This is a genomic window from Chitinophaga rupis, from assembly GCF_900109685.1.
Classification (GTDB): Bacteria; Bacteroidota; Bacteroidia; order Chitinophagales; family Chitinophagaceae; genus Chitinophaga; species Chitinophaga rupis.
This window is the reverse complement of record NZ_FOBB01000015.1, coordinates 1-57,671: the sequence shown is the minus strand read 5'-3', so window position 1 is coordinate 57,671 and position 57,671 is coordinate 1. Positions and strand designations below refer to the sequence as shown.

The 57,671-nt window shown below is 51.2% G+C and carries 21 protein-coding genes and 1 pseudogene (1 of these 22 running past the window's edge); all 22 read right to left on the bottom strand.

The genetic code is table 11. The annotated features are described in order from the left end of the window. A protein-coding gene (locus BMZ54_RS32265) for a hypothetical protein (RefSeq protein WP_089921353.1) crosses the window boundary here: on the bottom strand, positions 1-1,570 show its 5' portion. 494 nt of this gene lie to the left of the window's left edge; the window shows 1,570 of its 2,064 coding nt (coding positions 1-1,570); the start codon lies at positions 1,568-1,570; the stop codon falls past the left edge of the window. An 11-nt stretch (positions 1,571-1,581) separates the two neighbouring features. After that, positions 1,582-3,666: an SGNH/GDSL hydrolase family protein gene (locus BMZ54_RS32260; protein WP_089921351.1), complete on the bottom strand. Its 2,085-nt coding sequence runs from the start codon at positions 3,664-3,666 to the stop codon at positions 1,582-1,584. A 24-nt stretch (positions 3,667-3,690) separates the two neighbouring features. Next, complete coding sequence (locus tag BMZ54_RS32255; RefSeq protein ID WP_089921349.1) at positions 3,691-5,457, bottom strand: carbamoyltransferase family protein; 1,767 nt, start codon at positions 5,455-5,457, stop codon at positions 3,691-3,693. 55 nt (positions 5,458-5,512) lie between these two features. After that, complete coding sequence (locus BMZ54_RS32250; RefSeq protein WP_089921348.1) at positions 5,513-6,811, bottom strand: sensor histidine kinase; 1,299 nt, start codon at positions 6,809-6,811, stop codon at positions 5,513-5,515. Next, a complete protein-coding gene (locus BMZ54_RS32245; protein ID WP_089921346.1) occupies positions 6,795-8,171 on the bottom strand; it encodes a sigma-54-dependent transcriptional regulator in 1,377 nt (458 codons plus the stop codon). Before BMZ54_RS32245 ends, BMZ54_RS32250 begins: the two co-directional genes overlap by 17 nt. A 23-nt stretch (positions 8,172-8,194) precedes the next feature. Next, positions 8,195-9,370 (bottom strand): ABC transporter permease, encoded by a 1,176-nt coding sequence (locus BMZ54_RS32240; protein WP_089921344.1) that lies wholly within the window; start codon positions 9,368-9,370, stop codon positions 8,195-8,197. 2 nt (positions 9,371-9,372) lie between these two features. Beyond that, entirely contained in the window at positions 9,373-10,569 is a 1,197-nt protein-coding gene (locus tag BMZ54_RS32235) for an ABC transporter permease (protein WP_089921343.1), read from the bottom strand. 24 nt (positions 10,570-10,593) lie between these two features. Beyond that, positions 10,594-11,259 (bottom strand): ABC transporter ATP-binding protein, encoded by a 666-nt coding sequence (locus BMZ54_RS32230; protein WP_089921341.1) that lies wholly within the window; start codon positions 11,257-11,259, stop codon positions 10,594-10,596. 28 nt (positions 11,260-11,287) lie between these two features. Beyond that, on the bottom strand, positions 11,288-12,766 hold the full coding sequence (locus BMZ54_RS32225; protein ID WP_089921340.1) for a TolC family protein: 1,479 nt from the start codon (positions 12,764-12,766) through the stop codon (positions 11,288-11,290). A gap of 14 nt (positions 12,767-12,780) precedes the next feature. Continuing rightward, positions 12,781-14,028, bottom strand: a complete 1,248-nt coding sequence (locus BMZ54_RS32220; protein ID WP_089921338.1) for an efflux RND transporter periplasmic adaptor subunit — start codon at positions 14,026-14,028, stop codon at positions 12,781-12,783. Between the two features lie 179 nt (positions 14,029-14,207). Then, a complete protein-coding gene (locus BMZ54_RS32215) occupies positions 14,208-15,827 on the bottom strand; it encodes an MBL fold metallo-hydrolase (protein WP_089921337.1) in 1,620 nt (539 codons plus the stop codon). Then, a complete protein-coding gene (locus BMZ54_RS32210; protein ID WP_089921334.1) occupies positions 15,796-16,536 on the bottom strand; it encodes a thioesterase II family protein in 741 nt (246 codons plus the stop codon). Before BMZ54_RS32210 ends, BMZ54_RS32215 begins: the two co-directional genes overlap by 32 nt. Before the next feature lie 24 nt (positions 16,537-16,560). After that, positions 16,561-23,556, bottom strand: a complete 6,996-nt coding sequence (locus BMZ54_RS32205; protein WP_089921332.1) for a non-ribosomal peptide synthetase — start codon at positions 23,554-23,556, stop codon at positions 16,561-16,563. A gap of 30 nt (positions 23,557-23,586) precedes the next feature. After that, complete coding sequence (locus tag BMZ54_RS32200) at positions 23,587-31,989, bottom strand: non-ribosomal peptide synthetase (RefSeq protein ID WP_089921330.1); 8,403 nt, start codon at positions 31,987-31,989, stop codon at positions 23,587-23,589. Between the two features lie 45 nt (positions 31,990-32,034). Next, positions 32,035-37,419, bottom strand: a complete 5,385-nt coding sequence (locus BMZ54_RS32195; protein ID WP_089921329.1) for a condensation domain-containing protein — start codon at positions 37,417-37,419, stop codon at positions 32,035-32,037. A 29-nt stretch (positions 37,420-37,448) separates the two neighbouring features. Next, the gene (locus tag BMZ54_RS32190) at positions 37,449-40,811 is read right to left on the bottom strand and encodes an amino acid adenylation domain-containing protein (RefSeq protein WP_089921327.1); all 3,363 of its coding nucleotides are present in this window, start codon (positions 40,809-40,811) and stop codon (positions 37,449-37,451) included. 1 nt (position 40,812) lies between these two features. Then, positions 40,813-45,369, bottom strand: coding sequence for a non-ribosomal peptide synthetase (locus BMZ54_RS32185; RefSeq protein ID WP_089921326.1), 4,557 nt, complete (start codon positions 45,367-45,369; stop codon positions 40,813-40,815). A gap of 12 nt (positions 45,370-45,381) precedes the next feature. Then, positions 45,382-49,287, bottom strand: coding sequence for a non-ribosomal peptide synthetase (locus BMZ54_RS32180; protein WP_089921324.1), 3,906 nt, complete (start codon positions 49,285-49,287; stop codon positions 45,382-45,384). Between the two features lie 41 nt (positions 49,288-49,328). Further along, the gene (locus BMZ54_RS32175) at positions 49,329-50,063 is read right to left on the bottom strand and encodes a phenylalanine 4-monooxygenase (RefSeq protein ID WP_089921322.1); all 735 of its coding nucleotides are present in this window, start codon (positions 50,061-50,063) and stop codon (positions 49,329-49,331) included. 18 nt (positions 50,064-50,081) lie between these two features. After that, positions 50,082-54,473, bottom strand: a complete 4,392-nt coding sequence (locus BMZ54_RS32170) for a non-ribosomal peptide synthetase (protein WP_089921320.1) — start codon at positions 54,471-54,473, stop codon at positions 50,082-50,084. A gap of 12 nt (positions 54,474-54,485) precedes the next feature. Continuing rightward, the gene (locus BMZ54_RS32165) at positions 54,486-57,113 is read right to left on the bottom strand and encodes a condensation domain-containing protein (protein ID WP_394332732.1); all 2,628 of its coding nucleotides are present in this window, start codon (positions 57,111-57,113) and stop codon (positions 54,486-54,488) included. A gap of 105 nt (positions 57,114-57,218) precedes the next feature. Beyond that, positions 57,219-57,503: pseudogene (locus BMZ54_RS33625) on the bottom strand (AMP-binding enzyme); the annotation flags it as partial. Between the last annotated feature and the right edge of the window lie 168 nt (positions 57,504-57,671).

Below are 57,671 nucleotides of genomic sequence, written 5' to 3'. Positions count from 1 at the left end.
CTGTTTCCTGCATAGCGCTTACCATCGTATCTACCAGGGAAATATCCATTGCCTTTTCTCCCCTGGGGTGCAGCAGCAGGTGCCCGTTGCTGTATTGCTGCGCATACCCGTTAGCCAGTATCGCTTCATAATTTTTGCCGATCACGTTGGATATTTTCCTGCTGGCAAGGGCAGCATACTGTTTTACAAAACCGTTCACCGTACCGGATAACTGAACGGCCCTGCGGCAATGATAGGTTACGATCTCCTGCGGCTGCCCGTTGTGCGCATTATGCATAGCCGCAAAAATATGGGCCATTGCTTTTTGCGCGGCGCTAAGCTGGGGGGCAGGAACACTGCCAGGGGCGCCGGTTGCAGGATACAAGGCCTTTACAGCTGCATTAGCTATATGGGTAACTGCCAGCGTTATGCCTTCCTCCGTCATATGGCAATAGTCAAGGAAAAGCTGCCTGCCTGGCAGCGCACCGCCCAGGTGGTGTTGAAAAATGCCGGGCAGGTCCACACAATGGAACCCGTATTTTACCGTCATTTTTTTCAGGCATTCGCGGCTTATTTCCAGGTTGCGCCCGCAGCTGTTGGCACGGCCAAATATTGCGGTGTCGCGCGCTTCCTGTAATAAACGGCCTGCCGCAGTATGATCGCCATCCTGCAGCTTGCAGGCCGCCAGTATTTCGTACCCCAGCGGGTTACCCAGGTCCAGGGTAAGCAGTGTGCCCGCTGTTGCTGCTGCGGCGGCATATTCTCCGGCTGCCAGCTGCATGGGTGCTTTTGTGGCGAGCGTATGCCAGTGCTGCAGGTCGGCATCATCCAACCGGCTCATTCTTTGCTCCAGCGCGCTGCTTTTCCAGTCCAGCAGGTTATAGGCCGGTAATACTATGATCACCTCTGTTCTATGCCTGCCGGCCAGCTTTTGCAGATACGCCGCGAAGCCGGTAATGCTGTCTGTCAGCTTATCTTCCATTATTTTCCTGAAGCCTGCCAGGTCGCCCGCCTGCGCCCTGGCCGTAAGGGCAGCCAGCTCCTCTTGCTGCAGGCCGCCGGCAAACAGCTCACGCAGCCAGTTATTGCCGGCAAAAACAACCAGCGCATCCGGTTCCAGCACCATGCTGCGGGTACAGGTATCCTGCAGCATGGCCATATCCATTCCGTTACGGGCCAGGTCTATCACTTCGGTTGCAGGCAACCCGGGCCAGGCATCCAGCCTTGCCTGCAGCTCCATTACCGGGTTGTATACCGGGTCATACAGGAAACCACGTGCTACTGATTCACCGGTGAAAACAATGCGGCGGCGCCCGTTCTTATTAAGCGGAAATGCAGGCACATTAGCCCAGTAAAACCACTCGCGGTTACAACGGTTATCACGCACATACCACTGTGCGCCATCCCGCAACACAGGCGTCCATACGCCAATGCGTTCATTTTCCTCCACGGGGTTCCCTGTTTCCTGCCGCCTTGCCTGTAAAGTCTCTTCCTGTAAATAATATTCGTCCAGGGGCGCTCCTTCCATTAGCTGGCGCGCGAGTGAACCGGCCAGCGTTTTATCATCTGCCATCAGGTATTGTACTGACATAATATTTTTTGTTAAGCGGAAACAGTAAATGTATGGATCTCACCAAAAACCGGGTACAGGCGCAGGGAATGCCGAAGGGCCTGCATAGAAGCAAAAGGACGCAGGGGCGTTTCAGAAAAAACGCTGTCACCCGCCGGCACTACAGCCGGCCATTCCAGCTGAAGATCATTCAGGCCGTTCTTTAGCACGGTTGCCGGCACTTCCGGCATATGCGTTTGCCAGTTCTCTGTTGCGGCGGCTTCCATAACCATACTACCGTTCACCCATAAACGAACCGTTCCATGCGGTTTGTTTTTTACCCGGAAAGTGATCTTCACCTGTACAGGCGCCGTATTATCTGCCATCAATATAAAAGAAGATTGCGGCCGGCTGGCGGTGTAATGCGTATCCTGCTCCCCTGTGAGCACATAGCTGTTAAAGAGGTTATAAAAAGAATCCAGCAGGTTTACGCTCCCCTGCCGCACACTATGTTCCTTGGCTCTTAACCGGCTTACCTGCTCCGATAGATCCATGCCTTTTTCCTTCAGCGCATTCACCATACAATCCACCAGCACATGATCCATTTGCTTGCGGGCTACCCCGTGCAGCAGGCCGGTTCCCTTGTTATATTGTTCCGCCATTTTTTCAAGCGTAATCTGCTCATAGCTCTTGCATAAGGGGGTGGAAAGACGGCGGTTAGACAAGGATGCATACAGGCTGATGAATTTTGCAGCCGCATCCGAAATGGCTACGCCTTTCCGGCAATGATGCAGCAATATATCTTCCGGCTGTCCGAAACGGGCATTCAGGGAGGCTGCAAAAAGATAGGCCAGCGCCCTGTGCTCCGGGTCGGGTGCAGCAGTATTGTCTGCAGCGGTAACACCGGTTGTTGCACCCAGCAATGGCGCCAGGGCTGCTGCCGTAGCCTGCATAGCAGCTTTTATACCTGTATCCGTAAGGTGGCAGTAGTCCAGAAAAAATTCCCGGCCAGGAATACCATTGGGGGAAAGTGCTTTAAAAACCTCCGGCAGGTCTACCACTGTGAACCTATACGCGGCGGCTGCACGCAGTATTGCTTTACGGGTAACGGTCAGGCAGCGCGGGCTGTGATTTTCCACCCGATTAAAGACAACCGTGTCACGCGCCTGCTCCAGGTATTTCCGTGCATCGGCAGGCTGGTTACCGGCCAGCATGCAGGCGGCCATTAATTCATAACCCAGCGGGTTCACGCCATCCAGCTGTATAAGCGCAGCTGCAAGGGGCTGTAATGCAGTCCAGTTCCCCGCGGCTTTCATTTGCCTGGCAGCTGCCGCTGTTTCCAGGAAGCGGTTGGTAAGATCTTCTGCAAGCCGGGAAGCGGTTGTTTCCTTGTCCGTACTTTTCCAGTCGGCCAGGTTAAACTCCGGTATCACAAATATTATGGGCACCTTGTATTGCTCTGCCGTTGCGGCTATGCGCTTCATAAATGCGGCAATCACATCCTGCAGCTGGTTTTCCAGGAAATGCCTTGCGGCGTTATAATCATGCTGCAGCAGCGCCTGGGTCATTTCCTCTATATGAGCGGCGCCGTAAGCGATCTCTTTCAGGGCATAGGTCCAGTTGTTACCTGCAAATATTACAACGGCTGCCGGCTGCAGCTGCATACAGGAGCGGAACATTACTTCCAGCTCTTCCAGCACCATACCGCTTTTAGCCAGGTCTATCACTTCTGCCTGCGGCAGCGCTGTATTCAGCTGCTGCTGCAGCTCCATGGCCGGGCAATAAAAGGGATCGTAAAAGTATCCGCGCGCCACTGATTCTCCCAGCAGCACTATTCTTTTACGTGTATCCGTAGCAGGTATAAGGTGCCGGTTGCTCCATAAACGCCAGTCTGCCACTTTTGCGGAATCCCTTACATAACAGGGCTGCCCCTCTACCGTATCGGCTACCCAGATACCTATTTTCCCTGCAAGCGCCTGTGGCGATGCCGCAAACAACCGGTCGGGGTCTGTAACAAACCCGCCGCCGGCATCTGCCGGCTGCAGGTAGGGCAGCCATGTGCCCGGCTGATCGCCGGAAATGATCTTTTCCGCCAGCTCAGCGGCCAGCGAGCGGGTATTATCTGATATATTATACATGGATCTCTGTGTTGAAGGAAGGGTTTAAACAAAAGTGTACACATCCCGGCGAATGCCTTTAGCAGCGGTATTTTCCTGGTCATAGTTACGCAGGATCATGATCAGCGCATCCAGCTCGTTCTCTGCACGGTCTATAATAAAATCCTGCAGGATCAGGCAGTCAATATCCGTTGTTATAAAACACTTAATGGCATCTTCCGGGTCGCATACAATAGGCTCTCCTTTTACATTAAAGGAAGTGTTCAGCAGTATGGGACAGCCTGTAAGCTCATCAAAATATTCCAGCAAAGCGGCAAAGCGCGGATTGGTTTCCTTATGCACGGTTTGTACGCGCGCTGAGTTGTCAACATGGGTAATGGCAGGCAGGTCCAGGGGGGATATTACCTGGCAGGTTTCCAGCATAAAAGGCGAATCATGCGGCAGATCAAAATGCTGTGATGCTTTATGTGCCAGCACTGCCGGTGCAAAGGGGCGGAAGCCTTCCCGTTTTTTTACCATTGCATTAATGCGGTCGCGCATTTCTGTTCTCCGGGGATCGGCAAGTATGGAACGGGCTCCCAGTGAGCGGGGGCCAAATTCCATGCGGCCGTTGAACCAGCCTATAACCTTCCCGCGGGCCAGCCGCTCTGCTGTTGCTGCCAGCAGCTGCTCTTCATTACCTGCATAATCATGATACTTCAGGGAGGTGGATTGCAGGGTTCTGCCAATGGATGCGGTATCATAAGAGGGCCCCAGGTATACATGCGCCATTTTTGCGCGGGAGGCCCTTTCTCCGGTTAGCTCCAGGTGTGCGGCCGCTGCTGCGCCCAGTGAGCCGCCGGCATCATTGGAGGCCGGCTGTACGAACATTTTTTCAAAGGGCCCTTCCCGCAGCAGCCTGCCGTTTGCCACGCAGTTAAGGGCTACCCCGCCGGCCAGGCATATATTGGACTCTCCTGTTTGCTGATGCAGGTACGCGGCCTTTTTCAGCATAATGTCTTCCAGCACAAACTGCAGGCTGCGGGCAATGTCTTTGTGAAAGGCGGTCATTTTTTCATCTTCCCTGCGGGCAGGTGCACCCAGCAGCTCTTCCAGCGCTTCGCCAAACATGCGTTCCCCCTTCAGGTATTCAAAGTAACGCATATCCAGCGTGTACTGCCCGTTTGCTCCCAGGTGTATGAGCTTATACAGCTGATCTACGTAACGTGGCGTGCCGTAAGGCGCAAGGCCCATCACTTTATACTCCCCGTCGTTCACCCCAAAACCCAGGTAGCTGGTAATGGAGCTATATAACAGCCCTATGGAATGCGGGTAATGTACTTCCTCGAACAGCTCAATCCCTTTTTCATTTCCTTTACCATATGTTGTGGTAGCCCATTCCCCTACCCCATCCATTGTTAAGATAGCAGCTGATCCGAAACCGGAAAAGTAAAAGCTGCTGGCCGCATGCGACATATGATGGCTATAATATTTGATCTCCCCATCAAACCCCAGCAATTCCCGGATCTCCCGCTCAGGGCGGCCCACACCAAGGGATGCAACAAATGATTCCGACAAGGCAGGCAGCTGGCTCCAGATCTGCCGTGCCAGCTTTTCTTTCGGATCTTCATAATATGCTACGCAATCAATATCTGCAATGGTTAACCCGGCTTCCTGCAGGCAATAGTTCATGGCTTTGCGCGGCATAGACGGGTCGGCCTTTATGCGGCTGAAGCGTTCTTCCTGTGCGGCTGCCAATAGCTTGCCATCAGACAACAGGCAACAGGCGGCATCGTGGTACAATGCTGAAATACCAATGATATTCACACTCATATTGTAAAAGAGGTTTTTGGGTAAAAGAAAATATAAACGTGGAGGGAGAAATATGCTAGTTAAAACTGATCATGAATTCTGTAAGCTGGTCGCGGCTTTTTAAGGAAAAAGCAAAACCATGGTTATTGAGTATTTCCCGCGATAACGTAAGCCCTACGCCTTTACCATTCTTTTTATTGGTAAAGAACGGGAAAAAGATTCCTGTGGCGGTATCTGCTGAAAGCCCGTTACCGGAGTCGTACACTGCCAGTGTTTGAGCTGCATGATCTGTGCGGATGATGATGTACCCTTTGCCGGTAATAGCTTCTACTGCATTCTTGAATATGTTAATGAGCACCAGCTCTACCTGGTACTCATCCAGCTCTACTTCCAGCGGCACCGGATCCAGCTCCCAGATCCATTCTATGGGCAGGTTGCGGTAATGATAATACAAAAGGGCATGTACTTTTTTCAGCAACGCATTCACATCACACCTGCTTTTTACCGGCAGCGGTAAACTTACTACCCCGGCCAGGTCAGACATAGAGGTGCTTAATTTCACATTACGCTCACGGGCAATGGTGAGCGCATTTACATAATCATCACGGTCTGCCGGCGCCAGCTGCTCTTTATAATTTAAACAGGAATCCAGGATGGAGTTAATAGCGCCAATGGAGTTGTTGATCTCGTGCGACATAATGCGGATCACTTTCTCATACGCGCGTTTCTCCAACCGGAACACTTCATCCGTTAACTCTTCTATAAGAATAAAATGATTGAAATAACCCTGGTTCAGGAAGCCGGCTTTAGTACATTTCAGTAACTTCACACCATCTATCTGCACTACTTCAGAACGGTCTGTTTCCAGTGTGCCCAGGCGCTGTGCCAGCACATTATCCATTTGAGCGAGCAACATGCCGGTAACAACGGCAGGAGTAACCTGCAACAAGGCAGCGGCAGCGGGGTTGATCATACTCACCTGCTCCCGGTAGTCCAGCAGGATAATACCGGCAGGCGATGCATTGATCAGCTTTGCAAGCAGCAGGTTCTTTTCCTGCTGCATTACCCCTTCTGCCTTCAGCTGATCCAGCATTTTATTATAAACGTCTATCAGCAGATCCATTTCATACTGGCCTACTTTAGCCAGCCGCACGTTGAAATCGCGCTCGCGGATGGATTCCACTCCGCGAATGATCAGCTCAAGCGGTTTTATGAACGACCGCATAAGGTGTACGGAGATCCAGACGGATAATACGGTTAAACATTCTATGAACAGGAAAAGATAAGGGCGCTCCCGCATCAGCAGTATATTGAGCGCCGCCAGTAAGGCATGTACCAGTACAATTACCAATATGAACTTAGTACGTATCTTCATATGGGATATTATACTTTTTAAGCCGCCGGTAAAGCGTGCCCCTGCTAAGCCCCAGCGTTTCTGCCACCCTGCTTACATTATTGTGGTGAAATTCCATTGCGCGTTTGATCATTGCCTCCTCCATTTCTTCCAGATCCATAGCGCCCACCGGTGGCAGCTGCTGACCGGCCTTTTTTACATGCCCCTGCTTATAAAGCATGAAGTCGTCAATAGTAAGCAGGTCGCTGCCGGACATCAGCACCGTTCTTTCCACCATATTCTTCAGCTCACGTATATTACCGGGAAAGGGTTGTGTTTGCAGCCATTTGAGGGCATCTTTGTCAACCGCCAGCTTTTGCCGGCCATATACATTCTTCAGGTTGTTGATATAAAAATCCACCAGCTGCGGAATATCGGATGCGCGTTCCCGCAATGGCGGCAACTTAATGGTAATGAGGTTGATCCTGTAATAGAGGTCTTCCCGAAAGGTGCCGTCATTTACCTTTTCTTCCAGGTTAGCGTTAGTGGCGCATATTACACGGGTATTCACCGTTTTTGTACGGCTGCTGCCCAGCACTTCATAGGTGCGGTCCTGCAGCACGCGTAACAGCTTCACCTGGCTGTTCATTTCCAGGTCGCCTATTTCGTCCAGGAAAATGGTACCGTTATGCGCCATTTCAAAACGGCCTATACGATCCGTTTTAGCGTCGGTAAAAGCGCCTTTTTTATGACCGAACATCTCACTTTCAAACAGGCTGGATGATATACCGCCCAGGTTCACCTTTACAAAGGGAAATGTTTTCCGGAGAGAATTGCGGTAGATGGCTGATGCGATCATTTCCTTGCCGGTGCCGCTTTCACCCACGATCAGTACGGAAGCATCCGTAGCAGCGATCCTGGCCACGGTATCCAGCACTTCCATCATGCCGGGAGAATCTCCTATGATGCCGTTAAAATCATAATCTTCCCGGCGTACATGCCGCTGCGGTCCCTGACCGGTAGCGGCCAAACTACGGGAAAGCCCCAACGCTGTTCTCACAGACTGCAGCAGGTGCTGATTATCCCAGGGTTTATTGATGAAATCAAAAGCGCCTGCCTTAATACCTTTTACGGCCAGGGAAATAGTAGCCCAGCCCGTGATCAGGATCACCGGTACAGCCGGCGCCGTACGCCTGATCTCTGCCAGCAGCTCCAGCCCTTCATCCCCGGTGGTTTCCAGGGAAAAGTTCATATCCAGTATGATCAGTGATATTTCATATGACTGCAGCTGCTGCAATGCTTCTCTCGGATCCGCAGCGCTTACGGTCATATAACCTGCCTGTTTCAGCAGCAGGCTAACAGAGGTCCTCACGGCTACATCATCATCTATAATCAGGATCATGTTGGGTTCAGCTGCAGTTTAGTTTAGTTTTCATGAAGAACCAGTGCAGGCTGCACTTTTGAAGCTTTCCAGCTTGGGTAAAATGCACAAACCAGCACTAACATATACATCAGCAATATACTAATTAATATAGATAACAGGTATACGGAAAGGCTTATGCCGGGCAGCACATTCAGCAGCGGAAACTGTATGGCCAGCAGCACACCGGGCACCACTCCCATGGTAGCAAGCACTACCGCCTCACCCAGGAACTGCTGCTGTATATTGGCCCTTACCGCTCCAATGGCACGGCGGAGGCCTATTTCAGGGCTGCGTTTACTGATGCTTAACCATAACACGCCCCACAAGCCCAGCACCACGTTTAAGATCAGGAAAAGACATACAATACCTATAATAAGCAGGATGGTGTAGAAACCACGGATCTGGTTCTTCAGCAATGTGCTTAGCTCAACCCCATCCACATACCAGTTACCTTCCCCGCTTTTTACCAGCGCGCTGGTTTGCAGGATCATCTTATCTGACATAACATCCATATTACCGCTGTTTATGCGCAGCATAAACGTGCCTACCGGTCCGCTATCGCTGGAAACACGCTGAAAGAAACCCGGGGAGGATGTGCTGAACACCTCATTCCTCACATTGGCGCAAACACCTATTACTGTGTAACGGCGGTCATTGGCCATAAAAGTTTTGCCTAATGCAGCTGCTCCCTTGAAATATTCCCGCTGCATATCTTCCGTTATAATGGCCGGCGGCAAAGTGGAGGCATTGTCCCTTTTATCAAACCAGCGGCCGTTCAGCAGTTTTACATCAAATACAGATGCAAAATCATCATCTGCCGCCCAGCGTAATACCTGCCCTTTCTGGTTATCTGATTCCACATCCTGCATGCTGCCCCAGGAAAGGAAAGGGATGGTAGGCGAAGTGCTGATACCCTTTATCTGCGGCATGGCTCTCAGCTTTTGCCGCACCTGCTCCATGGTGGCTTTGGCTTTATCTTCCGGAACATTTTTAAAGCCCACGCTTAACAGGTAAACCTGATCAACGTTATAGCCCAGGGGTACTGCGTAATTCTTCAGGCTGTAGGTGGCAGTACATACCACCCAGAAAATTACCAGGAAGCAGAAGAAGATCTCGATGATGATGAGCATATTCTTACGCTTCTGATTCCATATCAGTTTAAATAAGTGGCGGATCATAATTAATTTTTTAATGCATCAACAACGTTCATCCGGGACATTTTATAGGCAGGGTATACGCCGGAAAGCAGGGCAAAGAACAAGGTTGTTACGATGCTGAGTAAAAATACCCTCCAGTTAATGAGATTGGCCGTAACCGGCACAAAGTTCATCCCCTTCAGCAGCTGCAGCATTATGCCAGCCATTACCAGGCTTATAAGCCCGCCAAAAAGGGTGATCATAATATTTTCCACCACAAACTGCAGTATGAGCCTTTTGGAGGATGCGCCGAATGCTTTCCGGATCCCGATCTCGGAAGCCCGGTCCAGGATACGGCTAATGTTCACATTAACCAGGTTCACCGCAGGTATCAGCATAAACAGGATCATGAACGAGATAATAACGCTCATTACCAGCTCCTTACCCGGGCCAATGGAACGCGCAAATTTCTCCATGCTGGTATCAGCAATAATGCGCACCTTACTATAACGGGCGGGGTCTATCATTTCTGCGCGGCTTGCCACCGCCTGCAGCTCTGCCTTTATGTTATCAATATCCCCTTCATTTTTTGCCAGCAGCGTAGCGGCATAATTGCCATCATATTTAACATTGCGTAGATCGCGCACATCGTGCGTTAGCGGCAGCCATATCATGTAGCTGGTAGAAGTATTCTCTACCACACCTATTATGCGGTGCTTTACATCCAGGATCTCTATATATTTACCCACGCAGCTCTGGCCGCCCCAGATATCCCTTTTCATTTTTTCGTTGATCACCACTACCGGCGCGGCGTGTGCCACCTCTTCATCCTTATAGGCATTGCCTTCCTCAAAATTATAATTCATAAGCCGCCAATAGTTGCCATCGGTATAGTTCATATCTGCCGTATATTTTTTCTCTTTCTCAAAAAAAGAGATCATCATGGCTGCATGTATGGAAACCATTTCAGGCGTTTTCAATGGCCGGACATATTTATCCAGGAAATAATAGCTGGGCGTGTAGGGATGCCAGCGGTCAGGGCTCAGCAGCTCTATCTTATCTACGTACACGGAACGGCTGCGGTAGGGGTCTATACTGCTGTTGCCCACCTTGCTGTCTATAAGCACGATCAGGATAATGACCGTCATGAGCGTTAAGCTAATGCCAAAGAGGCTGACAAATGTGAAGAACTTATTCCTCCACAAAACCTTCCAGGCAATTTTTACATAATTTTTGAACATGTAGGAGAGGTTAATTTTGTCAAATCAATTTACCAATGAACCGTCATAAAGCCTTATCAGGCGGCTGGTTTGCCTTGCGATCTGTTCATCATGCGTTACCATTACTATGGTTACCTTATCGTCCTGGGTAAGGGTATTGAGAATTTTCATGATCTCATTTCCCATAACGCTGTCCAGGTTACCTGTGGGCTCATCTGCCAGTATAATTTCCGGCTGGCCAACAATTGCACGGGCTATAGCCACACGCTGGCGCTGCCCACCGGAAAGCTGGCCGGGGTAATGTTTGGCCCTTGCGCTCAGCCCAACTTTTGTGAGCGCTTCCATGGCCCTGCGCTTTCTTTCAGCGCCGGAGATCTTGCGGTAGATCAGCGGCAGCTCGGTATTATCCAACACATTCAGGTCATTGATAAGATGGTAGCTTTGGAAAATAAAACCCAGCTTGCGGTTTCGCAACTCTGCCAGCTCCGCATCCTTAAAGGACACCACCGGTTTCCCGTCTATCTGCACCTCTCCCCTGCTGGGAATATCCAGCAGCCCCATAATGTTCAGCAGCGTACTTTTTCCGCAGCCGGAGGGGCCCATGATGGAAACAAATTCACCTTTGTTAATATTAATGTTGATGTTGTTCAGGGCTACCGTTTCAATGGTATCGGTCCTGTATACTTTTTCAATTGCTTTTAGACTGATCATGAAAAATGGTTTAATAGTATGTAAAATATTACCCGTGATAACCCAGGTCGGTTGCTGTCATAAAATCATACAACGTAAGCAGGCGGATGCTGTAATAGGATACCCAGAAGTTACGGATAGCTTCAATGTATTCCTGCTTGGCCTTATCTTTTTCCTGCATGGCTATATTCAGATCTGTAACAGGCATATTTCCCACCAGGTAGCTTTGCTTGGATATATTGTACCGCTGCTGTGCAGTGCTGTCGGCTTCGCGGGTTAAGATCAGCTGTGTACGGATGGTATGGAACTGCCTGATCTGGGTAATGATCTCCTGCCGGAAAGTAACCCGCTCCTGCTCAATGCTGTATTCCGTAAGCTTTCTGTTGGCTTCCGCCGTTTTGATCCTGGCTTTGGCCCGGCCCCAGTCCAGCACCGGCACCAGCAATCCTATCTTGAGGGTTTGCTGATCGCGCGGGTCTGTATAAAGCCTTTTCAGATCATCCGAACGGCTGGTAAGACCAAAGGTTCCGTAAATATTTACGTTCAGCCGGTTATCCCGGATAGCTTTTACTACATCCCGCTGCGCCTCTATAAGCTGCCGTCTGAATGAAACAGGGTCCGGCCGGTTCTTCAGCGCTTTTTCTATAGCTGTATTTTCATCTACCTCAAAGCTTGGGATGTCAAAGGGGATCCTCACCTCCACACGGTTGCTGTCTGTTTGCCCTATGAAAGTTTTCAGGTCCAGGGTGCTGGTTTGCAGGGCCAGCTCCGCCGCTGCAATGTCTTTCTGGGAATTGAGCAGGCTAAGCTTAACCTGCAGCAGGTCGTGCTCCGACATACGCCCCAGCTCCTTCCGCAGCTGTGCGATCTTATAAATGGTATCGTTATTGGCTACGTTATTCCGGGCAATATCCAGGTTGATCTGCGCTATCAGCAGGTTGAAGAAGAACACAGCAGCATTTACACATACCTGCTCTACATCTACCCGGTATCCTTTCAGCGATTCCTCATAGCGCAGCGGTTCCGTTTTCTTATCCCATTTAAGCTGGTTAAACGCAAATACAGGCTGGTTAAATCCTATGATAAAAGGATAAGCATTGTAACGCTTGTAGTTGCCATTAAAATCATCGAAACGCCATACCTGTGAGTTGAAGAAGATGCTGCCTCCGGTAGGAGCCACTGATTGGCTGAGCGAGAGCGTGGCATTGGAGTTGCTGATAGATACCGGCTGGTACTGCGTGGTACCGTCCGGCTGCGTAACCGGGTTATTGGTTTTACTGTAATCTGGAATCGTGGCGGTTAAGATCAGCTGCGGTTTGTAGTTGGACTTAAACACCCGCCACTGCCAGTAATTATTTTCCTTTAGGGTAGCTGCCTTCAGCGCTGAGATAGAGGTTCTTTTTGCCATATCCACTATATCATACAGTGTGTAGGAGCCGGCAGGCTGTACAGATTGCAGGTCCTGGGCAAAGGAATATTTAACGGCAACGTGGAATAAAAGGGTTGATATCAGAAGGGTTTTATACATAGCCGGTGCGTGGGTTATTTGATGGAGAAGTCTTTCAGGTGATTATATTCCGGCAGGTCGGAAATAATAACTTCTTCTCCCGGCCGGATGCCCTCCACCACCTCTACATAATCTGCATTACTGGCGCCTGTAACTATTTTACGTTTTACTGCCTTATTATCACGTACTACAAATATATCCTGCTCCCCTTTTTCATTAAAGGCGGATCCGTTCTTCACCCTTACCACATTATCTTTGTAAGCCACTACCAGGAACACATCCACCTTCAGGCTGGGACGCAGCAAACGGTTCCGTTTTTCATTTAATGTTACGGTAAAATTAACCACCCCATTCTCCACTTTAGGTTTGATGTTGGCGATCTTTCCCTTGATCTTTTCCGTGTCATTGATGCGCACGATCACTTCTCCGGAAGTAACCAGCTTATCGGCATAGGTATCAGCAATGCTGGCATCTATGCGGAAAGTGCTCAGGTCTGCCACGCGGGCAATGGCCTCTCCTTCGGCAATAACAGCGCCGATCTTATCATTCACCCAGGTTACCACGCCGTTACGGGGCGATTTTATTTCCGCCTGCTCTATCTTGCGCTGCATGTCGTTGATCTTCTTGCTCTGAATATTGATCTCATAGTCCAGGTCTTTCATATCCGTTACCATAGAACGTTTCAGGTTGTCGATCTCATTTTGCAGCTTTTGCAGTTCCAGCTGTGCGGTTTTCAGGTTCAGCTCTGCGCGGGATACATTTTCCTGCGTGCTGCCGCCAATATCTTTCAGCTGGCGCTCACTTTTCAGTGAAGATTCCAGACTTTCAATATTCAGCTGTTTGATCTTATACTGCGTTTTCAGGTCCTGCAGGTTTTTCTCAAGCGTCCATTTTGTTTTGGTAACCTTATTCTGGTTCACACCCTGTTCATCTTTCAGGTTGTCGTAGGTCATCAGCATAAACTCTTTATTCAGCTTTACAATAGACTGGCCGGCATGTATGGAATCGCCTGCATTAAAGAGCACCGTATCGATCTTGGTTTGCGTGGGGGTTGTAAGCTCCAGCTCATATTCCGGGATCACTACGCCGGTAGCTGCTATGGTGGCTTCTACAGGGCCTGTGCCGGCAACCGCCGTTTTAAATATATCCCGTTTAACAGATGGTTTCAGGATAGTGCGGAATCCGTATATGCCTAACAGTAATGCCAGCACAACGGAGCTGATGATGAGGATCTTTTTTCTTTTCTCAGAGCGAATGATCTGTTGCGATATTTCTCTGTCCATTTTAATTTATTTGCCCTGGTAATTACAAGGAGTTTGCCAAACTAAAAACATGTTTGTTAACGAAAAACATATTTTTATAATCATAATAATGTCCAGATCCGGACAGTTGCTTCAATTTGGAACACTTTCGGGGGAACATACTGCCCGCTGAAAAACTGCGGGCAGTATGCAGGTTATCATCATATAGTAACGGCTTCCCGTTCTTTGCTGTACAGCAGCTCTTTTTCGCCGTATAAACGTTCTGATACACGGCCTGCTTTACGGCAGTCTTCTATCAGCTTATTGGATGCAACAATGGGGTTGGATTCATCTGTGTATTGTATGCTGCTGATGAATTTAAGCCAGGGCTCCATACCCATTGCATATACGTATACTTCCTGCGGGTTAAAAACATCCACCAGCGCCTTTCCTCTTTCAAAATTAGAGCCTGCCAGCCGCCGGGAGCTATCTTTATCCCTTGGCAGCTCATCACTCAGCAAAGGCCCGTATAGCCATGTTAGTGGTGCGCCGTCGCATTCCATACCCAGGAACACAATATCTACATCGCCGGTCTCTTTCTGGATGTGCTCATACAGGCGAGGCTCTATATTACAAGAATCTGCTACGAACAACATTGAAAATTCGCCTACCTGCACATGATGGCACATTTTGCTTTGTATGTTCAGATCACAGTGCTCGCCCATGAACGGAATACCGGTAATGGTACAATCCCCGAAAACAATATTTTCCAGCTCGCCTATCTCCACTACATTCTTAAACCCGATGGCCTGGAACATCAGCTTCAGGCTGGGATCCTGCAGGGAGCCGGAACCGCCCCTGGGCACTACAATATTTTTGATCTTATGCCTTAAGGGCAGCAGCGTTTCAAATAATACATGGTCCTGGTGGTTATGCGTGATCAGCACATAATCTATCATATCCGGCAGGTCCACATCCGAGAAACGGTCTACCTCATGATGATAGCCATAATAGCTGATCAGCGGGTCTACCAGTATGCTTACATCCTTTGTTTCCACCAGTATGCAGGCATGGCCAAAGTAGCGCATACGGATCTTATCGCCTTCATATTTGCGGTAAGGCTGCGGCTCGGTTTCTGTAAAGAATGTATTGAACAGCTCCTGCTGGTCGGCCGGGATCTCTAACAGGTTAGTAATATATTCCAGCGTTTGCGGTGTTCTTTTCATCCGGGCCAGTTCGTCAATAGCGCGGCTTTTGAAGGGAAGGTTCAGATGCAGCACACCTGGTTCGTCCAGGCGCGGGGTGCTTAATACAAACGGCCGGTCGTCATTTTCCGTGATCCATAATGCAATGCTCTGGGAATCCGTATTGTAATAAGGGCTTTTATATAACAGCTGCTCAAATACGCGGTAGGTGGCATTGTTATTCAGGTCATACACCAGCTCTACATACCCCTTCAGCATATCGGGCACTTTTTCGTACAGGGTATCCAGTGAGTATCCGCGGGCGTTGGCCTTTAACATTTTGTCCAGCTCCTTCAATGCCTCCGACAAGGCTATCATAGGCGCCTGCTGCTGCATGGTATTATCACGCAGCTGCTTTACATCCTCTACCCTGCCGCCATTATAATCCATAAAGGGGCCGCCCAGCATTTTGGGGTTCTTGATGGCTGCTGCATGGATCTGCGGGGCCTGTATATAGGAGTTCATAATTTTCATATGCCTGCCGGTAATATTCATAGCAGCGGTGGCAGGTGAGATCAGGTGTGACCAGGCATACCATCTGTCAAACAGAGGTTCTATCACAACGTTAGGCTTGAGGTAAATTGGCTGTTTGTTCATTGTTTATGAATTTAAGCGTAAGCTGGTGAGTGATTAATTGCATGATATCTGAAGGAAAATCGAAAATAAAAAAGTGGTTTCCGGGTAACTGGCGCACCTCCACGGGAGCGGTTGTTTCCAGCTGCCAGGTCAGGGCATCTTCCCGGGTGGCTTTTTCACCGGTGCCTATTACAACGGTAATGGGTATATCCAGCGGCATATCAGGCTGGTGCCGGTAGGTTTCCACCACCTGGAAATCGGCCCGCAGTATAGGCTCAAAAAAGCGGGTCATATCCGGGTTGTCCAGTATTTCGTTATCAATACCGCCCATCTCTTTTATTTTGGCAAAAAAGGCATCTGTGGGCAGCAGGTAACGGATCTCGCCGCTTTTGTTGATAGTAGTAGGCCCGCCGGCGCCCGTCAGGAAAAGATGTAATGGCGGCGGCAGGCGTTTGCTTCTTATGATCTTTGCCAGCAGGAACGTAATAATGGTACCCATGCTATGCCCGTAAATGGCGTATGGCTCATGCAGGCGATGCTCTATTTGTTTGAACACATCCATTGCCATTTCGTGCGCATCTTTCAGCAAAGGCTCATGATAACGGGTGCCCCGCCCCGGCAGCTCCAATGGCTCTACCTGCAGCAACGGCGTGGCATTGGCCATATAGCTGCGGTACGCATACTTGCTGCCGCCGGCAAAAGGCAAACAGAACAAATTGATCTTTTTCATTATGGTCGTGGCTTATGTGACTTGTTAATCAAAGAAGGTATCCAGGTCTTCGGCGGATAAACCCTTGTAGCTGAAATCGCCGGGGGTAAGCGCTGTTTCGCTGCGGGTGCTGCAGGTTTGTATCAGCTGCTGTAAGGCGCTGCGGTAAGCATCGCAAAGCAGCTCCATTCTTGCAGCGCTGAACTGCCGCTGGTTATAGGCGATGGTAATGCGCAGCTGCCCTTCCGTTATTGCGCAGGAAATATCTATGTCATATTCCCGCGGACAGTCTTTATCCATGTGCTCTCCCCTGGGACCAGCGGCTATTTTAAAGAAAGTATCCTGCAGCAGGCCTTCCAGCTGTGTTGCATAACCAAAGCGGATCTGCGGTTCGGGGTAAGACTGTAAAGTTTTATTAAGCTGTTTTAATACACCATAGCCTAAGCCCTTTAACGGCGCCTTACGTAAAGATTCTTTAGTGTGCTTTACATGCTGCTGCACATCTTTTACAGCACCCGTATTTAAGAGCACTGGATAAGCGGTGGTAAAACAGCCGATCGTTCTGCTCACATCTGCTTTTTCATAAAAGGCTTCGCGGCCATGCCCCTGCAGGGCTACACATATCCGTTCCCTGCCGCACCAGTCTTTTAATGCAAGCCCCAGGGTTGCCAGCAGCACATCATTAAGCTCTGTGCGCAGCGTACGGTTCACGTTTGTGAACAGGCAGCCGGTATCTGCTGCATCCAGCTCAAAGTGAACGGCGGCAATGTCTTTTACATAGTTACCGGTGGCCTGCATTTCATATGTTATGGGAGCGGCGCCCGCTTCCAGCACCTGCTTCCAGTGACCGGCGGTTGCTGCCAGCTCAGTGCTTTGCGCGTACTGCTGCATCCGGGCAGCCCAGGTTTTATAGGCATCTGTTTTGGCCGGCAGCAAAGGCTCGCGGCCAGCAGCCAGGCCGCTGTACAATGTTCCCAGGTCTTCCAGGAGAATGCGCCAGGATGTTTCATCTATCACCAGGTGGTGTGCTGCTATCAGCAGGTAATCGCCCTCCTCCAGCCGGAACAGGGCCGTTTTTAACAAGGGTGCCTGCTCCAGCTGAATGCTTTCCTGTAACCCGTTCGCTGCAGCTTTCCATTCCGTCCGCCACTCTTTTTTATTCCGCAGGTCATACACCTCCGGCGCTGATGCGGCTACTGTGCTGCTAATGTGCTGCTGCACCGTACCTGCTGTTCTGCGGAATGTGGCCCGCAGCTGATCATGCTGTTCCAGCAGCCGGGTTAAACACTGGTGAATAACTGCTTCATCCCATCCTGCTGCGGCAAATAATAATACTGATTGATTGTAATGATCCGGCTTGTGGTAAGGCAGCTCAAAAAAGGCCGCCTGTGCCGGCGTTAAGGCACATTCCCCTGTTACCCGGCTGTTATCCGGCATTGCACCGGTATGTTGTACGCAGGCTACCCAGCCGCCTACTTCCGGGTTCTGAAAAATATCTTTTACATGCAGCTTTAACCCTTCTTTAAAAAGGGTGGCTACTATTTGTATGGCTTTAATGGAATCACCTCCAATGGCAAAAAAATTATCGTCCATATTCACCTGCTGCCGGTTCAGTACACGGGCGCTCACTTCCAGCACCAGGCGTTCTGTGGCATTGGCTGGCTGCCAGCCAGCGGCGGTGGTATTGGCAGTTACGGTTGCCGGATCGGGCAAGGCATCGCGGTTAATTTTCCCGTTTATGCTATAAGGCAGCGCTGCCAGCGGAATAATATGCTGCGGGATCATGAAATCCGGCAGGTGTTTGCGCAGATAGCTCCTTACCGTTCTTTCCTGCAGCGCTGCTGCACCGGTAAAGTAGGCGGCCAGCTGCACTTCGCCGTTGGACTGCGGGCGGCATACCACTACAGCGGCTGTAACATCCGGATGCTGCAGTAAATGCTGCTCAATTTCCCCGGGTTCTATACGGTAGCCTCTGATCTTCACCTGCAGGTCATTACGGCCCAGGAATTTCAGCTGCCCGTCCGGTGTCCAGCAGGCAAGGTCATTGGTGCGGTACATTTTATGACCTTCATTAAAAGGATCTGCTACAAAACGGGCCGCGGAAAGTGCTTCATTCTTCCAGTACCCGGCTGCCACGCCTTTGCCGCCAATATATAATTCTCCGTTCAGCCCTGCGGGTAACAGCTGGCCCTGCGCATCCAGCACATAAAAGCTGGTATTGGCCATGGGCTTGCCCACCGGCACAATGCCGGTTTCTTCTGTATGATCCGGCAGGCCTTCAAAAAAGCTGGAATCGATGGTTGCTTCCGTACAGCCGTAACTGTTAATAATGCGCATGCTGTTCCCGAAATGCTGCAGCAGCTTATTAAAATCGGTCCATCGGCATATATCGGAGCCCAGGATCAGCAGCTGCATATCCGGCAGGCCGCCGGGCTGCAACCCTACATATTCCATTAAGGGAAAAATAAGGCCCGGCGTAGATTCCAGGATGCTGATACGATGTTTTAACAGCAGCTGGTACAGCGCTTCCGGCTCCGTACGTACAGCCGCCGGGGTGATGATCATGGTACCGCCGTTAAGCAGGGCACGGCATACATCCCCGATAAAAACATCAAAAGAGATACTGGCCAGCTGCAGCAGGTTCACCCTAAAGGTATTCAGCCGGTAATCATCCCGCCAGCTCAACGCCATGTTAAACAGGTTATGATGGTGCACCAGCACCCCTTTGGGTAAACCGGTTGAGCCGGAAGTATAAATAATATAAGCGGGTGAACCCGGCGTTATCGGCGGCAAAGGTTTACCGGCTGCCGCTTCAGCAAACGCAGCGGGGTGCACGGTCTGCAATGAAAGCGCGCTGATGCCGGCCGGCGGCGTTACATCTGCCAGCAGTAATTTTATACCACTGTTCTCCACCAGGTACAACATGCGGTTCTCAGGGTACGCAGGGTCAACCGGTACATATACGCCACCGCATTTAAAAATAGCCAGCAGGCATATGATCATTTGTTCCGTACGTCCTACCATCATGCCTACACGATCACCGGGGTTTATGCCATATACATTTACCAGGCTGGCAGCCAGCCGGTCCGACTGCTGATCCAGCTCCCCGTAGCTTACGATTGTATCACCGGCAATTACTGCAGCAGCTTCCGGCTGCCGGGCAGCCTGCTCTGCAAACAGGTGCAGGATGGTTTTATTTTCAGGGTAATCCCTGCGGGTATCATTAAAGGTATGCAGGAGCTGATGTTTTTCTTCCTGTGAAAGATAGTCCAGCAACGCTACCCGCACATCCTGCTGCACCACACTTTCCACCAGCTGTGCAAAGTGCCGCAGCAGCTTATCCATACGCTGCCGGGTAAACAGGTCTGTATTATACTCCAGCTCTATGAACAGGCAGCCGTTCTCCTGCACAAAAGAAAAAGAAAGGTCAAACTTACTCATGCGGCTGCGGGTGTTATAGCCGCCCACCTGCATGTCTATATTTCCTTTTTCTATGTTGGTGCTGTCTCCTGTGGTTTCCTTGTCGTGCAGCACGGCCATTACGTCAAACACGGGAGAGCGGCGCACATCTCTTGCAAAGGTTAGCTCATCCACCAGCTGATCAAAAGGAAATGCCTGGTGCTCATAACAGTTCAGCAGGTTTTCGCGTACGGTGGCCAGCAGCGTTGAAAACTTTTCCCTGCCGTTGAAACGGGTGCGCAGGGCCAGTGTATTCACAAAAAAGCCCAGCTGATCTTCCAGGTCTTTATGTTCCCTTCCGGCTACAGGTGTGCCTATTACAATATCTTCCTGGCCGCTGTAACGGTATAACAACACGTTCAGCAATGCCAGTAACGACATAAAAAGGCTGGCCTGCTGCCGGCGCGCATATTCCTCAAAAGCTGCAGTGGGCGCAGCCGGGATCCATATACCGCAGGTGCTGCCGTTATAGGTTTTCAGCGCAGGCCGCGGGTAGTCTGTTGTTAGTTCCAGTACCGGCACACCATCTGCAAACTGCTGCTGCCAGAAGCGCTGATGAATAGCCATTTGTGTACCTGCCAGCTGATCGTTCTGCCACTGCGCGTAGTCTTTGTATTGTATTGGCAGGGGTTTGAACGGGTTTTCCCGGCCATTGGAAAATGCCTCATACATGGCCAGTATCTTATTCAGCAGCACACGCATGGTCCATGCATCGGAGATAATATGGTGCATGTTGAAGAAAAAGATATGGCGCTGCGCTGCGGTACGTATGAGCTTCATGCGGATCAGCGGCCCTTTTTCCAGGTCAAATACAAACATGGCTTCTGCATCTGCCAGCTGCCTCACCTTATCATCGCAGTCCGCTTCGGCGGAAAGATCCAGGCAGGCTATTTTAATGCCGGCCTGCTCCGGCGTATGGATCTTTTGCCAGGGTTCCCCGTTCTGCATTACAAAAACGGTGCGTAATATTTCATGCTGCTCCACCAGGGTGCTAAATGCCCGGTCAAAAGCCGCGCGGTTAAAATTACCGTCTATCACATACCCGCTCAGCATGTTGTAAGCCACCTGCTGCTCCTCGATCTGCGCCAGTGTCCACAGGCGCTTTTGTGCCCGGGAGCAGGGGTACAGCTCTTTTGCGGCCACCGGTTTTATTTCCTGGTAGCCGGTATAATCCGCTGCCTTAACCCTGGCTGCCAATGCTTCCAGCGTAGGCGCATCAAACAGGGTACGTAGGCCCAGCTGCACTCCCAGCTGCTTATAGATGGCCGACATTACTTTCATTGCTTTCAGTGAATGGCCACCCAGGTCAAAGAAGTTATCATTACGGCCTACTACCCCGCTGTTCAGCACATTTTTCCATATAATGGCCAGCGTATTCTCCAATGCATCTGCGGGCGCTATATAGGTTTCATGGTCTTTAATACGGTGCAGCGATGGGTCCGGGAAACGCAGCAGGTCTGCTTTGCCGTTGCTGTTCCTGGGTATTTCATCCAGCTTTACAAAACAGCCCGGTATCATATATGCAGGCAGCCTTTCCTGTAAAAAACTACGTATAGCTGCCGGCGTTAATGCTTCTCCTAGCTGCAGGTAAGCGGTCAGCATATCTGTGCCGTCTACCTGAGCCATTAATACAAATGCATTATCTATACCCCGCATCTGCATCAGCGCAGCCGCTATTTCTGCGGGTTCTATCCTGATGCCGTTCACCTTAAGCTGGTTATCTATGCGGCCCAGGCATTCCAGGTTACCATCGTCCCGCCAGCGTCCGCGGTCGCCGGTGCGGTAACATTTTTTACCGGGATAAAAAGGGTCAGGGATAAAACGGGCATCTGTAAGCTCCTCTTTAAAAAGATAACCATTGGTAATGCTATTGCCGCCGATGTAGATCTCACCGCGCATGCCGGGAGGCACCAATTGCAGATCATCATCCAGCAAATACACCCAGGTATTGTCAATGGGCCGGCCTATAATGTTCAGCTGTGTATCTGCACCGGTATACCTGTAAATTGTGGAAGAGGCAGTACCTTCCGAGCAGCCGTACAGGTTATACACCGCTGCGGTAAAATCATACTTCTTTTTTACCGGCTCCCCGCTTAATATAATATGCTGCAGGTGCTGCAGGCGGCTTATATCAGCCATTTCCATCAGCGCATCCAATGCAGAGGGTACAAACTGTATAACGGTGGCCTGTATACCTTCCAGCCAGTCCAGGTAAGCTTCAGGGTCCAGGATAATATCGTCATAGGGCCGCAGGTACACGGCGCCGCCGGTTACCGTAACCGGCAGCAGCAGCTCCGCCAGCGCATCTACAAAGGATAAAGCCGTTTTTTGCGGCAGCACAGCTGCCGGTGAAAGTGCAAAATAGTTCCGGAACCAGTGCAGCATATTCCATAAACAGGCGTGTGATATTGCTACTCCCTTGGGCTGGCCGGTTGAACCGGAGGTATAAATAATACAGGCGTTGGCGTTAGCTGCAGGCAAGCTGCTGTACACAGGGCCACTGCTGTTTACCAGCGACTGCAGCATTGCATTATCTATGCAGCTGATCCCCTGCCGGTCATTTGCGGCTATTAGCAGCATTGCCCTGCTGTCATCCATCATATACTGCAGCCGTTCTGCCGGCAGATCCATTGGCAATAATAAAAAGGCGGCGCCCGCGCTTAATACGCCGAATATGGCAGCCATTAACCCGGGGCCGGAGGGTAATTGTATTGCCACCACGGATTGCTCTCCGATGTTATAGCGGGTGTGCAGGTACTGCGCCAGCCGGCCGGACCAGCCATGCAGCTGCTCATAACTGCACACAGTATCATTCCAAAATACCGCAGGCGCCTGCGGTTTATCCGCTGCTTTTTCTGCAAACAATATATGTATGGGCGTTACACTGCTTTCATTTGCAGCTGCTCCGACATCGCGCAGCAGCCACGCGCGGCTGGCGGCGCTCAACAGGTCAGCCTCCTGTAACAGGCTGCCGGGGGCTTTTGCCAGCAGCTCCAATGCCTGTATAAAGCTGCCGGCTACCTGCTGCGGCCATGCAGCTGACTGTTGTGCATTGCTGCGGATCGTTAACACAGGCAGCTGCCCCTGCGCAGGATAATTAATATGCAGGCCATATGGCGCCGGTAAATGATGCCCGCCTGATGTAAGCGCAAACTGCCGCTGCTTTGTTTCCGCTGCTGCCTGGCCCAGCTGGGACAACTGCCAGGGCTGATGTTTAAAGGCCTGCAGCAGCTCTTCCCTGCAGGATAACAGCAAGGCGCTGAGGGGCGCAGCGGGATCAAAGCTCAGTCTTATAAATACTTCCTCTGCAGGCTGGTTTGCGGGATGCTGAAAGTTGGGCACAACGGCAGCCAGCTCCCGCTCGCCCCAATACTTATACACCACCATTGCCAATGCCGACAACAGGTAACAGTAAACCGCCGCAGGCGCATCTTTTGTACATGCAGCAGCAGCCTGCATTACATGGGCAGGCAGCGGCACCGTGCTCTCTGCCTGGGTGGCGGAGCTATGCAGGGGCAGGCACAATGGCAAGGGCGTGCTGAACTTATTTTTCCAGTATTTCTGAATGTGTATGCTTTTCATTTTCGGGTTTTCCTGTTAAGGCTAATCTGCCTAGAAAGAGAGTTTAAAATCCAGCCCGGTGCCTATAACATCCGTGGAAGCCTCCTCACAGCGGGCAGCGAGGTCCGTGAGAGAACATTCACTGTTTGCCAGCGCATCTGCAAGCAGGGATATAAAATTGTTGCATAAAGCTGCTATCCGTTCCTGCTTAAACAGGTCGGTATTATAACGCGCTTTCAAAGTGATCACGTCCGGCGTTTCCACGAAATAAAACGAGAGGTCAAATTTGCTGGCCGCAGTGCCCGTTTGCATGCCGGTAGCTACAATGCCATCCATGCCGGGTGTATCAGCGGTGCCCGGGGTTACCTGCTGCATCACCATCATGATATCAAATAAAGGTGACCGTGAGGGATCCCGCTTATATTCCAGGTCATCCAGCAGCCGGTCAAACGGATAGGCGGCATGCGCATAAGCGCCAATGGTTACTTTCTTAACGGCAGCCAGCAGCGCATCAAAGGACTGCGTTGCATCAAAGCGGAAACGCAGCGGCAGCGTATTGGCATACAGCCCTATCTGGTCTTCCAGGTCTTTATGATCACGGCCGGCAATGGGCGTACCTATGACCAGGTCTTCCTGCTCTGTTTCGTAATGCAGCAGCAGGCATAAACCAGATAACAGCGTCATAAAGAGCGTGGCGCCTGAAGCCGTAATTTTCTCCTGCAGCAGCCGGCGTAATTCCGGGGTCATGGCTACCGTATATTCATCACCGTTAAACGTGCGCACTGCCGGCCGGGGAAAGTCCAGGGGCAGATCCAGTACGGGTAAAGGCGCCTTCATCAGGTTTTTCCAGAAGCTTTGCAGGTTCTCCTCACCCTGTTTTGCCAGCAGCTTATGCTGCCATGCAGCATAGTCCTTATACTGAATGCGCAGCGGCGGCAGAGCAGCGCCGGCGCCTTTAACACCGGCGTTGTAATAGGCCAGCAGGTCCCGCATAAGAATATCTATGGACCATCCATCCGAGATAATATGATGCATGCAAAAAAGCATTACAAACTGCGCAGTATCCAGCTGCAGCACGCGGATGCGTAACAGCGGGCCTGCGGAGAGGTCAAATACAAGGCGCGTATTCGCATCCAGCTCCTCCTGTACCAATAGCTCCTTGTTTGCAGATGCACGGAGGTCTTTTACTTCCAGGGGCAAAGGAAAACTTTCCGGTGCATGCACCTGCTGGCGCGGCTCGCCGTTGTGTACCAGGAAAGTGGTGCGCAGTATTTCATGCCGGGCTAAAAGCTGCCGCAGCGCTGTTTCCAGGGCCGGTATATCCAGCGCGCCCCGGATCATATCTGCGCCGGAGGTGTTATACGCGATCAGCTCATCTTCCAGCTGGTCCATGATCCACAACCGCTGCTGTGCGTGCGACACTGCATAATGTTCCTGTAACGGCAAGGGCTCTACCGGCTCGTACCCGCTTGCGCTGCACTCACTTATGTGAGCTGCCAGCGCTGCGATGGTAGGCATATTAAAAATGGTGGCCAGGCCTACCACAGCATGCAGCTGTTTATAGATGCGTGTTACCACCTGGGTGGCTTTCAGCGAGTGGCCGCCCAGCTCAAAAAAGTCGTCATGAATACCTATGTTCTCTTTTTGCAGCACCTCCTCCCAGATCATAGCCAGCTCCCGCTCAATATCGCTGCGCGGCATTTCCTTTACAGTAGTGCTTTCCAGCACATTTCCCGCTAGCTGTAATAGTTTCCGTTTATGGATCTTGCCGCCGGCAGTAAGCGGCAATGCTTCCAGCTCCGTAAAGGATGCGGGGATCATAAATGCCGGCAGGCGGCTGCCAAGGTATTCGCGCAGCGCTTTCAGGTTCAGCGGGTGGCGCGGTACTACAAAGGCTGCCAGCGATCTTTCTTCTGTATCTGTTTCTTTTACCAGCACAGCTGCTTCGGCAATATCCGGGTGTGCGGTTAATGCTCCGGCTATTTCTCCCAGCTCAATACGGTAACCTCTTATCTTCACCTGATCGTCTGTACGGCCGGCCAGCACCAGCTGCCCTTCCTCATCATATTTACCAATATCACCGGTGCGGTAAATGCGCGTTACACCGTCAAACGGGGCGGTCATAAACCGTTGCTCCCTGCCGGCGGCATGCCCTATGTAACCTATAGCCAGGCAATCGCCCGCTGTACAGATCTCGCCCCAGCAGCCCTGCGGTAAAAGCTGCTGCTGCGCATCCAGTATATATACACGGGTATTGGCCACGGGCCTTCCTATACCGGCGTAGTTATTAGTTACCTGCGCCATAGTACAGCCAATGGTATTTTCCGTAGGGCCGTATTCGTTATAAATGCGCATATCCCGGTTAAAGGACTGCAGGGTGCTGATGTGGGAACGTTTCAGCTCTTCCCCGCCTACTATCACCTGCTGTATACCGGTATAATCCAGCGGCAGCAGGTTTAACAGTGATATATGTGTTGGCGTTAGCTTGATAGTATCTATTTCCAGGTTGGCCATAGCTGCAATTAAGCGGTCGTTCACCTCCGGCTGCCGGCAGATGTAGATCTGTTTTCCATTATACAGCGGGCAAAAGATGCTGGTAAGCGTAAGGTCAAAAGCAGTAGAGGTAAATAAGGCCATATTACCGCCGGTGTTGCCGGGAAAATAGGCCCGGCTTGCCCATAGTACATAATTGGAAATGCTGTTATGCGCAATGCAAACGCCTTTGGGATTACCCGTGGAACCGGAAGTATAAATGATATATGCCGGATGCTGTGGTGTAATGTTTGCCCGGAAATCATTTACCGGTAAAAGCTCCAGCGCATCCGCGCCCCACTGCTGTTTTTGCCGCCGGCCGGCTGCCGGTGCTGCGGCAGCGGTCTTATCCACCGTGAGCAGGGCATCATAACGGAAGCGCAGCAGCTCATTTTCAATAGTTCCTTTCTTACGCCCGCAATGTACGGCGGTAACAGCTTCCAGCTCAAAAGGCAGGTTATTCCAGAAAGCCCTGGGTACAAACAGCTCATTCGACCAGTCTGTTTTAGTGCGGTAACCTTTCCCGGCATTCTCCCTGCTAAAGGCCTGCAGGCTTTCTTCCAGCGCATCTCTCAGCTCTTCGTCCTGTATATCGCCAATGAAGATGTGTCCATTGGGCTTCAGCAGCGTAATGGCTTTCCGCAGCACATCGCGCAGGTAGTTAAAACCGTTAAAGCTCTGGATCACACTGTTAATAATAACCAGGTCAAAAGACGCTTCTGTTACCTGCGTAATCTCATGCGCCGCCAGGTGATGCAGGCTGATGTTGTTAAAGCCTTTTTCCGCTGCGGTACGGCGGGTATGTTCCAGGATGCGGGCGGAAAGGTCTACTCCGCAATAATGTGCTACCAGCGGCGCCACCCGGAACATCGTGATACCGGACGCGCATCCTATTTCAAGCACCCGGCTGGTTTTATTCAGCAAGGGGCTTACTTTGTGCAGCACATTATCCGCATATTCATCCATCTCCTGCCTGCTCAGCTTTTCACCGGTGTAGCTGGAAGCCCAGCCACCGCCTTCAATATCATCTGTTGCACCGGCGCCTACATAATCCCACAGCTCTTCTTTCATTAGCTCATTCAGCGCTTCCTTTTCCTCCAGCACCGTGCTGCTGTCCATACAAATAAAACTGTTCAGGCCAGGGCACGACCATTGCAGCTTGTTAGCTGCCGTAATGTATTTTTTAACCGTAATAAGCGTATGGGCGTTAGAATCTGTAATAATATACCGCAGCCTGCTTAAAGGGGACGCTGTATCCATAGGCAGAAAAGCGCCGCCAGCCTTCAGTATGCCCAGCATGGCCACTATGGTATGCCATGAATTATCCAGCAGCAGCGCCGCTGTAAAGGGCCGGCCTTCATGCTGGCGGTGCAGGAAAAATGCCAGCTTGCCGGCAGCTTCCTGCAGGGCGGCATAAGTATAATGTTCACTATCTGTAGTTACTGCGGGTAGTGCCGCATTTTGCTCAAACTGCGCGGCTATCAGCTCATGCAGCAAATGACCGGTGAATGAGGGAGCTGCAGTGCTGTTTACATCCTGTAACAGCCATTGTTTTTCAGCAGCGCTTAAATAATCCAGGCTGGATACCGGCGCCTGCGGCATGGCAGCCATCGCGGTTATTAATGCACCAAAATGCTGCAGCATGCGGGCCATGCGCGCCGCGCTGAAAAGGTCTGTATTATATTCCAGGTTGATGGAAAGGCCTTCCTGCGTTTCTGCGCAATGGAACAGCAGATCATACCGGCTTATGCCAGCCGCAGTATCATAGTTTCCGATCACCGCGTTATCCAGGTCAGTGTTCATGCCTTTGGGGCCGGTCACCACCTCACGGGTGTTATATAACACCAGGTTCACATCAAACAGCGGCGTACGGCTACGGTCACGTTCCTGCACCAGCTCATCCACCAGCATATCGTAAGGATAGATCTGGTGTTCATATGCATCCAGCACATGCTGCTTAACCTGTTCCAGTAAGGATTGAAAATTATCCGAACCATTAAAGCGGGTACGCAGCGCCAGCGTGTTCACATAAAAGCCGATCTGGTTTTCCAGGTCTTTATGGTCGCGCCCAGCCACCGGTGTGCCGATCACAATATCATCCTGCCCGGTATAACGGTATAACAACACATTCAGCGCTGCAATCAGCGACATAAACAGGCTGGCGCCATGCCGGCGGTTAAGCTCCTGCAGCGCGGCCATGGTGGCTTTATCAATGAACCAGCCGCAGTTGGCGCCATTATAGGTTTTTATTGCGGGGCGCGGATAGTCTGTGGCCAGCTCCAGCACAGGAATGCCATCTGCAAACTGCGCATGCCAGAAAGTGCGGTGCCGCTCCAGCCTTGCGCCTGTTAGCTGGTTATTATGCCAGGCGGCATAATCTTTATACTGGATCCTCAGCGGGGCTAATACCGGCGGGCGGTTGGCAGCAAAGGCATCATACAGCTCCATTACTTCGTTCACCAGCACCTCCATGGTCCAGCCGTCAGATATAATGTGATGGATGTGTAACAGGAAAATATACTGGCCGGTAACAGTGCGCAGCAGTTTCATACGCAGCAGCGGGCCCTTTTCCATATCAAATACATACCCTGCTTCCTGATCCGTTATCTTGCGGATGGCGGCATCTTCCAGCGGCGTAGCGGTAAGATCTTCAAAAAAGGCATCCTGCATATTTGCAACAGGGTGCACCTGCTGGTATAGTTCACCGCCTGCCAGTAAAAAAGTAGTTCTTAATATTTCATGCCGGGCTACCAGCGCCTGGAAAGCTTTTATAAAAGCAGCGGGCTGCAGACCGCTGTCCAGCACCTGCGCGCTTAAACGGTTATAGGCAGTTTGCTGTTTTGATACCTGGTCCTGCATCCACAGGCGCTGCTGCGCGTGCGACACGGCATAATAAGGCGCTTCCTGAACCGGTACTATATCGCTGTATTCATCTTTCTGCGCACCGTCAACAAAAACAGCCTGTGCGGCTATGGTGGGCTGGTCAAAGATAAAACGCAGCTCCATTTTCACATCCAGGTCATGATGCACGCGCGATACTACCTGCACGGCTTTCAATGAATGCCCGCCCAGGTCAAAAAAGTTATCGTTAATACCTACCTGCTCCCTTTCCAGCACCTCTTCCCATATTTTAACCAGCTGCTTTTCTGTTTCTGTACGCGGTGCTGCGTAGGGTACTTTAGCGGACCTGGTATATAGCTCAGGCACGGGCAGGGCCTGCCGGTCAAGCTTTCCGTTGGCCATACGCGGAAGCGCGGGCAGGTTTATAAAGTATGCAGGTATCATCCATGCCGGAAGATGGTTTGCGAGGAACGCCGTCAGCTGCGCTGTATCATAAGGCTGCTCAGCCACCAGGTAAGCGGCCAGTGTAATGCTCCCCTGCAGCCGGCAGCCGTTAACGGCAGCTGCTTTTATGCCGGGATACCCCATCAGGGCTGCTTCTATCTCACCGGGTTCAATGCGGTAACCACGGATCTTCAACTGCTGATCTTTTCTGCCCAGGAACATAAACGTATCATCAGGCAGGCGGCGGGCCAGGTCACCCGTGCGGTATAAGCGCTCACCCGGCATAAACGGATCTGCAATAAACTTCTGTGCGGTAAGCTCCGGCTGGTGCAGGTAGCCCGCGGCCAGTCCCGGGCCGCCTATACACAATTCACCGGCCATGCCAACCGGCAGCGGTGCACCATCTTCATCCAGCACATAGATCCGGCTGTTGGTAATGCCTTTCCCAATCACCGGCCGGGCGGCAAACTGCCGGATGTTTGCGCTTGTAACCCGGTGAAAAACGGTACCAATGGTTGTTTCCGTAGGGCCGTAATGGTTAAATATGGTTGCTTCGGGATAATGTTGTAAAAAGGTTTGTAATTCAGCAGGGCGAATAGCTTCTCCTCCCAGGATGATAAGACGCAGCTGCCGGGCAGCACCTGCCAGGAACGCCGCATCATACATCAGCATACTGAAATGTGTAGGTGTAAGCTTTAGAAAGCTCACCTGCTCCTGTTGCAGCTGCGTTATTACAGCAGCAGGATCAAAAATATCCGTGGTGCCGGGTATGCATAATTTTGCGCCTGCTGCCAGCGCCCCCCACAGGCTGGTATATCCCAGGTCAAATGCTGCAGATGCAGCCAGCAACGTACTATCGTTTGCGTTAATACTGCCTGCTGTTATCAGCCATTGCAGGTAATTAGCCAGTGAGCTATGTTTCACCATTACACCTTTGGGCAGGCCGGTAGAACCGGAGGTATAAATAACATAGGCAATATCCGCTTCACCGCCAACAAGCTCCGGCAGGCTGCCTGCATCGTCCGTTACCGGCATTTCAATATCCAGCGCAAACAGGCGGCCGCTGTAATACTCCTGTACAGTAAATAACCAGGTGCTTTCCGTTATTAATAATGGTACTGCAGCCTCCTGCAGCATATGGCGGATACGTGCAGCCGGAAACTCAGGTGCAATAGGCAGGTAAGCCGCGCCGGCCTTCATAATGGCCAGCATGGCTATCACCATTTTTTCAGAAGGTGCGCATAACAAAGCAACTATATCGCCTTTCTGTATATGACAGTCTGCCTGCAGCTTCCGGGCCAGCAGATCTGCCTGCCGGTTCAGCTCCTGGTAAGTTAATCTTATATCATTAAAAACAATGGCCGTATGCTCCGGCTGCAATGCAGCTTGTGCAGCAATCATTTCAACCACAGAAGCGGCTTTCACCGGCATTACTTCCGGCATAGTCAGGGGCGGCGTTACCGGTATGCAGGCAGGGCTGAGCGGGGCCTCATTGTTATGCAGCAGTATGTTTTCCAGCAAGGCGGTTAAATGACCGCTGAAGATGGATACGTTAGCAGCATTCCAGCAGGCAGTATCAAAATGCCAAAGCAGCCTGCCTGCATTTTCACCATCAGCAACGGTTAAACGCAGACGATGGCAGTCTGCAGGCGCATCCAGGCCAAGCAGCGATACCTGCAGCCGCGCGTTCCTGTAAACGGTACTCTGTTCCTGCACATATTCAAAAGCATATGGGAATAACGGCGTATCGCTCAACGGAGCATTGTAATAATCTTCCCAGCCAATAACATTGCTGATAGCAGTACCTGCCGCCTCCGACAATGCAGCGAAGCCGGCGCCCGGCAATACAGCCAGGCCAACCGGCAATACTTTCGCCAACGGGCCATTCACAGCCTTTAGCTGTTCGTATATCCTTTCGTGTTGTATATAACCGGTAGTAATAGTATCAGCACCAGAACAGGCGGACAATAACCAGGTATAGGCTGCAAACCATACATCCTGCACCAGTAGCTTATGGCGGTGTGCATATTCTTTTACTGCATTATATAAAGCAGCATTTATGCCGGATGAAACCGTATTATAATTGCCCGAAACCGCAACAGGATCACTTTCCAGTGAAACAGTCAGCTCCGGGCGGGGTTTATTCTCAGGCGCATTCCAGAAAGCTGCGGCCGCAGGATCTGCATTTTCCATCACCTGCTGCTGCCAGCTGATGTATTGATCATAAGACATTGGCGCCGCTGTTACCTGCTGACCGCTACAATCATCAAAAAGCTGCTGTAATAAGTTAAATAACGTGCTGCGGTCTGCCAGTTCAGCAGGAAATGTAATGCCTGCCAGCAAAGTATTTTCATCTATGCGGCTTGTGCGCAGCACTACCTTACCCGGGGCGCCCGTTGACACTGTGTTTATAAAACCGGCTGTGTCCCCGGGTGGTAATTGTTCTATGACGAGTGTGGGAATAGTATCCATCCGGTTATAACCTGCCAGCAAGGTTTCCAGGGCTGCTTCCAGCTGCTGCGCTGTGCAGGAGCCGTTTATTTTCACCGCCGCATAACTAAAAAGGCGGATGCCCTGCTGTTGTAATTGCCGGAATCTTTGTTGCTGGAATGACAGGGTGTTACGTTCAATTTGCATGGTCACTAAAGGTTTAACAGATGGATCAATCAGTTGAGGAAATGATCATTTGATCTTATTGAATAATTCGCTGTTGCGGTTGCGGGCCTCCTGCTGCTTTTGCTGTGCAGACTGGCGGTGGCGCGCGTCCAGCAAACCGCTTAGCTCATTTAACGTGGAAGCCGGGGATGTTGCGATTGTTTGCAGAATATAGCTGTAGTCTTCGAGCAGCTTTTCCATCAGCGGGCTGTCAAACAACGCAATGTTGTAATCCAGCTGAATGCTGAGGCCAGCCTCGCCTTCGCCGATATGGAACCAGAGGTCGGCCTTCACCGTAGGAAAGCCCTGCGCTCTGCTGCTCACTTTGAGGTTATGCTCCGGTGCAGCAGCTGCATCCGCTTCCGCTGCCATACTGAAGTTGTTATAGGTGAAACCTGCATCGAACAGGGTATTGCGTGCGGGATCATGCGGCAGCTTCAGGTCATTTACCAGCATATCAAAAGGATATGCCTGGTGCCTGAATGCCTGTAGTACATTTTCCCTTACCTGAAGCAGCCAGGCGGTAAAAGACATTTCCGGCTGAAAGCGGGATAATACCGGAATGGTGTTGAGGTAAAGGCCTACCTGGTTTTCCAGCACTGCATGCTCCCTGCCGGAAACCGGCGTACCTATTATAACCGCGGTTGTTTTGCCATAATATCCTAAAACAAATTTCACAGCGGCCAGCATGGTCATATAAAGGGTAGCATCTGCCTCACCGGATAAAACTTTCAGGAAGGCCATGATCCGGCTGTCGATATACTGAGGTAAACGCGCTGCTGTATAAGTTCTGTAAGCAGGGCGCTCATGGCTGCCGGGTATTTGCAGCAAAGGCCGGCCCGCGGCAAACTGCTGCATCCAATAGCTGCGGTGCGCTTCCATACCGCCTTTATCCAGCTGCGTTTGCTGCCACCATGCAAAATCCTTGTATTGCAGGTGCAGCGGTTCCAGGGCCGGTGTAACCTGTTGTGCGCTGCATTGATAGAAATACTGAAACTCCTGCAGCAGGATCTGTAGTGAGGCGCCGTCTGCCAGCATATGATGCACGGTCAGGAAAAGCGTCCAGCGGTCTAATGATACCTGCATCAGGGTAACCCTGATCAGTGGGCCATTCTCCAGGTCAAAGGGGGTTTGTGTATCTTTCAACAAGCGCTGGCGTATATGTTTTTCCTTTTCCGCCAGGGACAGGATATTTTCCATTTGTACGGCAAACTGTGAAGCAGCAGCGCTATGCACCCGCTGCACGGGTTTACCGTTTATAACGGGGAAGGTTGTACGCAGTATCTCATGCCGGCTCACCAGGCTGCCAAATGCCGCTGCAACGGCAGCAGGATCCAGCACACCGTCCAGGTCATATACAGCGGACATATTATAGGCTGTAAAATCCTTCTCTATCTGCTCCAGCACCCACATCCGCGCCTGCGCATGCGACAGGGGATAATATTCCATTTGCGGTGCAGGCCCTATGGAGGTGGCGGCCACCGGCGCTGTCGGCACGGGCGCGGTGCGATGCGCATCAATGTAATCCGCCATTTCCCGGAGCGTACCATTATCCAGCATATCATCAAACTCCATTTTCACCTGCAGCTGCTGCTCCACCTGGTTAAGCACGCGGGTGGCGCTCAGTGAATGGCCGCCCAGGTCAAAGAAATCATCATCCAGCTCCAGCGTGGCAGTTTTTAATACTTCATACCAGATTGCGCCCAGTGTAAGCTGTGTGGCTGACCAGCCTTCCCTTTCAAAAGCGCCTGACGCAGGAACGGAAGAAGCTGCTGCGGGAACAGCTGTAGTAATAACCTGCTCCGTGGCGCTTATACCAACCGTGAAGTAGGGATGCTCAGCTGCGGCAGCAGGATCTGTTGCAGAAACCATTACCTGCGGCCGGGGATACTGCAGTATAAAAGCCAGTATAGCCATCGCTTCGGCAGCTGTGATCTGTAATGAGGCAGGCGTTTGTGCACTTGCAGGCCAGGCATTTATACCGCCAAGGGTTTGCCGCCATTCCGGCCACCTGATATGTATGAAATTTGCGTCATGATCATAAAGCGCATCCAGGCTGGCGTGAAAAGCTGCGGTAGCGGCCTGCCCGGCCATACCAATAACCGCGCTGTAACCGGAGAACAGCACTACCTGCGGGGCATTTCCTTTTAATGCTCCCAGCAACAGCTGCATATCGTGCACCGCATTTGCGAAGGCCAGGCCGAAAGCGCCAGGCGCATAATGCGCTAACAGCATTTCCGGGAAAACCGGCGGCAATACAAAAGCGGTATCCGGCCGGCCGTATTTCTCCGTAATAATATCCAGCAGTGCCTGAAGCGTGTAACCGGTGCTGTTAGTCCAATGCATGCAGGTAATATCTGCACCCTGCGCTGTTAACTCTTTCAGGTTCTTTACTGCTTTGTAAGCAGGGTGACCTGGATGCAGCCCGGCTGCCTTCCATTCATCCTGCGGTGGCAGCGGCTGGCGGTGCAGCAGAATGATCTTCCCTTTTATGGATTGCAGCATCCGGCATAGTTCTATTGACTGTAAACCGGCATCACCGGCCACCAGGTAGATACCGCCTGTTTTTAATGCGGCTGCAGGCGTGGCCTCATCAACTTTTACCGGCACTACGGCCGGTGTAAAAGCCACGCCATTCCTCCATGCCATAAAGACCTTTCCGGCAGGTTCCTTTAGTGTACGAATGATCTGCGCGGGGTATTCATCCATGGTTGCCTGATCGGTATCCACGCAGTTCAAATGCAGCAAAGGATATTCTTCCGGCATGGTGGCCATCAAACCAAAAACTGCTGCCAGCAAGGGATTTGCAGGCGGCATTGTATTATTCACCTCCACAGCGCCATTGGTAAAAACAAGGTAGCTGCAGGGGTTGCGCTGCAGTAATGTGTGGAACCCGCGCAGGAGTGATATATGAGGCTGCAGGGCAGCATCTGCTACCCCAGCTGCATCAGCGGCGGTTACACCGCATGCGGTCATATGTATAATGCCCCTGAGCGGCCGACCGCCGGTCATAAGCTCCATTGCCAGCTGCCTGTAATCGTCTTCTTCGTTTAGGCGCAGCTGGTAGCTATGCTCGCCTGTTTTGCGGAACCACTCACCATTACTCACTATTATATATTCGATATGTTGCGTGTCCAGTATGCGTACCATACGTTTGCCCCAGCTGCCATTGTCTGTGATCAGCAGAAAAGGCCCTTCCGCAGAAAATGTTGAAGCGCTCAGCGGCTCAAATGGCTGCCACTGCCGCGCATACAAACAGGCAGCAGGATCTGCCTGCTCATTTTCCCTGATCCAGCAGGGCTGCTGCTCAAAACGGTAAGCCGGTAATGTGATCCTGTGACAGGGCGCAGTATCCAGGTATTCCCATGCAGGCATATGCCCTTTCAGGTATAAAACACGGGCGTAAGACAACCATGCGTTACCGTTATCCTGCCCCAGTGTTATGATCTCATGGCCGGGTGCAGCCAGCGTGCGCAGGGCTTCGGTGATATTGCCCCTGCCGCCTATCTCTGCAAACAATACCTGCCTGCCATCCAGCTTTTTGAATAACAGCTGCAGGTTCCCTGCATCCGGCGTTAGCCCGTACACTGTTTCATGGGCAAAAGATCTTTTCACGCCTTCTTCCAGGGTAATCTTGCCGCTGATAACAGCTGTTACCACTTCGCCTACGCCATTCCCGATCAACAGGCTGCTGTTAATACCGGCAGCTTTCAGCAGCTGGTAAAAAGCATATTGAAAGCTAAACAACAGGAAGCTGCTCTGAATATTTTCACGGTGCTGGTAGTGCCTGCATGCGGCCACCGCATTTCCAAACACGGGATACCTGGCAGATAAAGTAGCCATCAGGTATGCATCCGGTATGCTATCGCCGGAAAAAAGCAATACCAGCTGGTAAGGATTTTTAAGCGGTGCCGGTTCAGCTGCCTGCAGCACTTCATCCAGCTGTGGCAGCAGCGCTTCGTAATCGGCTGCCAGCAGGGCACAGCGGTATTCGTGATGGCCCCTGCCGGTATATAAAGTATAGGCTGCATCTGCTGCCGATTGTGCGGGTAATGCAGGCAGCGCTTCTGTAAAGGCTATAATATTGCGGCGTAGTGCGGCCGCGGTTTTGCCGCTGAACGTCCATAACAAGGTGCGCGTAACCGGCTCCTGTACAGCAGCCGTACGGGCAGGCGCTTCTTCCAGCACCGCATGGCAGTTGGTGCCTGATATGCCAAATGCGCTAACCCCTGCCCTTTTTACCCCTTCCGTTAACCAGGGTTGCAGACGGTCATTCACATACGCTGCGCTGTTCGCAAAATCAATCAGCGGGTTAGGTTCCCTGAAATGAAGGGAAGGGAATAGCTGGCTGTATTTAAGAGATAATACGGCTTTAATAAAGGCCGTGATACCGGCAGCGCTGTTGGTATGGCCTACATTTGTTTTTACGGAAGCAATGGCGCAATGCTGCTTTTTAGCGGTAAACTGCCGGAAGGCCATATCAATACCCTGCACTTCAATAGGATCGCCCAGTTTTGTACCGGTACCATGTGTTTCAATGAAAGTAACGGTTAGCGGATCAATACCTGCTTTTTTCCATGCCTTACATATTACGGCTGCCTGCGCTGTGCTGCTGGGAGCCGACAAGCTGCCGGCCAACGCTGCATCCTGGTTAAGTGCGCTGCCTTTTATAACGGCGTGAATAATATCGCCATCTGCCAGCGCTTTTTGTAATGGTTTCAACAACACGCATGCTGCAGCTTCCCCGCTGCCGGTGCCGTTTGCATCGGCGGAAAAAGTTTTGGCTTTTCCATCCGGCGCATGAATACCTATATCAGCTACCTGCTGCCGGTTAGTGGGAAAAAGCTTAAAGTTAATACCGCCGGCTACCGCTACATCCGTATCGCCCAGCTCAATGGCATTACAGGCCATGTGCAGCGCTACCAGTGAGGAGGAGCAGGCTGTATCCACCATTACCGCAGGACCGCGGAAATCAAAGTGGCGGGCTACCCTGCCTGCTAGTACCGGGTTCAGGTTACCGGTGGGCAATGTAGGATGGTAGGTAGTTGCATGACGGCTATAGTCCAGGTTCACATCTGCCAGGAAAACACCGGTCACTGCATTTTTTATGCCGCCGCCATAGCCTGCGTCATCTAGCAGCTCCTGCACTACTTCCAGTAAAATGCGCTGGTGCGGGTCCATATTCTCGGCTTCACCCCGAGATATGTTAAAGAAAGCATGGTCAAACAGGTCAATATCTTCCAGGAAAGCAAATATTTCATAATCATCTGTAACAGGAACGGTGGTACGTAATAAGCGCGTCCTGGAATAGGGCCGCACGCTATCCCTTCCGTTCTTCAGATTTTCATAAAAGGCATATACATCACCCGCTTCCGGGAAGCGGCCTGCCATACCAATAACTGCAATATCCATAAACGCTCAGTTAACAGGGTTACAAAATATCAGAGTGTAAAAACTTCGGGGGTGGCGGTACTTTTCTGGCTATGACCGCTGTACTTTGAATTAATTAACGCAGCCTGCTGCTCAATAGTGGGCATATCAAACAGGTCTGATGCGGAAAGCAGGCCGGGATATTGTTTTTGCAGCAGATCCAGCAGGCGGATCACGCGTAAGGAATTTCCTCCTTTATCAAAGAAATTATCCGCTATGCCTATTTCCCGGATCTGCAATACGTCCTGCCATAGCTCCAGCAGGGCCGCTTCTGTTTCATTGCGGGGTGGTATGATGCCGGCTTCCTGCGTCCATTCATTTTCCAGCATGCGCAATTGCTCCTGGTCTATTTTTCCATTAGCCGTTAAGGGCAGCTGGCTTATGAAATAGAGGTCGGCAGGAATAAACACCGGTGAAAGATAGGCAGCTGCATGCTTGCGGATGTCTGCGGCCAGCTGCGCGGCATCTGTAATATATCCGCCGGTAAGCGGTAAGCCCGGGACTGTATTGTGCTGCACACTCTTTTCGCGCACGCAATAGATCATGGTCAGGGGAATAGCATCCAGATCATCCGGGAAAACTTCCTGTACAAAAAAACCTTTGCCGGCCAGCATCTCTTTCATTTGCCGGCGCTCTGCCTCATTACCATGCAGCTCCATCACAATCTGCCGGATCTTAGGCCAGTCTTCATCCTCAATTGCATTTAATATGCGGCTTTCATTGTGCTCCACATCTATTTTCAGTAATGCTATTTCCTGCAAGTTCTGTTCCTTCATAATTGTGGACAGCCTTTTTACAGGGCATTGCACCTGGTAAGAATAGGTTTTTTCCTTCACCAGCTGATCCAGCTGCGCTGTAGCCAGTGTAATGCCCTCTGCTGCAGAAGAAGCGGTAATGCTGTTCCGTACCAGCATTTCCTTGCTGCTATCCGCATACATACCTGATAAAGCGGTGTTGTTCGGATAATAGTGAAAAGCTACGGTGCTATCCTCATCAGACAGGCCGCAGTTAAATGTTTTGATCTGCTGCTCATATAACTGTGTATTGGCATCCAGCATATCATATACATCGGGTATGGGCTCAAATGCATACACCTGCAGGCCCTTGCAGGCATGGGTTACAAACAGGGAGAACATACCAATGTTGGCGCCTGCGTCAATCACTACATCACCCGGCTGCAGCTGAATACCATGGCGGAAATAAAGCTGCTCCTCAAAGATCTCGTTATATAACAGGGCGGCTTCATTGTTATTTACCGTAAACAGTGTAAGGCCATTAGGCAGGTGATAACGTTTATTGAACAGGTCCGGCTGCTCCTGCCGGATCTTTAGCAACTTATTTACCGTGTATGCCGCCTCTGCGTCCGGCAAAACGGCGCAGGCCAGCCTTGAACCTGCATCGGCTGGCTGCTGCAGATAAGCGTATGCGGCCTTCACAGCAGGATGCGCTGTTATTACGCGGTTAATTTCTTCCAGTGAAATACGCATCCCGTTCAGCTTCACCTGGCTGTCTTCTCTTCCCATGAAAACAATGTTGCCGTCTTCCTGCATATAACCCAGGTCGCCAGTCTTATACATGCGCCGGCCAGCGCGGAAAGGATCTGCTGTAAATTGTGCAGCGGTTAATGCGGGCTGCGCCAGGTAACCGGCTGCGGTACCTTCACCGGCAATACAGATCTCTCCCTTACAGCCCACCGGTACCTGCTTCCCTTTTGGATCCAGCAGGTAGATGGCGGTATTTGCCAGGGGGCGGCCAACAGGCACGGGCCGGCCAGCCGTTATACTATCATCCGCCTTATAAATAGCAGCGCAGATAGCACACTCCGTTGGACCGTAAGCGTTATAATAGTCGAAATAGGGTAATGATTGCAGTATATCATGCGGGGATGGCATTTCCCCACCCGTGATCACGGCGCGCAAAGTCCTTAGCTGTGCCGGTTTGTAAAATTTATAATAAGATGGGGTGAACATAGCTAAGCTCACCTTCTTTTCCTCCATAAAGGCAGCCAGGCTTTCCGGCTCGCTTACCAGCCGTTCCGGCGGCAGTACCAGCGTGGCACCGGAAAGCAGCGCTATTAATATTTCACAAACGGCTACATCAAATGACATGGCTGCAAATTGCAGTATGCGGTCGCCTGCTGTTATGTTAAACCGATCAATATGGTCAAAGATCGTATTCAGGCATTGGCGGTGGGTTACCATTACACCCCGCGGCACCCCGGTGGAGCCGGAGGTGTAGATCACGTATGCCAGCGCTGCATCGCTCACCGGAGGCAGCGTTGTTGCGGTGGCTACATCAGCCTGCATATCAACGGCCAGCACCGGTGTATCACCGGCAGGCATTTTCAGCAGCAGCTCTGTGTGCGTGATCAGCAGCTTAACACCTGCATCCTGTATCATATGCGTGGTACGCATAGCCGGGCTGGCGGGATCCAGGGGCAGGAAGGCAGCTCCGCATGACATTACGGCCAGCATGGCCACGATCCATTCCTCACTTTTGGGCAGGTAAATGCCAATAATGTCGTTCTCCTGTATCATATGCTGCTGCCGGATCTGCGATGCCAGCCGTGCAGCGGCCCGGCTCAGCTCTTCATAAGTGAGGCAGCGGTTCTCAAAAAGAAGGGCGGTATGTGCCGGCGCATTTTTCACCTGCGCTGCAAAGGCTTCAGGTATGCTGATATCCCGGAGGAAGGCCTTTGCCGTATTTTGCTGCTGCTGCAGCCAGGCCTCCTCTTCTGCTGTTAACAGGTTAACAGCGCCTGCTTTTACAGAAGGCACCGGCACATTACGCAGTAAAATGCCAAGATGCCCGGCCATACGGCTAACAAAGGCGGCGGAGAATACGGATGGCAGATAATGCATATTCATGCGGAAGCCGGCATTACCGTCCCTCACAATGCATACATGCATTCCCGTTAGCGGCCCTGCCTTACCATAAGTACCTTCAAGCGTTATTGTAATATTGGATGCAGGCAAAGACCATTCACCGTTATACCTGTAACTGTCTATCATGCTTTGCCGGGCCTGTTCCATGCACTCCCGCATGCTGCTGCCGGCGCTGCCGGTAAGCACCAGGGGCACCTGTACAGGACCATTGCCGGCTGCTGCGCCACTGAAGGGGATATTAACCACTACTGTCTCATCCCAGCTATACCTCCGCAGCAGCATGCCTAATGCCGCGCAGAAAATTACAAACAGCCCCGTTTCATGATCATTTGCAAGGTCGCGCAGCGTTCCTGACAGGGAGGTGCCCAGCTCATAACTGTATGTCTCCGCTGCCATACCGGCTTCCCCGGCATTTACCGGTGCTGCGGCAGTAAAGGTGTAACCCTGCGGGTAAACGGCTGCTATATTATGTATTGTTGCTGTGCCCATGTTATTTGTAATTGAAATCAAAATTGAATACTTCCGGTGCAGTTAATACAGTGGTTGTTCCTGCTTTTTCCATACCGGTTTGCAGCTGTTCCAGCGTTACGTACTGCTGCTCTGTAATAGCGGCTAATACTTTCGGCAGTCCATCGCATAACCCCGCTGCAGTGGCATTGTCAATTGCGTGCGTATGGAAGATCATATCTGCATGCAGCTGGGCGCCGGTATCTGCCACATCCAATATTATATCTGAGGTAATAGCTTTCTTTTCAAGCGTATAACCGGCTACCTGTAATGGCTGTACGCCATTGGCCGCCTGCTGCGGCCCGGGTGTTCTGTGATAGGAGAGCATTACATCGAAAAAACGCTGCCGGCCTGCTCCCTGGCGGCGGCTGATATGCTGTACCAGCTGGCTATAAGGGAATAATTGATGGCGGAAAGCTTCCAGCACGGTATCTTTTACCTGCAGCAGGTTTTCTTTGATGCTGCTATCCGGTAACAGCCTGGTACGCAGCATTAATGTATTCATAAATACACCCAGCTGGCTTTCAAGGTCAGGATGCACCCTGCCTGCTGCTACCGTACCTACCGTTAGGTCCGTATAGCCGCTGTGCTTATACAACAAGATCTTTAAAGCAGCCAGCAGCGGCATAAACATGCTGCAGTTATGCTCACTGCATAAACTTTGCAGGCGCTGATACAGTGCCGGCGGTACTTTGCAGCTTACCATGGCGGTGTTTCCGGCTGCCTGTGCAGCCGGTGTTCCTGCCGGAAAAAGCGCGGAGGGCGACAGATCGCTGAATTTATTGACCCAGTATTCCCTGGCAGCCATTCCCTTTTTTGTTTGCAGCTGGGCATTGTACCAGGCAGCATAATCGCGGTACTGGATGTTAACCGGCGGTAACAACGGCTCCCCGCCTGCGGTAAGGGTATGGCAGAGCGTTGTAAACTCCGTTAGCAGATTATCCATTGACTGGCCATCTGTGATAATATGATGTAAAGCCCAGCAAAGAATGTACTGGTCCGGCTGCACCAAAATAAGCCGGCACCTGATCAGCGGGCCTTTTTCCAGGTCAAGCGGTGCCATCATACCTTTTACCATAGGGCTTTCCAGCACATCTTCCAATGATAATGAAGGGTGAGCCACCTGGTATTCAAGACTGCAGTTAAAGCTGTCAGCGGAGTGCACGTATTGCACAGGCTCTTCACCCTGCAGCGCAAATGTGGTACGGAGAATCTCATAACGCTGCAGCAGGCGCCGGAATGCTTCCTGCAGAATAGCTACGTCCAGCATGCCTTTCAGCAATAAGATGCGGGGAATGATGTAAGCAGTTCTATCTTTCAGCAGCCGCTCTGCGATCCAGATGCTTTTTTGCGCATAGGATGTTTCATAGAACGGAGCATCCGGTAATTTTTCCAGCGGCTCATAAACAGCAGGCGTTGTTCCGTCAATACAGGCGGCTTGTTTTTCTATTGTGTCTTCTTCAAAGATAGTGCTGATGTCCAGCTGTACATGGAATTGCTTATAAATGCGCGCGATCAGCTGTATGGCGGTAAGCGAATGCCCGCCTGTTTCATAAAAACGCTGGCGGATGCCTACTTCTGACAGGCCTAGTACATCTTTCCAGATGATGGCCAGTGCAGCTTCTGTGGCTGAAACAGGCGCATCCTGCCGGGTTTGTGGCGTGCTGTTTTCCATAGCAGCCAGCAATTTCCGGTTTACCTTTCCGTTTGCCGTTAATGGGATCTCACTTAGATCTACCAGCCGGGAAGGAACCATATACGATGGCAGCACCGTTTCCAGGTGCCTCCGCAACGCTGCCGGCTGGGGGTTATGCTTCCATACTATAAAGGCCAGCAAGCTGCGGCTGCCGCTTTGTTCCAGCTTATCCGTTACCACTGCGGCCTGCACAGCTTCATGCTGCAGCACCGCATGCTCCACTTCCTGCAGCTCTACACGGTAGCCCCTGATCTTCACCTGCTGATCTATGCGGCCCAGATATTCCAGCTGCCCATCGGGCCACCAGCGGCCTTTATCACCGGAGCGGTACAAGCGGGCGGCCGGGTCAAAGGGGGATGGAACAAATTTTTCTTCCGTCAGGCCTGCGTTATGGTAATAGCCGGCAGCCAACACCTTACCGCCAATGAATATTTCACCGGTTATGCCGGGGGCCTGCAGCTGCCTGTTCTCATCCAGGATATATATTGCTGCATTGGCTACCGGGTAACCGACAGATACCTTTTCACCAGGCATCACTTCTTTTACCGTACAGCCTATAGTTGCCTCCGTAGGCCCGTATTCGTTATAAATATGCATGCTGCTGTTCAGCATCTTCAGCGTATCTATCTGCAGGGTTGTAAGCGCTTCACCGCCTACAATAGCGCGGGTGATGCCCGTAGCAGGCACCTGTAAATGAGCCAGCAGGCTGATATGCGCAGGGGTTAGCTTCACCGTATTGATATGCGGATGCCTGAAAATATGGTCCAGCACCTGGTGCACATCATCGCTTTCATATACGTGCAGCGCCCCGCCGTTGGTAAGGGTGGTAAAAATGCTGGTCAGCGTAAGATCAAAAGATAAGGCGGTAAAAAAGGGAAAAACCACGCGAGCCGCCTCTTTGAAATAATAACTATTGGCCCATTGCACATAGTTGCTAAAGCTGGCATGCGTAATACCTACTCCCTTAGGCTGGCCGCTTGAACCGGATGTATACAGTACATAGGCCAGATCCTTCGGCTGTAACGCAATGGCAGGGTTGTTATATGCTTCCTGCTCCAAAGGCATTTCCACATCCGGCGCCAGCACCGGCCCCCCGTAAAAATCCACAACCTCCAGCATATCGCCGGCCGGTATGATCAGCAGGGATACCTGCGCCTCCTGCAAAATGGAATGCTTACGTGCTGCCGGTATGGCCGCATCTATGGGTAAAAAGGCAGCGCCTGTTTTTATAACCGCCAGCAATGCAGCTACCAGCATTTCAGACCGGGGCATCATAATGGCTACCACGGCGGAGGATCCTACGCCATACCTGCCTGTCATTATACCGGCCAGCATATTTGCCTGCCGGTGTAATTCACGGTAGCTAAGCTCCCTGCCGTTACAATGTACTGCAATAAGGCTGGGTGTAGCAGCTGCCTGGTGTTCCAGCAGGGCTTTCAGATCGCTAAAGGCATATGACACGCTGCTGTTGCTGCCGGAAAAACGCGTTAGCAATTCCCGTGTATCCTGGTCCGTTAATAACAGGTCCTTTACTGCCATATCCGGGTTTGCTGTTACCTGCTGCGCCAGCACACGGAAATGCTGCAGCACCTGCGCCGCAAATGCAGGCTCATATAGCTGCTCATTAAACTTCATTTCTATAAAAAGGCCAGGGCCTCCTGTAAAAAAGAAAATATTCAGATCGTAGAAAAAACGCTGAAAGCTGGTGGTCTTATGCAGCTGTAAAGGCCCTGCAGGTGCAGATGCGCTGCCGGCATCCGTAGTCATACCTGTTACCGGAAAATTCTGGAACAACAGGATATGATCGAACAAAGGCTGCCGCTGTGCGGACGCTGCCTGGATCTCTGCGAGCGACAGGTAATGATGTGATTCTGCATCCACCGCATTCTTCTGCATACTTTTTAAGAGGGTGGTAAAGCTTTCAGCGCCTTCATAACGAAGGCGCACCGGCAGGGTATTAATGAACAGGCCCATCATGGTTTCAATGCCCTCCACTGAAGGCGGACGGCCTGATACCACGGATCCAAAGATCACATCGGGGCTGCCGTGATATTTGCTCAATAGCACTCCCCAGATGGCCTGGCACAGGGTGCTGATGGTAACACGGCAGGCAGCTGCCAAAGCTTTCAGATCAGCAGAAAGCTTTTCATCCAGCAACAGGTCCGCTTTGCAGATACCGTACCCCACGCGGGTTTGGCGTTGCAGCGCATGCAGGCTTGCCAGGTCCTCATAACCCTGCAGGTATTCCTCCCAGAACAGGCGGCCTGCAGCAAGATCACGGGTATTCAGCCATTCAATATATTTTTTGTAGGGCTTTACCGGCGGCAGCACTATCTTCTGCCCGCTGATAATGGCTGCATAGATCTGGAAGAACTCCTGCTGCAGCTGCTGCACACACCAGGCATCCATCAGGATATGATGCCAGGTCCATACCAGCTCATACAGCTCATCTTCCAGCTGCAGCACTGCAACGCGCATCAATACATCCTGTGCAAGCTGAAAACCTTTTTCTTCATCCTGCTTACGGTAAGCGTCTATAATGCCCTGCGGGTCAGCTTCCCCACGGAGATCCCTGAAAAAGAAGGGAACCCTGCGCTCCTTCATGATCACCTGCAGCGGACGGTCTGTTGTTTTCTGCACAAAAACGGCCCGCAGCACATCATGTCTTTCCAGCAGCACGTTAAAAGCCGCTTCTATGCTTGTAATGTCCAGCACACCATTCTGGCGGAAAGACAGCTGTTCAAAATAAGTGTTGGAGGCGGGGTTGCGCAGGGAATCAAAGAACATGGATTCCTGCATGGGCGCCAGGCTGTATACATCGGCAATATTATCCCTTGTTAGCATGCAATTGGGTTATCAGCTGAAAATAGAGTCCAGGTCGTCAATAGAAAGGTTTTTGTAAGTAAGGTCCACCGGCGAAAGGCGGCTGGTATCCTGTTCACGGCAGAATTCCGCTACCTGTTTAAGATTCGCTTCAAACTGCGAAGCCAGTAAAAAGATGGTGCCGCCGCGGAAGTGTTTCTTATTAAATTCCACTGTTAGCTGCAGGTGCCTGTTAGCCACCTGCGCGCGTACTTCCAGGTCGTGCAGCCGTTTACGTTTGCGGCTTTGCTCCTCTCCCATTCTTACGGAAGGTATGGTAAAGGAGGTATTATCAATATCGGTATCAAACTGGCCCAGGTAGTTAAAACCTATCTGTGCCTGCTGGTTAAACACGTAACCATGCTTGCTTTCCGGCGGCGTCAGATATTTAAGCACCCCATAGCCAATGCCGTTGTTGGGCACCTTTTTACGCTGCTCTTTCACCGTGGTGATCACATCTGTTATATCTGCCGGTGTTGTAATGTCCAGCAATAAGGGATAGGTTGTTGTAAACCATCCCACTGTGCGGCTTACAGTTATATTGTCCAGCACTTCTTCCCTGCCATGCCCTTCCAGCGCTATGTATGCGGCATTGATGCCGAAGGTTTGTTTTACCGCCAGCATTAATGCAGCCAGCAATATGTCATTCATTTCTGCATTTAACACACGGTAACCGCTGCTTACCAGCGCAGCCGTATCTTCCTGGTCCAATGCGCAGCCGATCTTCTCCGCATCTGCCGGCATATTATCCAGCACACCGGCCATATCCCTTTTAATGGGCACTACATCTTCCTGCATTACACCAGCCCAATAGTTACGCTCCTTCAGCAGCAGCCGGCTATTGGCATAAGCTGTTAGTTCTTCTGCCCAGCGTTTAAAAGAATCGGTTTTAGGCGGCAATACCAGCGGCTGGCCGCTTTTCCATTGTGCATACAGTTTTTCAAGATCTTCCAGCAGAATGCGCATGGAGATGCTATCTACCACCAGGTGATGCACTACCAGTAAAAGGTAATCACCATCGGGTGTATGGAACACCGCCACCTGCAGCAGCGGCCCCTGTTCCAGGTTAATGCTGGTTTGTATAAGCGCAGCCTGTGTTTCAATAAATACCGCTACGTCAGATGCCGGGTCCGGCTCAAAGAAACGGATCAGTGGTTTAAGGCTGGTATCTTTGTTGATCAGTCTAAGCCGGCCTTCTTCCCTATCCATTACTATACGCAAGGCATCATGGTGCTCCATGATCTTTTCAAATACCCGGCGAACACCCTCCTGGTCAAAACCGTCTTCAGAGAACAGCATCATAGCCTGGTTGTAGTGATGCTGATCCGTTTCGTCTGCCAGGAACACTTCCTGGTGTATAGGCATAAAAGGTACTTCACCTGTTACCTCCGACTGATCGGCCATCTTCACGGCAGGTACCATCAGCAATGCTGCTTCTGCCAGCACAGGTTTATCAAAAAGCTGTTTTACATCCAGTTTATAGCCGGCTTTCAACAGCCTGGAAACTATCTGTATGGATTTGATGGAATCGCCTCCCAGGTGAAAAAAGTCATCATCTTTTGTCAGGTTTTTGCAGCCTAATACTTCGCACCATATATCGCCCAGGATCTGCTCCATAGGCGTAAGCGGCGCTGCTTCAGCCTGCGGCAGTATTTTGCCGGCCACCGCCATCTCTATTAACTGCTGCTTATCCAGCTTGCCGTTTGCTGTTACCGGGAAATAAGATACCGGCAATAACAGCGATGGCTGCATGTAAACCGGCAGCTTACCGGCCAGGTAAGCCCTCAGCGCAGCCTCTTCCACTACGGCAGTATTATTTGCATCCGTTACATAACAGGCTGCCAGCACGTTGCCAAGGTTTGCGCCGGTACCAATAAATGCTTTTGCATCTGCAATACCGGGATAGGCACGCAGTACAGTTGTGATCTCCCCCGGGTCTATACGGTAACCGTTCAGCTTCAGCTGCTCATCCCTGCGGCCCATGAAAACTATATTGCCATCCGGCAGCCAGCGGCCGTTATCACCGGTGCGGTATAACCTGCCGCCTGACGCAAAGGGAGACGCTACAAACTTCTGATGCGTAAGTGCTTCATCGCCCAGGTAACCGGCTGCCAGCCCGGTTCCGCCTATGCAGATCTCGCCGGTGAACCCGGGAGGCAGCAGCCGCATCTCTCCATCCACCAGGTAGATCTGCTTGTTTGCAGACGGGCGGCCGATCGGAACAGTGTTCCCCATCTGTGCTGCATCTGCTTTATACAGGGTGGCATTTACAGTTATCTCCGATGGTCCGTAACCGTTATAGAAGCTCTTTTCAGCCCCGTAATACAGGGCATCTTCCACCACAGCCGGCTCGCCTGCCGAAATAATGGTGCGCACACCCGGCATGGGGGCCTTGTTTAAAGCGGATAAATAGGACGGTGTTATTGTAAATATGGTCACCTGCTTTTGTTCCAGCAGCTGTAAGAACCTTGCAGTATCGTTAATGTCTGCTGCTGCAGGTATAACCAGGGTGGCGCCGGATAAGAGCGTGGTAAAAATATCCAGCAGGGAGCCGTCAAAGGAAGATGACATGAACTGCAGATAGTTATCTTCCGGCAACATGCCCAGCTCCTGTACGTGGTGCCATGCGGTATTCAGCAATCCCTCATGCTGCAGTATAACGCCTTTGGGCTGCCCGGTAGAACCGGAGGTATAAATAATGTAAGCGGCATCGGTACCGACGGGCAGCTGCGTAAGCTGCGCCGCTTCCTCAACAGCAGGCTCCTGCAGGTCTATGGCAAAAACATCCCCGTTAAAATGCTCTATTTTAAACAGGAAGGAAGATGCGGTAATGAGCTGCCGGATGCCGGCATTTTCCAGCATGTACGCTATACGGCCCTGCGGCAGTGTAGGATCAACAGGCACATACACGGCGCCGGCCTTCATAACAGCCAGCAGCGCTACCACGGTAGATGCCGATTTTTCCAGCATTACGCCTACCCGCATACCTTTTTTCACCTGCATAACTTTTTCAAGGTGAAGGGCCAGCTGTGTACTTTTTTCATCCAGCTCATGATAGGTAATTGTACCGCCTTCATCCTCCAGGGCAATGTGCGCGGCGTAAGCAGCGGCCTGCTGCATAAAAACAGACACCACGGTTTCTGCGGCCGGCAAAGGCATAAAAGACTGATTATAAGTGTTGAGCAGCAGCTCCTGCTCCTCACCGGTTAATATGTTCATGGTACCCACCGGCGTTACCAGCGCATCCAGGTAATACAGTACATTATGCAGATGTTTTTCCATTCCTGTGATGAACGAATCCAGGAACAGGGCTTTGGAATAAGTGATCTCAATGCTCCAATCCTCATTATCCGGCACGTTTATTTTCACAACCACATCGTATTGCTGTAATTGTTCTCCGGCGGGTGCATCGTGCACACCATCCATCATGAACAAACAGTTCGACAAACGTTCTTCCGGTACCGGTAGTATATCATTCAGCGTTACATAGGTGCCAAAGATGGTATCGCCGGTATGGTTCAGCTGTGTTCTGAAATAGCTGTCCTTATTAATAAGCATCAGCACCGGCACTTCCTGTACAGCAGGCGGCTCCCCGTCTTTTCCCTTTAGCGCAGGGGTATATACCAGCACTTCGTCCGTATCCATATACCTGGAAAACAGGATGCCGAAAGAAGTCATAAACAATACAAAAATGTCCAGCTTGCGTTTGCTTTCAGTGCCTTCCATTAATAATTGCTTTGCGCGGCTGCTTATTGGAAACCGGGTGTGTATCTTTTCCTTTTGCTGCAGGGGGTCTGTAGTGCATTGCTGCAGGCAGAAAGGGGCAGGTTTTGCCAGAGAGGGGTCTTTTTTAGCAAAGGTGCTTTGCCAGTCAGCATATAAAATGACTTTCTTATCCATGTATTAATTTTTTTATTCCCGTTGAAAAATTTGGCTGATGATCATACGTGGCTTTTTACCGCCAGGCTGTCTGCCAGCCGCCGCATGTCTTTAAGGCTGTCAAACAGCTGGTAAAAGGAGTCTATGTAGAAGTACTCCTGCTGGATCTTCAGGTTGTCATATGGTGTGGAGATGATCTGCTGCAGGTTAAACGCATGTTTGGGTATGCGGCTGTCATCAATATTCTTTACTTCACCGGACGAAGTAAGAATGGCGCCGCCATAGGGCTTAAGGATATCGTTTTCCCGGATCAGCCCCATTTCCAGGGTAAACCAGTATAAACGGCCGAAATAGTTCACAATGTCATCATTCTCCGCATAGTTAATGGCAATGCTGCTGTAGTTAGCCATAAATTCGCAGAACAGACTGTTCATCAGCATGGGCACATGCCCGTATACATCGTGGAAAATGTCCGGCAGCTCTGCAAAATCAATTTCATGCGGTTTACGCATATGCACAGTTACGGGGAACTGCTTATTGATCAGCATCGTGAAAAAATCCCGGTTGGGCACCAGGCCTTCCACAGGTATAACTTTCCAGCCGGTAGCGGGATACAGCATATTATTCACCATTTCCATGTTGGCTACACGGTCCGGCGCCAGTGACAGCTGTTTAAATCCTTTCTGGAATTCGGTAGCGGCTATACGCAGTATTGTGCTGCTCTGCCTTTCAAACAGTGTTGTCCAGGTACGATGGTCTTCCTCCGTGTAAAGGAGATAATTTTGTTCAGGGTACATCAGGTAAACTTTATTGGTTCAGAAAATGGTGGAATTTGCCATCCGGAGGCTGGCTGGCAGTACTTCATGATTCTCCAGCACAACGCTGATGGTTTGCCGGAATGCGCCTAAAAAGCGGTGCATGGTATCTGTTGCAAAAAGATCCGTATTATATTCAATCCCGCAGGAAAGCTGTTCGCCTTCTTCGCGGAAATAAAAGCGGAGATCTGTGGTGCTGCCGTTAGGCACTGCGGTATCCATACGCTGCAGCCCCATATTGTGCAATAAAGGCGTACCTGCCGTTACATTACGCGTGGTCATTACCAGCACCACATCAAACAGGGGCGAACGGCCCGGCTGGCGCCTGCATTTAAGATCACCTACAATAAGATCAAAAGGATATGCCTGATGCTCAAAGGCATTCATACAGCTTTTTTTCACCTGCTTTAACAGCATAGTAAAAGGAGCCGTTGCCCTGAAAGCAGTTCTTACCGGCAGGTTATTCAGGTACATGCCGATCTGCGCTTCCAGCTCTTTAGCTGTGCGGCCGGAAACGGGCGATCCGATAACTATATCCTCACTACCGGTATGCAGGTACAGCTGCATATTCACCAGCGCCATGAACAGCATGTACAACGTTACATCGTAGGTGGCGGTCATTTCCCGCAGGGCTGCGGCTTCTGCCTGCTCAAATTTAAACCCTACCGCATGCCCAGCATATGACCTGGTTGCCGGGCGGGGAAAATCAAGTGGCAGATCCAGCACAGGGATACCGTCGCTGAACTGGTTGATCCAAAACTGCTGATGAAGGGCCAGGCGCTCACCAGCCAGCTGGCGGTTGGCCCAGGCCGCATAATCCTTGTAGTGGATATGCAGCGGCTGCAATGCAGGCGGTACACCGGTTGTGCAGGATTCATAGAACAGCGACAGCTCCTGCATGATGATCTCAAACGACCAGGCATCTGCAATGATGTGATGCAGGTTTATAATAAAAATGAAATGCTCATCGTCAGTTTGTATCAGCCGTGCGCAGATCAGCGGGCCCTGGTCAAGATCAAACAAATAACCTACGGTTTGCGCAGTGAGCTGCCGGATCCTTTCTTCTTTATCGGTGCTTTTGCGGAGATCATTAAAAATGATCCGGGTGTCTGTTTCTGCTGCATCACGCACCTGCTGCTGCGGATGTCCGTTTGCGTTAGTAAACGTAGTGCGGAGTATTTCATGCCGCTGTACCAGCCGGGTAAATGCTTCCTGCAGGTGCTGTACCTGCAGGGAACCACTTATGCTGAATACGGCGGGCATGTTAAATGCAAACATGCCGTCGCCCAGCTGGTCAAGGATCCAGATACCTTTTTGCGCATGGGACAGGTCATAACCAGCTGCGGGCGCCAGGGGGGTAATATGTTCCAGATCCGCTTCTTCAGAAACGGTTATTCTTTCAGCCAGTGAACGTATGCTGGGATGATTAAACAGATCCCGCAGGGAGATCTTTACCCGGAAAGTTTCCCTGATACGGGATATCAGCTGTACTGCCTTGAGGGAGTGGCCGCCCGCTGCGAAAAAACTTTCATTCACATCTATTCTTTCACGCTGAAGCAGATCTGCCCAGATGGCTGCCAGCTGTGCTTCCACCGGCGTTTCAGGCATTGCATATTCCATTGCCTGCACGGTTGCAAGCTGCCCTGCAGGCGGCAATGATTTTTTATCCAGCTTACCGTTGGGCGTTACCAATAATGCAGGCAGCTGTATATAAGCGGCCGGCAGCATATATTCCGGCAGTCTGCTTTCCAGGTAAGCTTTTAACTGCGGCTCCCCTACCGGTGCTGCTGCTGTATAATAAGCTACCGGTGCAGGCTCCCCGTTTATGTTCTGCATCACTACCGCAGCATCTGTTACCGGCTCAAAACCGCGCAGGCAATGGCTTATCTCCGCCAGCTCCACGCGGTAGCCGCGGATCTTCACCTGCTCATCTTTACGGCCCAGGAAAATAATGTTACCGTCTGCGGTCCATTTACCCAGGTCGCCGGTTTTATACAAACGGTTTTTATCAAAAGGCAGCTGTATAAATTTTTCTGCTGTCAGCAGGTCCCGGTTCAGGTAACCGGCCGCCACGCCGCTGCCGGCTATACAAATTTCCCCTGCCACACCAACCGGCAGCAGGCGGTTATCCTCATCCAGTATGTACACACGGTTATTCCAGACAGGCTTGCCAATAACAGGGCAGGCACGGAAACGGGAAAAATCTTCCGGGAGTATTGTATGCGCTACAGCGCCAATGGTAGTTTCCGTTGGTCCGTAATGGTTAACCAGCACCATTTTTTCATTAAGCCGGTAACACTTTTCAAGATCTGCCGGCTGTATAGCCTCCCCTCCGCAAACCACCAGCCGTAATACCGGAGCAGCGGGCGCCTGAAGATGCTCCATGGCAATACAAAGCATGTGCAGATGGGTAGGCGTAAGCTTGATATAGGTAACCTGCTGCGCTAAAAGATCCTGCAGCAGCTGATCTGCATCCATATACACCTGCGGCTGATACAGGTACAGCCGGGCGCCGGTTAATAACACGGACCACAAGGCGGTATAACAAAGATCAAAAGCTACAGACGAGAACAAAGCAGTGCTATCGTTCTCCGTAATATCATGTGCGTTAACAAACCAGTTAATATAATTTAAGAAAGAGTGCTGGTGTATTTTTACGCCTTTAGGCACTCCGGTGGAACCCGAGGTGTAGATCACGTATAACAGCGGATCAGCCGCCGTTTGCACTTTAAGATCAGCCGGGGAACAAAGGTTCCATTGCTCCTGTGCAGCTGTACATTGCGGAACGGGGATGGATAACTGTAACGTACCATCTGTGATCAGCAATGCAGCTTCACTGTCCTTCAGCATAAATTCCAGCCTTTCCGCAGGTGTAGTAACATCTACCGGCAGAAATGCGGCGCCTGTTTTTATAACAGCCAGCAGCGCGGTGATCAGCATGGGTGAACGCTCCATTCTTACAGCCACAATGTTACCCGGCTGTATGGCATACTGCTGTATAAGCCAGTGCGCCAGCTGGTTCACCTGCGCATTCAGCTCCCGGTAGCTGATGGTTGCCTTATCATCTGAAAGGGCTGCGCGTTGTGGCCAGCGTGCTGCCTGTGCCTCAAAACATTTCACAACGTTTGCTGCCGGCCAGTTAACTGTTCTGCCGTTAAATTCATTCAGCAGAAAATGTTCTTCCAGCGCAGATGCCTGTAACAATGTATTTGCAGGTACGTGCAATTGTACCGCCGCATTGCTGATGAAAGCCATAAAGCTTTCCTGCATAAAGGCAATCTCCTGGTCAGAGAAAAGGCGTTTATCACAGCTTAGCTGTAACTGCCATTGTCCCTGCCGTTCCAGGCATAACAGCTTCAGCGCAAACTTTTCATAAGCGGTGAACAGCCGGTTCACTTTACATGCACCGGCACTATAACACTCAAAGCCTATTGCAAAGGAAACATCATTTCCCTGGGGCAAATTGGCGGTATAATAAGCTTCCTCTTCCAGCTGCGTAATGGCTGTTTCCATTTCGTCCCATACCTGCTGTATGCTGCTGCCATGATCAGCTTCACCATACACCGGCAATATAACACCCAGCGGACCGTTGATATACCTGAACACATCCGTAGTGCGGCCGGACACTAACACTCCTGTATCTATGCGTGCACCTGCATGCTGGTATTGGGATAACCACAGCTTCCAGGCCGCCAGGAAAAATGATCTTAACGGAAGGCTTAGCCTGTCCGCAGCATTTGTTAGCTGCCTGTTAAGCTCCGGTGATAACCACCGGCTATGGTGCTGACATTCCGGTATGGCGTCCTGTAAGGGCAAGGTATGGAAGGGCAATGCTGAAGGACCTGGATAAGGTATTGCGGCAATAACATCATCTGCCTGCAGCATTTCCTGGTGCCAGGCTGCAAACTGCATAAATGAAGGGGGCAGCTCCTGATGACTGTTGTCGGCATAGTATAAGGCGCTTACTTCAGCGGCAATGTTCATCAACGCATCCCCATCTGTGCAAAGCGCCGGTAAACGCAGCACCAGCAAGCTTTCGTCAGCATTTAAATTTACCGCCATAACATCCAGCAGGCAGGTACGGCTCCAATCATAGGGATGAGTTATACGCAATTCATCCTGGCTCAGAGGCTGTATTGCGGCCTCATACCACAGGGCGCCGCTGTGCGCTTCATTAATCACCTGCAACGGATAAAGCAGGCCAGGTACCTGCACAAAAGACACCCTCAGCATTTCATGCCGCTCTACCACTGCTGCTACAGCCAGCTGCAGCTGCTGCAGCCGGAAAGGGCCGGCCAACGCCAGCTGCAGCTGGTGTTCCATTATAACACCCTGCTGCTGCAAAGCCCATATACGTTGCTGATAAGGAGAAAGGTTATATCCGTTCATCATATTTTATAACAATTAGCGTAACATATCATCATTACAGGGCGTATTCATGGAAACCACAATTTTACGTGCGCCGTCATAAGGATTGCGGCCATGCGACATCAGCATATTATCCAATAAAAGGATATCGCCTTTTTTCCAGGGGAACACTACTTTGGCCGCAGCATATGCACTGGCGATCTCCGCTATCACTTCAGGTTCTATCGGGCTGCCATCTCCATAAAAAGTATTAAAGGGCAATTCCTCTGCGCCGATCCCTTCACGTATATGTTCTGCCAGTGATCTTTCATTAAAGAAAAGGCCATGATTGAACCACAGCGGCTCACCGGTAACAGGGTGTTTTACTATCGCCGGCTTCACCCACCAGGTTTGCAGCTGCTGTTCGCTTTTCCAGGAAAAGCGGATGTTATGCAAACGGCAATAGGCCGCTACTGCCTCCGGGTCATTTGTCTGGTAAACATCCTGCCAGGAAAGGCCAAAACCTTCCTGCAGGTTGCGGTAGTACATTATGCCTTTCTCCTCAAAACGCCGGCGGGTAGCGGGCGACAGCTGTGCCAGCACGCGGCGGCTATCACATATAGGCGTTTCACCACCGGTACATTGCAGCTGCATGCAATGAAATATGATCTGCAATGGCCAGTGGCGGGAGTAAGAAAGCTCGTTATGCATATTAATATGCTGGCTGGATGGCTGGTCTGTAGAGGTATACACCTTATCTGCCAGGCGGCTTCTGGGCGAGGATTGATCCATATAATCCATCGGCGGCCCGCCGGTAATTGCGGCAAAGCTGTGAAAATCAGCCAGGCCATTGATCTCAAAATCACGGAACAGCAAAGCGCCTGTTTCCTGTAAGTGCTGCTGCACTTCGCCTGTATGCTGCTGCAGCCATTGCAGCAGAGATACGCCCGGAACGGTTGGTGTGATCATTAACGGATATCCCAGGCCGTTAGCCGGCGGTGTAATTTTCACCAGCTCCGGCGCGGTCACCTGTACTGCTGCAGTTTTTGTTTGCAAAAACTGGCTGAAGGTGTTTTCCTTTGAGAATTTTTTTGACATGGGTTTTCTTTTTACAGCGAATGCAGGGTCTAACAGCAGCCGGGTGGCTATTGTCTCAGGTGCAGCGATCATCATTTCCAGTATGGAAAGGAATAAGCGGGTGAAGACTGCAGCAGTTTCCGGCAGTAATAATGCGTGGTTATATAACAACGAACATTGAATGCGGTCTCCCAGGTCTGCGGCATGCAGCCAGCAGGTTGTTTTTACATATTTATCGTCGGTATCGTATAACTCCACTTCCAGGTCTTCAAAACCATCTGGTCCGTTGTTACCGGTGATCTGCTGTGTATTTTGCCAGGTAAAACCTACCTGGTAAAAATTGTGCGGCCCCGCTGTGTCCGGGCCGTTGAGCAAGCCGGCAAAACGTTCCAGGGTAACCATGCCGTGCTTGAATGCTTCCAGCAGCTGTTGCTGTACGCGTTGCAGCAAAGCGGAGATCTTTTCCTCCGGCAACAGTTTTATTCTTATTGGTAAGGTGTTCATAAAAGGCCCTACCAACGGTTCCAGGTCAGGATGTGTTCTGCCGGCAAAAGGAGTAGCCACTACAAGATCCGTTTGCCTGGCAATGGCTGCAAACAGCAGCTGGTAAGCGCTTAGCAGCAGCGTATACATAGTTATACCGCTATCCCGGCATAATTGCTCCAATGCCGCACGGGTAGCGCCGTTTATGGCGAAAGGAATATCCGTTCCGGCGGCAGGCGTATCCTTGTTTGGCTGTTTGTCCAGGGGTAACGCTAAAACCGGCGGTGTATCTGCAAACTGGTTCTTCCAGTATTGCAGGTGCATTTCATAAGCATCTCCTTCCAGCTGCCGGTTCTGCCAGGCTGCAAAATCTTTGTACTGCACTTTTAATGGCTGCAATGGCTCCGGCAGGTTATTGGTAAAGGCATAATAATAAGCCAGCAGATCATGTATGATCACCTCCATTGACCATCCATCTGCCACCAGGTGATGCATAGTAAATAACAACAGGTGCTTTTCTGCGGAGAGGCGGAGTAAAGTGGTATGTAACAAGGGGCCTTTTTCAATATCCATTTCCAGGGAGGCTGCCTGGTTAGCCCAATGTTTTACCTGCGCCTCCTGCCCTGTTGCCGCCTGCAGGTCTATTAACGGCATGTGATAATGATGATCTGCTGCCGGTATCACCTGCTGGCGAATACGGCCATCTATTAAGGGAAACACTGTTCTTAATATTTCATGCCGCTGTATTAAAGCGCGGAAAGCCTGTTCCAGCGAGGCTGTATCCAGCTTTCCGTGCAGCATGTAAGCACCCGGAATGTTGTACACTGCGGCAGAACGTTGCAGCTGTGCTGAAAGCCACAGTGTTTGCTGGCTGGCAGATACGTCATAAAACGCTGCCGGCGCTACCGGCAGCACCGGTGGTACCGGCTGTGATGCGGCGCTGTTCAGCGCAGCGGCCAGCCGCCTTATATCAGGAAAAGTAAACAGAACGGACAATTCAACGGACAGCTGCATGATAGTGCGTACCCGCGACAATACCTGTATTGCTTTCAGGGAATGCCCGCCCAGCTCAAAAAAGTTATCTGTTACGCCTACACGGGAAATACCCAGCACCTCCTGCCAGATCTGTTGCAGCTGCGCTTCCAGCGCGGTGGCCGGGGCTTCATGTACCTGCTGCTGTAAGGCTGCTACCGGGTCGGGCAGCGCCTGGCGGTTTACCTTGCCATGTGCTGTTAACGGAATGTCTGATAGCGGAATAATATAACCCGGCTCCATCCACACCGGTAGCTGCTGCCGCAGATAGCTGCGTAAGCCTGCTTCATCGGCTGTATCATTATACACAACGTATAATACCAGCGAAGCTTCCCCACTCGCATCCCGGTACACCTGTACCGTGCAGCCTTTTACGCCTGGGTATTGCAGGGCGGTTTGTTCCAGCTCTGCAGGTTCTATACGGTAACCGCGGATCTTTACCTGCTCATCATTGCGGCCGGCATATACCAGCCGGTTATCCATGTCCAGGTAACCCAGGTCGCCCGTGCGGTACATATGCTGGTTAGCATGCAGCAGGTCTGCCACAAAACGGCTGTTTTGTTTTACTGCCGCACTGCCATGATAACCCGCGCCTACACCAGCGCCGCCGATGTATAGCTCACCGGTTACACCGCGCGGTACCGGTTGTTG

What these genes read in the sequence shown, in the direction of transcription:
- BMZ54_RS32260 (WP_089921351.1), bottom strand. Translation starts at nt 3,666, where the DNA reads ATGTATAATATATCAGATAATACCCGCTCGCTGGCCGCTGAGCTGGCG.
- BMZ54_RS32255 (WP_089921349.1), bottom strand. Translation starts at nt 5,457, where the DNA reads ATGAGTGTGAATATCATTGGTATTTCAGCATTGTACCACGATGCCGCC.
- BMZ54_RS32250 (WP_089921348.1), bottom strand. Translation starts at nt 6,811, where the DNA reads ATGAAGATACGTACTAAGTTCATATTGGTAATTGTACTGGTACATGCC.
- BMZ54_RS32245 (WP_089921346.1), bottom strand. Translation starts at nt 8,171, where the DNA reads ATGATCCTGATTATAGATGATGATGTAGCCGTGAGGACCTCTGTTAGC.
- BMZ54_RS32240 (WP_089921344.1), bottom strand. Translation starts at nt 9,370, where the DNA reads ATGATCCGCCACTTATTTAAACTGATATGGAATCAGAAGCGTAAGAAT.
- BMZ54_RS32235 (WP_089921343.1), bottom strand. Translation starts at nt 10,569, where the DNA reads ATGTTCAAAAATTATGTAAAAATTGCCTGGAAGGTTTTGTGGAGGAAT.
- BMZ54_RS32230 (WP_089921341.1), bottom strand. Translation starts at nt 11,259, where the DNA reads ATGATCAGTCTAAAAGCAATTGAAAAAGTATACAGGACCGATACCATT.
- BMZ54_RS32225 (WP_089921340.1), bottom strand. Translation starts at nt 12,766, where the DNA reads ATGTATAAAACCCTTCTGATATCAACCCTTTTATTCCACGTTGCCGTT.
- BMZ54_RS32220 (WP_089921338.1), bottom strand. Translation starts at nt 14,028, where the DNA reads ATGGACAGAGAAATATCGCAACAGATCATTCGCTCTGAGAAAAGAAAA.
- BMZ54_RS32215 (WP_089921337.1), bottom strand. Translation starts at nt 15,827, where the DNA reads ATGAACAAACAGCCAATTTACCTCAAGCCTAACGTTGTGATAGAACCT.
- BMZ54_RS32210 (WP_089921334.1), bottom strand. Translation starts at nt 16,536, where the DNA reads ATGAAAAAGATCAATTTGTTCTGTTTGCCTTTTGCCGGCGGCAGCAAG.
- BMZ54_RS32205 (WP_089921332.1), bottom strand. Translation starts at nt 23,556, where the DNA reads ATGAAAAGCATACACATTCAGAAATACTGGAAAAATAAGTTCAGCACG.
- BMZ54_RS32200 (WP_089921330.1), bottom strand. Translation starts at nt 31,989, where the DNA reads ATGCAAATTGAACGTAACACCCTGTCATTCCAGCAACAAAGATTCCGG.
- BMZ54_RS32195 (WP_089921329.1), bottom strand. Translation starts at nt 37,419, where the DNA reads ATGGATATTGCAGTTATTGGTATGGCAGGCCGCTTCCCGGAAGCGGGT.
- BMZ54_RS32190 (WP_089921327.1), bottom strand. Translation starts at nt 40,811, where the DNA reads ATGGGCACAGCAACAATACATAATATAGCAGCCGTTTACCCGCAGGGT.
- BMZ54_RS32185 (WP_089921326.1), bottom strand. Translation starts at nt 45,369, where the DNA reads ATGCTAACAAGGGATAATATTGCCGATGTATACAGCCTGGCGCCCATG.
- BMZ54_RS32180 (WP_089921324.1), bottom strand. Translation starts at nt 49,287, where the DNA reads ATGGATAAGAAAGTCATTTTATATGCTGACTGGCAAAGCACCTTTGCT.
- BMZ54_RS32175 (WP_089921322.1), bottom strand. Translation starts at nt 50,063, where the DNA reads ATGTACCCTGAACAAAATTATCTCCTTTACACGGAGGAAGACCATCGT.
- BMZ54_RS32170 (WP_089921320.1), bottom strand. Translation starts at nt 54,473, where the DNA reads ATGATGAACGGATATAACCTTTCTCCTTATCAGCAACGTATATGGGCT.